Below are 57,671 nucleotides of genomic sequence, written 5' to 3' on the forward strand. Positions count from 1 at the left end.
GGGGTGGGTCAGTAGTTGTGGTGGATCTGCCAGTAGGCCCAGGCCTGGTTGGGGCTGCCGTAGCGGCTGTTCATGTAGTCGTAGGTCCACTTGATCTGGGTGGTGGCGTTGGTCTGCCAGTCGGCGCCGGCGGAGGCCATCTTGTTGCCGGGCAGGGCCTGGCCCAGGCCGTAGGCGCCGGAGCTGGGGTTGGTGGCGGTGACGTTCCAGCCGCTTTCGTGGCTGATGATCTGGTCGAAGGAGGCGAGCTGGTCGGCGGGCACGATGCTCGCGGCGATGGCCTGGGGGGTGGCCGGGGCGGCGGAGGCGGCGGTGGGGACGACGGCGGCGCCGATCGCGACGATGCCGATGCCGGAGGCGAGCAGGGCGGCGGACTTGCGCATGCGGGTGGAGATCACGGGCATGTGGGAGTTCGACCTCAATCAGGTGGGGCACCTGGCCCCCCGAAGGTGGTCCGTAGGCGCTGCGGCCTCACGGTCCAGGGGGGTTCGGTACCGGGGCAGCCTCACCAGGGAGTGTGGCTGCCGATTCGGGAGTCACGACACCGGACCGGAGGGTCCTGCGCCGCAACTGGCGACTGAGCCATTGTTAGCGGGCCCGGCGGCCCGCTCCAAGGACCCCTGATACGACGCCCGGTCGTAGCCGACCCACCCCCCGGCAGCCGCGCTACCCCCGCCCCGGACCGTCAAACCTCCCCCCACCCCACCCGGCCACACCACGCTGACCTGCGAAAACACCGAACACCCCGCCATCAGCCCCCGGCCGCCGGGCCAAACCCCAAAAGTCCGCTCGGCCGACTACTAGGGAGGGCAGGAGACGGTCGGGGCGCGTGAGCACCATCACGAGCCGGCTCGATCCGGGGCCCGTTTTCCACGCATTTGTCAGGGGATGTCGGTCACAATCCCTTGACTCCGCCGCCCCCGGGCGCTCGCGCCGCTCAGTCCCGGTCCCACCGCACGAGCTCGCTCCACCGGGCAGGAACTCGGCTCACTGCCGGTCGTCCGGTGCCAGGCCAGCGAACTGGGTGCTCCCCTCGGTGAGTGCCACCAGTACGCCGTCGTCCTTCATGTCTCCCCCTCCCGGCCCCCGTTCGTCCAGAAAGCTGTCAGTGGCCCCGGGGCCGGCCCCGGTTCGGCCGAACGTGCCCGAACGTATGCCCCGCGGGCCGGATCTGCGGACCGGATCCGCCGACCCGGAGTCCCGGCCGCAGGACGGATCGGGGACGTCCGGTGCGCCGCTGCGGCAGCTACGTCAACTGTCCTTTCGACAACGTTATCTGATCTCCCATCAGGGAATTCGTCCACGGTTCGACAACCAACCTTGCGTGAGCGTACGGCCGACTTCGCACAATCGGCCCAGCAGCACGGTGCATCGTTCCCATCCCCTGGTGCCGGTGCCACGATGACATGACCCGACGGCACCTCGGTCCGCGGGAATCTCCTTCCATAGAGAGGCGGTGTTTCTCATGCGTAACCACAGCGCTGGTCTTCGTCCGCGACTGGAGAAGGTCGTGAAGAAGGGCCGGTAACTCCGCGCCCTGAGACCCGTGAGCGCCGACCTTCCGCGGCGCTCACGGGTCCGCTCGGCCCAACCAGGACGGACGGAGAGAGCAGATGCAGGCGGTGCGGTCTTCCGGGGTCTCCGAAATGCCTTCCGAATCGGACTCCACAGCGCATTCCGGGATTGCGCATTCCGGGATTTCCGAGGCGCAGAACGGCCTGCTCGTGCTGCCGGTGGTGGACCCGCGGCTGCGCACCACGGCCCTGTGCCTCGCGGTCGGCTACGGCTCGCGCAATGATCCGGCGGAGCGCGGCGGCCTGGCCCATCTGCTCGAACACCTCGTGATGTCGGCGCCGCTCGCCGGCGGGCCCTCGCTCTGCGAGCGGGTGGAGCGCATGGGCGGCGAGGCCAATGCCGAGACCGGCCTCGAGCAGATGCTCTTCTACGCGCAGGTCCACGCCGACGATGCCGACGAGGTCGCCGAGCTGCTCTGCCGCGCCGTGCTGCGCGCCGAGTTCACCCAGCAGGCGCTGGACTCCGAGCGCGAGGTCGTGCTCCAGGAGCTGGCCGGCGCTGAGGCCGACCCGCAGGACGCGGTCCAGGACGCCATTCTGGCGGCGCTCTTCACCGGCCATCCGCTGGGCCGCCCGGTCGGCGGCACCGCCGAGCAGGTGCGCCGAACCACGCTCGCCGAGCTGACCGCGCACTACGACGCACGCTTCGTCACCAGCCCGATGGCCCTGGTCACCGCCGGTCCGCGGCCACTGAGCCCGGATCAGCCCGGCTACCAGAGTGCCCAGCCCGGCAGCCCCGCTCAGCCGGCCGCCCGACCCACCGCGTCGGCGTCCGGCCCGGCCGTGCTGCCACCCGTCACCGCCGCCGTGCCCGCCTGGCCGGCCGAGTACGCCTGGCTCTGCCTGGGCGCCCGCTCGCCCGCGCAGGGTGCACAGGCGCGGTACGCCTACAAACTGCTGGCGGCGCTGCTCGATTCGAGCGCCTCCTCGCTGCTCTACCGGAAACTGCGCAACGAGCACGGACTCGCCTACACCTTCCAGACCTGGGACCGCGGGTACACCGAGGCCGGCGCCTGGCGGGCGCTGATCGGCGTCGAGCCGGGAAACGCCGACCGGATCATCGAGGTGGCCCGCGAGGTGCTCGCGGACGTCGCGCAGCACGGGCCGTTGGAGGACGACCTTCGGGTGGCCCGGCGGCGCGCCGAAGTCGCGTTCCTGCAAGACGCGGACAACCCGCCGGAACTCGCCCGCCGGGCCGCCTCCCGCGCGCTCACCGACGGCTCGTCATGGTCGACCGAATGGGAGCTGGAACGCCTTCGGTCGGTCTCCGCCCAAGCCGTTTCCAGCGCGGCGAAAGACGTCCTGGAGAATCTCGTGGCCGTCGTCAGGCCGGAAGCATGAACACGAACGCAGCGCCGCACAAAGCGGCGAGTTTCGCCGCCTATATCGCCGAGGCGCGGGCGGCCGAATTGCTCTATTCGACGCTCGGCCGGCCCTATGTCGCCGGCGAGTTCGAGGATCCGATCGCCGGCGACCGGCACTGCCTGGTCGAGTACTGCGACCCGGGGCTGATCGCCGACCCCGAGCTGTTCGAGGTGCTGCGGTACGACCTGGTGGCCGCCTTCCCGGACTCCGGCCGCTTCACGCTGCGCACCCGCGGTGACTCCGGCCTGCCGGCGCCGTGGACCCGGGCGACGAGCTACCTGCGGTTCACCGGGCCGGCCCCGGTCACCGTCCCCGATCCGGCCGTCACGGTGCGCCCGTCTGCCGCGGCCCACGAGGCGCCCATCGAGGAGTGGCTCGTGCAGGCGTACCTGACGGGTTACCGGGAGGCCGGGCAATCCGCGCGGCTCGGGCAGGCACGGGCGATCGCGCGGGACATCGTCGCCTCGCCGCAGCGGCACTCCTTCGTGGCGTTCGCCGACGGGGCCCCGATCGGGCACCTCACCATGGTCGCCGGCGCGCAGGACGACCTCACCGGCGAGGAGTACATCGACCTGGTCGACATGCTCGTCGAACCGGGACCGCACGCCCGCGCGGCGCGCGCCGCGCTCACCGCGGCAGCCACCGTGCACGCCCGCGCCGCCGGGCAGGCGCTGCTCGGCAACGTCGTCCACCCGGTGGCCTCGGCTGCGGCCGAGCAGAGCATGGCGCGGCTGGCCTCGCTACGGGCCGCGGGCTGGGACCTCGACCACGCTGACTGGCGGTACCGGCCATGACCAGCACTGCGAATACGGGCACGAGCACGAGCACGAGCACGGCGACGATCGACCTCGAACTCTGCTACCGGCTCCTGGAGATCCCCGCGGACGACCCGCTCGGCGAGTCGCTGTGGGACCTGCTGCGCGCCGCCCGGGTCCGCGGCTGGTCGCTGCCGGTGCTGATCCTCTCGCTGCTGGAACGGGACGGCCACCCGATCGGCAGCGGCGCCGCCGACGAACTGCGCCGGATCCGCGCCCGCCGCGACAACTACGCCCAGGTCGCCGCGATCGTCGCGGCAACCGGGGCCGCAAGGGTCGTCAAGGGCCCCTCGCTGGCCCGGCACTACCCGCCCGGCGTGCTGCGCCCGGTCGGCGATCTCGACCTGATCGCGCCGGACGAGGAGCGGCTGTGGCAGGGCGTCGCGGTGGCTGCGGCGCACTGGCCGGACGCGGAGATCGAGCTGACGACGTTCGGCCACCCGCAGCGGCAACTGCTCGTCACGCTGCGCCGCCCCGCGGAGGACCCGCTGCTGGAACCCGACTACACGGTCGAGTTCTGCACCGCGGCCTTCGCCGGTGACCAGGCCGGGGTGGGCGTGCGCCCGGTGCTACCGGCCGATCCGGTGCTCGCCGATCTGCTCGCCGTCGCCGAGGAGCGGTTCCAACGGCCGTTCAAGGTAAAGGACTTGGTGGACGTCGCGGTGCTCGGCGGGATCGGGCTGCCGCCGGCCGCCGAACTGCTGGCCGGCGCGCGGGAGTACCGGCTCGCACCCGAGTTGCTCGAACTGCTCACGCTGGCGGGGGAGCAGCTGGACCTCGGAGCACTGGCCGACCTGCTCGACCCACTGCGCGAGGCGGCGGCCGCCGAAACGACTGCACGCGAGACGGCCGCACACGAGACAGCCGCACGCGAGACACCAGACGCCGCCGCCACCGAAGACGCCGCCCCCGCCGGCGGGCTGCTGCTGCGCCGCACCGACTGGCGCCCCGGCCTGGTGCCGGCCGTGCGCCTGGAGTTCGACGGCGGCGCCCTGCTCCGCACCCCCGTCGGCGACTACCTGATGGTCGGCCAGGAGATCGTCAGCCTCGACCTGTACGAGCGCGCTGTGACCGAACTGGACCGACTGGACGCCGACCAGGAGCAGGCCCGCCGATGACGATGACCCGGACAACCCCAACCGCCCCTGCCCGCGCGACTGCGCCCACTCCCACCGCGCCGGCCGCGCCGGCCGTCGCCATCACCGACCTGCGCCGCGTCTACGAACGCAAGGGCCAGTCGCCACGCACCGCGCTGGACGGCCTGAGCCTGGCCATCGAGCCGGGCGAGGTGCACGGCCTGCTCGGCCCCAACGGCGCCGGCAAGACCACGCTCTGCAAGATCCTCTCCACCGTCCTGCTCCCCACCTCCGGCACCGCCCACGTGCTCGGGCACGAGGTGGTCGCCGAGACCGACGCGGTGCGCCGCCTGATCGGCATCGTCTTCGGTGGCGAGCGCGGGCTGTACGGCCGGCTGACGGCCAGGCAGAACCTCGCCTACTGGTCCGCGCTCTACCGGCAGCCGCGCGCGCTCGGCAAGAGCCGCTCCGCCGAACTGCTGGCCCGGGTCGGCCTGGCGGACCGGGCCGACGAGCGGGTGGAGACCTTCTCGCGTGGCATGAAACAGCGCCTGCACCTGGCCCGCGGGCTGATCGGCGACCCCCGGGTGGTGATCCTGGACGAGCCGACCACCGGCATGGACCCGGTCGCCGCCCGCGACTTCCGCGAGCTGATCCACGAGCTGCGCGCCGAGCGCCGCACCGTGCTGATCACCACGCACGACATGGCCGAGGCCGAGGCGGTCTGCGACCGGGTCTCGCTGATCGACGGCGGCCGGCTGCTCGCCACCGAGGATCCGCGCACCATCGGCGGCTGGCTCTCCGCCTACGAGCGGGTGACGGCCGAGCAGGTGCCCGCCGCGACGGTCGCCGCGATCCGCGCGCTGCCCGGGGTCCGCGCGGTGACCCAGACCGGCGCCCCGACCACCGCATCCTCGGCCACCACATCCTCGACCAGTGCATCGTCCATCACCGTCGAGACCGAGGCCGAGGGCGCGGCGGGCCTGGTGCTCCAGACACTCGTCCAGGCCGGCATCACGTCGGTGTCGACCGGGCGCCCCACGCTCGAAGAGGTCTACCTGCACCTGATCGGCGACCGCGGTCTGGTGGTCCGATGATCGGGATCCTGCTCGGCGCCGGACGCTTCCAGGCCCTGATGCTGCGCGCCTCGCCGGCCAACCTGACGCCACTGGTCACCGTGCCGCTCTTCACCGTCGCACTGCTGTCGATCATGACGCACGCCGGCCGCTCCGACCTCGCACCGTACGCGGTGGTGGGCTCGACCGTGATGGCGATCTGGAACATGGCGCTGACCGTCTCCGGCGACATCATCGACTACGACCGCTCGCACGGCACGCTGGAGGCGACCATCGCCACCCCGGCGCCGCTCTCCGTGGTCGTGCTGGGGCGCACCACGACCGTGACGCTGATCAGCCTGCTCTCGCTGGTGGAGAGCGTGCTGGTCGCCCGGTTCGGCTTCGGGGTGGCCCTGCACGTGCCGCACGTGGCGCTCTTCCTCGCCGCGCTGCTGGTCACCGCGCTTGCCGTGACCGGCACCGCGACCGCGATGGCCGGCACCTTCGTGCTGGCCCGCTCGGCGCGCACCTTCCAGAACTCCCTCTCCTACCCGCTCTACCTGCTCAGCGGCGCGGTGGTGCCCACCGCGCTGCTGCCGGGCTGGCTGCAACCGGTGACCAAGGTGGTCTTCCTCTCCTGGTCCACCGCGCTGGTCCGGGACTGCCTGCGGGCCGGACCGGTCGGCAACGCCGTCCCGCGACTGCTCGTCGTGCTCGCGCTCGGCGCGGCCGCCTACGGCGCCGGGATGTGGATGCTCGCGACCATCCTGCGCCGGGTCCGGGCCACCGGGACGGTGAGCTACGCATGAGCCTCACGCCTCCAACCAGCCTGCCCGGCCCATCAACCAGCCTGCCCGGCCTGCCCGGCCTGCCCGGCCGCCTGACCGCTCGCCTGACGATCCGCGACGACGCCCGCGTGCTACGGCTCGCCGCGGTCAGCGCGCTGGCCGACCTGCGCGCGATCTACACCTGGAAGACCTGGCTGTTCGCCTGGCTCTCCCGGATCCTCTGCCAGGTCGCCTTCTTCGCGCTGATCGGGCGCCTGCTCGGCTCCACCACCCAGATCCACTACCTGCTGATCGGCAACGCGGTCTACGTGGCGACCCTGGTGGCGATGCTGGTCTGCGCCTCCACCGCTTGGGAGCGCCAGGCCGGCACCCTGCCGCTGCTGGTCGCGGCGCCCGCCCGTACGTTCACCGTCTTCGCCGGCCGCAGCGTCCAGTGGCTGCTGGACGGCACCGCCTGCGCCTGCGTCTCGCTCTTCGCGATCGGAGCGCTCTTCGGGCTGCGCTTCCCGCTGCCGGGCGCCCTGCTGGTGGTGCCGCTGATCGCCCTGGTCGCGCTCTCCAGCTACTGCTTCGGGCTGGTGCTCGCCGGACTGGCGCTGCGCCGCACCGGCCTGCGCAACCTGGTCGGCAACGTCGGCAGCCTCTGCCTGATGGTGCTCTGCGGCGTGCAGGTGCCGCCCTCGTACTGGCCCGGCCCGCTCCAGGCGGTCGCGGACGCGCTGCCGCTGCGGCACGGGCTGGCCGCGATCCGCGGCCTGCTGGACGGACGGCCGCTGGGCGCGGTGGCCGGCCAGATCGGCCTGGAGGCGGGCGTCGGGTTCGGCTGGCTGGTGGTCGCCGGCCTGACGTTCCGTCAGTTCGCCGAGAGCGGGCGCGCGGACGGATCGATCGAGTTCGGCGACTGAGCACGGGACAGACCGCAAGCACCCACGTACGGAGGAGAGAACCACAGATGCAAACGGCTACCACGCACGCCGCCGGCGACCTGCTGCGCGACGGCTACGCCCGGATCACGCTGCGCGACGGCGGGGTGCGCCTGCTGCACCGGGTCCTGGGCGAGAGCCGGCTGTTCTTCGGCCGGCCCGCCGAGTACAAGGAGCGCCACTCCAGCGCCGACTACAACTTCGGCTACCGCCCGCTGGGCCGCGAGTTCTCGGTCAGCGCCGACCGGCCCGACCTCAACGACTGCTTCACGCTCTGGGACGACCGGCTCGACCTGATCCCGCACTCCGCCGAGATCCCCGAACTGACCGAGGCGCTACTGGAGTGGCGCACGTACCTCGCCGCGATCGTCACCGAGACGGTGGGCGAGGTCGCGGCGCTGCTCGGCGGCCACCGCGCGCCGTCGTTCGAGTCGGCCTCCTACCTCCAGCTCAACAACTACGGCGTCGCCGACTCCGACCGCGACCTGCTGCAGGACCGCCACGAGGACGGGCACCTGCTCACCGCGATCCACACCACCGCGCCCGGCCTGGAACTCTGGCTGAACGGCGAGTGCCACCCGGTGCACACGGCCCCGAACGAGGTGCTGCTGATGCCCGGTTCGGTCTTCAGCGACCTGACCGGCGGCCAGGTCCCGGCGCTCTACCACCAGGTGCGCAACCTCCACCTGGCCGATCGCACCGCGCTGATGTACTTCGTCAACCCCGAGTTGAGCGAACCGGTGTACGCGTGGACCGCGCAGCCCGGCTCGGCGCCGGTGGACCTGCGCGACCGGATCCGCAGCAACCCTTCGATGTTCGGGCTCCCCGATGTTCCCGCGCTCTGAGCCCGCGCGGTCCGCGGCCCGGCGCCCCGGACCGTCCCCGCGCACCGGAACCCCGCGGCCCGCAACCCCACGCTCCGGATCCCCGCGCGCCGAGCGGACCGTCGTCATCGTCTGCTCCGGCGACGGCACCGGGCTGAACTTCACCCGCTCGCTCGCCCTGGCCGGCGGCTACCGGGTGATCGGCATCGACACCAACATCGAGGACTTCCACGCCAGCGAGGCCGACCGCAGGTACCTGGTCACCTGGCAGCGCGACGAGGAGCTGGTCGCGCAGGTCAACGAGATCGCCGACCGCGAGGCGGCCGACCTGGTCTACGTCGCGGACACCAGCCCCGAGCTGCTCGCGATCAGCGCCCACCGCGCCGCCGTCACGGCGCCGCTGCTGCTGCCCGACCCGGCCGACCACGTCCGGATGGAGGACAAGTGGGCCACCTTCGAGGCACTGCGCCGCGCCGGCCTCGCCGTGCCGGACTCGGTGCTGGTGAACGCGCCCCGGGACCTCGCGGCCATGATGAACCGGCACGGCCGGGTATGGATCCGCCGGGTCAGCGGCAGCGGCGGCGCCGGCTCGCTGGCCACCTCCTCCCTCCCGCTGGCCACCGCCTGGATCGACGAGCACGAGGGCTGGGGCAGGTTCACCGCCGCGCAGTGCCTCTCCGACCGCACGGCCACGCTCAGCGCGCTCTGGTACGACGGTGAGCTCGTCGCGTCCCAACTGCGCGAACGGGTCTCCTGGAAGTACTCCAGCCTGTCCGCCTCCGGCGTCACCGGCATCACCGGCGTGCAGCGCACCTTCTGGGATCCGGAGCTGCACGAGTTCGCGGAGGCCTGCGTGCGCGCGGTCAGCCGGCGCCCGCACGGGGTGATCGGCGTGGACTTCACCCGGGACGCGGCGGGCCGGCCGCTGCCGACCGAGGTGCAGCCGGCGCGCTTCTACTCCTCGATCCACTTCCTGGCCAGCCTCGGCCTCAACCTGCCCGACCAGTACTGCCGCCTCGCCATGGACGGCCTGGACGGCATCGACGGCACGGCCCGCGCCGAGGCCGCGCTGGTCAACCCGATCCGCGAGTGCCACTACTGGGTGAAGTCCGTCGACAAGCTGCCACAGCTGATGTCACCTGCGGAGTTCGCCGGTGAGTGACTGGACCCACGCCGACCTGAGCCGGTTCTGTGCGGCCGCCCGGCCCATCACCAAGGGAGCGCTGAACGACACCTACGCCGGGCAGCTCGGCGGGCGGCCGGTCTTCGTCCGGCACCGGATCCTGGACGACCCCGAGTTCGGCCAGACCTTCGCCGGCGAGCGCTACGCCCGCCCGTTGGTGGACACCCGGGTCCCGATCCCGGAGCTGCTCGCCGTGGTGCCGGACGAGGGCGGCCGGGAGCGGTACGCCGTCTTCGAGTTCGTCGACGGCGCCGAACCCGACTGGGACGCGCCCGCGGTGCTCCGCTCGCTCGCCGAACAGCTCGCGCTGGTCCACTCGGTGGCCGGCGACGGCTTCGGCAACCTCGGCAGTGCGACCGACCCGGGCAGCGCGCCGGGCTTCATCGAGGGGCTGCTGCGTCGCGAAATCGACCGCGCACCGGCGGAGTTCGGCTACGCCGCCGAGCTGGCCCCGGCCGCGGCCCGGTGGTTCACCGGCGAGCGGTCCTGCCTGTGCCACGGCGACGTCTGGCAGGGCAACTGGCTCAGCGACCGCGGCGGCACGCTCTGGGCGCTGGACTGGGAGGCCGCCCGGTTCCGGGTCGCCGCCGCCGACTTCAACCAGATGCAGGCGGGCTGGCTCTCGCCGGGCCAGCGCGCCATCGTGCTGACCCAGTACCTCGCGCTGACCGGCCGCGACCCCGGGGTGTTCGCCACACAGATCGCCGTGCTGCGCTTCCTGTGGCATCTGCGGACCTACAACTTCCAAGTCCTCGCGGCCCGGCAGCCACCCGCCCGGGCCCGCGCGCACCTGACCGCCGCCGCGGTCCTGCTCGACCGGATCGCCAACCAGCCGGCCACGTACGACGGAAGGCACTGACCATGCCCCAGCTCACACCAGCCCAGCCCATGTCCACGCCCGCCCAGCCCGTGTCACCGCAGCCGACCTTCGACCGCCTGGCGGCCGAACTGGACACCCTGCCACGGCAGATCGCCGAGACATGGCAGGTCGCCGGCGTCGCCCTCGACGTCCGGGCGGGCGAACCGGCCCTGCTGGACGAGCTGCTGCGCTACTTCGGCTCCCACGTGCGCCAAGGGTCCACCACAGAGCCGCAGTTGACCGTCACCCTGGGCGCCGACGACACCCTGGCCGGCACCCTGGACGAGCTCTGGGCCGAGCCCACGCCGCCGCAGCGAGCCGTGATCTCCTACTGCACCACGGAGAAGGGCACCTACCCGATCGAGATCCGCCGCACCGGTGAGCGCGTCGTCGTGCGGGCGGTCAAGACACCGGTGTGGCTGGTCGCCGACCCCGCCTGGACCCGGCTGCACTTCGTCGTCCCCACCGCTTACCTGCGCAAGCCCACCGTGCACAAGGACATCGCGCTGCTGATCCTGCACATCGTCCAGCGCGGCCTGGAGGCCCAGGGGCAGCTCCAGCTCCACGCCTCCGCCGTCGTCGTCGACGGCCGGGCCGTGCTCTTCAGCGGACCCAAGCGCGCCGGCAAGACCACCTGCTTCCTGGACGCCGTCCTGCGCACCGGCGCGGCCCCGCTTTCGGTCGACAAGGTGCACCTGCGCCACGACGCCGCCACCGGCCAGTGGACGGTCCTCGGCATCCCGACCCGGCTGCGAGTGCTCGCCGGGACGCTGAGCAAGTACCCCGGCAGCTGGGACCGGTTCATCCCCGAGGAGTACCGCGACGCTGACGCCGAGCGGCTGTGGCGCGGCGAGAGCGACTCCAAGGTGGCCGTCCCCACCGCCTACCTGGCCGAGTCCACCGGCCACCCGTTCATCACCGAGGCGCCACTGGCCGCGATCGTGCTGCCGAAGGTGGCCCGCGGCCTGAGCCCCGCGCTGCGCGCGCTCGACGCCGCCGAGGCCGCCGAGCTCCTCACGCCCAACCTGTTCACCCCCGACAACCCGGAGGAGGACTGGTGGTCCGGCATCGGGGCCGAGCTGGCGGACGAGATGCGCGCCAGGTCGGCCCGGTTCGCGGCGGGCATCGCCGACCAGGTCCCCGTGCTGCGCCTGGAGGGCGCCGAGCGGATCGACCAGCTGATCGCCGAGGTCGCCGACCGGGTGCGGGCCGAGCGTCTCGTCCGGGTGGCCGTGGGGAGCCTGTCGTGAGCCGGGTCCTGGTCCTGGGCGGCACCCGGTTCGTGGGCCGCGCGATCGTCGAGGCACTGCTCGCCGAGCACGAGGTGACCGTCGCCAACCGCGGCAGCAACCCGCTCTGGGACGAGCGGATCCACCAGATCGTCGCCGACCGCACCGATCCGGCGCAGGCCCGCGCCGCGCTCGCCGGCGAGTACGACGCGGTGGTCGACGTCTCCGGCACCGAGCCGCAGCGGATCGAGGCGGTGCTGGGCAGCCGGGCGGTGGACTCCGCCGCCCGGTACGTCTTCGTCAGCTCCGCCTCGGTCTACCAACCGGCCGCCGCCACACCGCCGTTCACCGAGACCGATCCGGCCGGCGGCGACCCGGCCTGGGCCGGCTACGGCCGGGCCAAGGCCGGCTGCGAGGAGCTGCTGCACAGCCGGGTCCCCGGCGAACTCACCGTGCTGCGCCCGCCGTACATCTACGGGCCGCACAACACCGAGGAGCGGGAGAACTTCGTCTGGGCCCGGCTGCGGGCCGGGCAGCCGATCTTCGTGCCCGGCGACGGCAGCCGGCGGATCCAGTTCTGCCACGCGGAGGCGCTCGGCGAGATCGTCGCCGCCGCGGTCGGCGGCGCGCTGCCGGCCGGCACGTACAACACCGGCGAAGCGCGCTCCTACAGCTTCACCGAGTGGATCGAGACGGCCGCCGCGGTGGCCGGGCTCGCACCGCGGCTGGAGTTCGTCGCCGACCGGGAGATTCCGGCACGCGAGTACTTCCCGTTCCGCGACCTCGAACTGACGCTGGACACCAGCCGGTTGACCGCCGCCTGGCCCGGCCGGCCGATCGATCTGGCGACTGGCCTGGCCGGGACGCTGGCCTGGGCCGACCGGCACGCCGCGATCGCCGACCGGCCCACCGCCCGCGAGCTGTCCTGGCGAAAGCCGGCACCGTGACCGGCGCACCAGTGACCGCCGAGCGGGCGACCGACGACCTGGCCAGGGCCGCCACCGCCGCCCTGCAGCCGTTCGACCTGCGCCCCGCGGTGGTCGAGCAGGTCACCGCGCAGGTGCGCGCGCGGCTCGCCGGACCCGGGCCGCAGCCCGACGAACCGACCGTCCACCAGACCGCCTATGACGTGCTCTTCTCCGCACCCGACCTGCGCAGGGAGGCCGGTTATGCCCACCCGATGGACGAGATCGGCTGACGTCGTGGTGATCGGGCTGGGCATCACCGGCGGCCCGGTCTGCGAGGAACTGCTGGCCAGTGGCGCCCGGGTACTGGTCCTGGACCGCGGCGAGATCTGGGACCCGCACACCCGCGAACTGCCCCCCGAGCGCGAGGCCGTGGTCGACCGCGCGCTCACCCTGGACCGCGCCCAGGACCACGTGCTGCTGCGCACCGGCACCGGCGAGCAGGCCGTCCGCAAGTGGTGGGCGCCGAAGCTGGCCGGCGGTGGCTCGCTGCTCTGGTACGGGCAGCTCTCCCGGTTCCGCCCCAGCGACCTGCGGATGGGCAGCCTGCTCGGCGACCTGGCCGGCGGCTTCGACGAGGTCCGCGACTGGCCGATGGACTTCGCCGAACTCTCGCGCCACTACGACACGGTCCAGCACCGACTGCGCCCCTACGGCTGCGAGTACGGCTACACCGCCGAGGAGTACCGGCGACTCGACGGCGCCGGCTACCGCACCCGGCCCACCCCCAGCCACCTTGAGGCACTGCTGGTGGACCGGCTCCGGGCGGCGGGCCGCTCGGCCTTCGTCGGCCAGACCTGCCTCGGCGGCCGCGCCTTCGACCTCTGCCCGCTGCCGCCTGTCGCTCCGGAGCCCGGCGCTCAGGAGCCTGGTACCCAGGAGCCCGGTACCCAGGCGCCGGGCGAGCGGCGCAAACCCCTGCTCGCCCGGCCCAACTGGTACACCACGATGTACCGCCGGCTCGCCGACGCACCCCGGGCCGACCTGGTCGGCAACAGCTACGCGACCCGGCTGCTGGTCGAGCACGGCGCCGTGCGCGGCGTCGAGTACCTGACGGACGGCCAGTTGTGCCGGGTGCGGGCCGACACTGTCGTCCTGGCCTGCGGCGCGCTGGAGACCGTCCGGATCCTGCTCAGCTCCGACCTCCCCAACCGCAACGGGCTGCTGGGCCGCCGGTTCACCTTCACCCTGGAGCGCACCGGCTACCTGATCACCGACGTCCCGCGCGGCCCCGAGCTGGCCGACCGCCTGGCCGGCCTGTACGGGAGCGTGGTCCTCAAGGACGACTACGAGCTCGACGGCGTCCCCGGCCTGCGCAAGGGCGGCAAGTTCGCCCTCTACGACGGCTACGTCGCCGAGGCGCCGTCCCGCCACGTCCGGAACCTGAAGCTCACCGGCGCTCCGCTCGCCGACTTCCTGCGAATGGAGCGCGAGCGTTACGTCGTCAAGGCCAGCTTCAAGGGCGAGTCGCTCCCCTCACCGGCGAAGTACGTCTCGCTCAGCAGCCGGCGCAACGCCTACGGCTGCCCCGTCCCGGTGGTCAACTACGCCCCGCACCCGGTCGATTCGCTGCTCCAGGAGCACGTGACCGGACTCTACCGGGAGCTGGCCCGCATGATCGGCGCGACCGGGGCGGTCATCCACCCCGCCCCCACCGGCGCCGACCTGGTCTCCGCCCACCACCACGGCGGCGCCGTCTTCGGCGACGACCCCACCGACGCGGTCCTCGACCCGGACTGCGAGTGCTACGAGGCCCGGGGCCTGTTCGTCGCGGACAGCGCCTTCATGCCCACCTCCGGCGCCACCAACTCCTCCCTCACCGCGATGGCGAACGCCTCCCGCGTCGGCGCCCTGGTCGCCGCCCGCTTCCCGGCCGCCGCCACCACGTGAGCCGAACGCCCGCCCGCTACACCTGTGCCTCTGCCTCCGCCCGCCCGCGCAGCAGCTTCTTGTCCGGCTTGCCGGCGTCGGTGAGCGGCAGCGCGTCGGTGAAGGTGATCCGGGCCGGCACGTACATCGTGCCGCGCTCCTCGCGCACCATCTCCCGCAGCTCCCGCTCGTCCACGCTGGCGCCCGGCGCGGCCACCACCACCGCGTGCACCTGCTCCATCCGGTCGGCGTCGCGGACCCCGAAGACGGCGGACTGCAGCACCTGGGGGTGGGTGTTGAGCACGTCCTCCAGCTCGGTGGTGTACACGTGGCCACCCACCACGATGATCATGTCCTTCAGCCGGTCGACGACGGTCAGGTAGCCGTCCTCGTCGAAGCGGCCCAGGTCACCGGTGTGCAGCCAGCCGTCCCGCAGCACCTCGGCGGTGAGCTCCGGCTGCTTCCAGTAGCCCTGCATCACGCCGTCCGAGCGCACGCAGATCTCGCCGAGCCCGCCGACCGGCACCGCCTGCCCGTTCTCGTCGCGGATCTCCACCTCCACCCCGTCCAGCACCTTGCCGGCCGAGCGCAGCCGGTCCAGCCGCTCGGGGTCGTGGTCGGCGGCGGCCAGCGTGCTGATGCCGCCGGCCTCGTTCTGGCCGTAGAACTGGAAGAGCACCGGGCCCAGCCGCCGCAGTGCGTCCACCAGCCGGGTGGGGGAGGCCTGGCAGCCGCCGTAGATCAGGGTGCGCAGGCTGGTGGTGTCGGTGTGCGCCGAGTCCGGGTGGTCCAGCAGCTGGTACAGCATCGGCGGCAGCAGGAACGTCCGGGTGATCCGCTCGCGCTCGATGGCGGCGAGCACCTCGGCGGCGTCGAAGTCCTCTAGCAGGACGACCGCTCCGCCGTCGACCAGCGTGTGGTCGGTCAGGTGACCGGCGGCGTGCGCCAGGGTGGTGCAGACGAGCTGACGCTCCACTGGAGAGGTTTCCAGCTCGGTGGTCTCCTCCAGCCCGCGGCGGAACGCGATCCCCTGGCCGAAGGTGCTGCAGATCCCCTTGGGATGGCCGGTGGTGCCGCCCGTGTGGCGGATGGTCACGATGTCCTCGGGCCGGGCCAGGCTCGCCACCGGTTCGGCCGGCTCCCGCGCGGCCAGCTCCAGCAGGTCGTCGCCCACCTTCGCCGCGCCCAGCGCCAGGACGACGGGCACCGGGACGAGCGCCACGAGCTCCGCGGCCCGCTCGCCCAGGGCCGGGTCGAGGATCAGCGCCGCGGTCTCGACATCCGCCACGATCGTGGCCTGCACCTCCACCGAGAGCTTGTTGTACAGGTGGTTGACCGTGCAGCCGATCAGGTTGGCCGCGTACCGCGCGGCTATCGTCTCGGGCAGGTTCCCACTCAGCAGCGTCACGGTCGACCCGCGCCCCAGCCCCTGCGCGAGCAGCACCCGGGCCATCCGGTGGACGAGGTCGCGCAGCTCCCCGGCGCTCAGGCGCCGGTCCTGGTGGACCACGGCCTCGCGCTGCGGCCACCGGGTGAGCGCGTCGAGGATCTCCTCCACGTAACTGCGGAACTGCTGGTCATCGCCTGACATGGCAGCTGGTCCCTTCTACGGCCGGCGCGCGGATCACGCGCCCTACCGACCGCTCGGTAGGTCCTTGTCGGCGGCCGTCTCCGACGATCCGCCGAACCGGGCCGGGGTGCCGTACCGCACCCCGCCCCCACGGGCTGGTTGCCCAAGGCAACCATACATACGGTAATCGCTCACTCACTCGCGATCAAGCCATTTGTGACCAGCCGATTACGCCAGGTTGCGCCCGTGTGAACCGCTGCGGCAGAACCCCGCGAAGGGGCCGCCCTGTCGAAGGATCATCCGAAGATCACTGGTCAGGCCCATGTCACCGCGCAGGCGCGGGGTGGCGTGCCTGGTGCCTGCGCGGGTAGGCGGCACCGTCCTCGCCGATGGCTTGATCTGGTGCCCCGGACGGTCGGGTGCGGAGAAACCTAGAAGACGTACTCCCACCAGCCGAAGACCAGCAGCACCGCCTTCTTCGCGGCGCACCCGGTGCGGTGCCCGGCCAGTCGGAAGCCGCCGCCGGCGAGCAGGAGCAGGGCGATCGAGGCGGCGGGCAGCGCGGCGCCGACCGTGGGGGAGACGAGCCAGGCGGCCAGGCCGGTCGCGGCGAGCACCAGGCAGCCGGCGAAGAGGATGTCGCGCAGCACGCGGCGCCAGGGCACGGGGCGGGTGTCGGGGGCCTCGATGTCGGCCTGGACGGTGAGGTGCCGTGAGGTGCCGCAGAATTTCTGGTCGATCATTCGGTGTCCTTTTTCGGCGGGTGGGGCCGGGGAATTCCCCCGGCCCCACCCGGTATTCCAGACCGGCTGTCAGCGGAAGAAGTTCTTCAGCCAGCCCCCGATTCGTCCGCCCCAGCTACTCCTCGGGGCATTGTAAAGGAGTGGTGTGGAGCCGCCGCCCATACGGGCTTTCGCGCCCCACTTGGCCGCGGCGCCGCGGCCGAAACCGGTGGCGCAGCCGCGGCCCCAGAGCGCGCCGCAGGCGGCTCCCTTGACGATCGAGCTCGCGGTGGACGGCGCCCATTTGCCGACGCCCTGGCGCCGCTCGGCCTTGGTCGAGACCGCGTAGTGCCCGGCCATGCCGCCGGCGAACAGCGAGGCCCCGCCGACCAGCACCATCGCACCGCCGCAGGCCACCGAGGCGACGCACAGGCCGGCCCCGGTCGCGGCCAGTGCGCCGACTCCCATGTTGACCGCCTTGTGCTTCCAGTTGCGGCCCCAGTCCTGCTTGACCGAATTCGCCTTGGCCTTCGCGGAATTCCAGGTCTTCTTGCACCAGCCGCAACTGACCCGGCCGTCCAGGTCGTAGTTGTCGAGCGGATCGGCGAAGGTGTATTCGTACGGTCCGGCGTTTCCGCCGGCCACCGGATCGACCGTCAGGAATCGCCCGGTCCCGGTGTCGTACAGCCGCACTCCCATCAGTACCGCGCCGCCCAGTGCCTCGGCCGAGCGCTGCTTTCCGCCGAGCCAGCCGTAGCGCGTTCCCTGGCTCGCCTGATCCGGTATCCCGAATTCGTCGAATTCGGTCAGCAGCGGCTTCGTCAGGCCCGGGTCGGTGCTGAGGACGACGCTGCCGAACAGGTCGGTGAGCTGCAGCCGGACCTCGCCGCCCTGCCCGGCGGTGGCTGCGAGGTCGCCGTCGGGACCGGAGACGTTGCGGGTCCACCGGCCCGAGGCGGTGTCCTCCACTACCCAGCGCACCTCGTCGGACTCGTCGCCGTAGTGGTTCAGGCGGCCGGCGGTGTCGGTCCACTGGCCGTCCGGGCGGCGGGTGGCGAGCGTGAAGCCGGTGAAGCGGCCGGCCGGGTCGAGGGCCCAGCTCTGCCGGGCGTCGGCGCTCTCCTGGCCGGCGGCCAGGTCGTTGACCCAGTAGGTGTTCGTCAGTCCCGAGGGCGTCCTGGTGGTGCGGCCGAACGAGTCGTACTGGTAGCCGGGATCGGTGATCCGGTCGGCGGCGTCGTAACCGTGGTTCTCGACGGCGGCGTTGGCGCTCGCGGTGCAGCTGCCGTCGGCGGCCGTCGCGGTCGCCTTGGTCAGCCGGTTGTAGTGCTGGTCGTAGGAGTAGCTCCTGGTGGTGCAGCCGCTCGCGGTGCTGCTCTGCTCGGCCTGGATGAGCCGCCCGAGGCGGTCGTAGCGGTAGGCCTTGGTCCCGCCGCCGGTGGTGCTCGCGGCCAGCTGGCGCTGGGTCGAGTACACGTTGGCCTGGGACCACAGGGTCACGCCGTCCGAGGCCCGGCTGTAGCTGCGGCCGGTCGCTTTGCCGGTCGCGTCCAGGGTGTCCTTGCGGACGATCCCGCCGGGGTAGGTCTGCTCGACCAGCTGGCCGTCCGGCCCGTACCGCGCGGTGTACTCGCCGGTCGTGCTGTCCCGCACCGAGGTGAGCAGGCCGCGCGGCTCCTTGGCCCGGTCGTAGCCGTAGCTGGTGGAACCGGTCGGGTCGCTCACCTTGGTCGGCTTGCCGTAGCGGTCGTACTCGGTCGTGGTGCTCGCTCCGTTGCCGTCGGTGTAGGAGATCACGCGGCCGAGCGCGTCGCGGACCAGGGTGAGCGAGGTGCCGCCGGCCGTGGTTCGGACCGCCGCGCCGGTGCGCGGGTCGTACTCGGTGACGGTCTTGGGCAGGGCCCGGCCCTCGTCGCCGGTGGTCTCGCTGCCCGTCACCCGGCCGATCGCGTCGCGCTCGGTGACGGTGCGCCGGCTCTTGCCCGCATTGCGCTCCAGCACCTCGGCGACGCCGCCGTCGCGGGCGTACCGGACGACCTGGCGGGTCGCCAGCGTGTTCGGCATCCGCGTGGTGTCGGCGCCGGCGACCGGGCCGCCGGGCGAGGTCAGGCAGGGCTGCCCGGCCCACTCCGGATGGCCGCCGCACTGCGGGTCGGCCGTGCTCGCCCCCGCCGTGTAGTAACTGCTGCGCACCGTGCGGGGATCGGACTCGGTGGCGCCGGGCGGCCGGTTCTCCTCGGTGCGGCCCGCGGCGTCGAAACGGGTGGTGGTGGTGAGCTTGGCGCCGAGCGCGTCGGTGGTCACCGAGGTGGGCGTGCGCAGGACCCAGCCGGGGGTGCCGCCGATCGGCGTGTCGTAGCCGTTCCTGGTGACCCGCAGCTCCACGTCGTCCGCGTAGCCGTCGAGCCGGGCGCCGTCGGTGCTGGTGGTGAGCAGGTGGTAGGCCCGGCCGTCCGGCTTGCCCTCGTCGTAGGTGTTGGTGTTGTGGTCCCGGGCCAGGACCGAAGCCCCCTGGGGGAGTGAGGGGTTGACGGTCGTCTTGGTCAACGTCAGCGTGTCGAGGCCGGCTTGGAAGTACGGTGCGGCGGCGGCCGGGTTGCTGCCGGTGACTGTCATGGTCAGCCGGTGCTCCCCGCGGGAGAGCGCGACGGGTCGCCCCGCCGCCCAGGGGGCCGTGGTGACACTGGAGTTGTAGCCGTCGAAGGTGCCGGCCAGGTCGGTGCCGTCGAGCGTGAACCGCACGATGCCGTAGTCCGCGGCCTTGGTCAGCCGCGCCGAGAGCAGGTAGTCGCCCTCCTCGGGCACGGTCACCTGGAAGGTGGCGCTGTCACCGGCCTTCTTGCCGGCCAGCATGATCTGCGCGCCGCCGGACCAGCCGCCGTTGCCGACCCAACTGGTGTCGCCGCGCTGGACGTTCAGCACCGCGGTCGAGCCCAGCTGGGGCAGTGCCTCACCCTCGGCGATCACCTGCGCCGGTGTGCTGGCGCCGGTCACCGCCTCGGCGAGGACGGCGCGGTAGAGCGGCCCGATCGTCTCGGTGACGTCCACCCCGTCCGGCGAGTAGGCGGTGCGGGAGTCCAGCAGCCGGGCCCGCGCCGCGGAGTCGGCCGGCAGGCCGAGTTCGGCGGCGAAGCGGTCGGTGTCGGGGTGGGTGCCGAGCGCGATGGACCGGTTGGCGGATTCCAGCACCCGGACCACGTGCCCGAAGCGGTCGTACTCCTTGGTGTCGATGTCACCGCCCGCGGTGATCGAGGGGGTGGCGGTGTTGACCTCGTTGCCGGAGGCGTTGAGGTAGTGCACGGTGGCCGGCCGGTAGCCGTCGGGGCCGGGGGCGGTGGCGGAGGCGGTGTGCGTGCCGGGGTCGTCCTCCGGTCCGAAGACGGCGGTCGCGTCGGTCGGCGCGTCGCTCTGCGCCCACTTGGCGGCCTCGGGGCCGGAGAGCTCGTACGGGCCGCCGGCGCCGCGGGTCAGCGGCACCTCGTAGACGACCCGGGTCGCGGTCTCGCCGTCCACCTGGTCCTTGCTGCCCGGCGCCAGGCCGGCGCGGCGGACCTTCAGCAGCCGGCCCGGGTCCTGGTCGGCGGCGGCCTTGCCGTAGTCGAGGTCCCACGGGAGCTCGCCCGCCGGCCCGATCCGGGTGACCCGCCCGGCCTCGTCGTAGCCGTACGTGGTCGTCAGAGGGGTGGCCAGGCGCGGGTCCCAGACCTGCGCCAGGCGCCCGCGCTCGTCGTACGCGTAGCGGGCGACCTCGACGGCCTCCTGCTTGCCGGTGTCGGGGTTCCACGACCAGACCTTCACCGCGCGCACCCGGTCGGTGAAGTCACCGGGGGTGCCGGGGACGGCGGTGGTGGCGCTCGCGTAGTCGTAGTCGAGCACGTCGCAGCCGCGCGGCAGCGGGTCGACCGAGCAGTGGTTGGCGTCGTCGATGCCGGGCTCGACCGGCGCGATGACCCGCTTGACCAGCGCCCGCCCGTCCACCGCCTGGTAGGAGTAGCGGGTGGTGGAGCCGGCCTCGGGGCCGGTCTCGCTGATCGCCTGGTAGACGTCGGAGCCGGGCTGGGTGGCGAAGACGGTCGCGCTGCCGTCCAGGTCGGAGAGCGTGAAGGTGGCGCCGTTGGTGAGCACCTGCCACTTCTGGGTGGCCCCGCCCCAGCAGCCCCAGACCGAGGCGCCGCGGTACATGTCCAGGCAGGTGTTCGACTGGCCGTTGACGACCGCGCCGTCCGCCCGCACGTCCCACTTCTGGTTGTTGCCGCCCCAGCAGTCGTAGAGGATCAGCGCGGTGCCGTCCGCGGTGCCGGGGGCGTCCAGGCACTTGCCGAGCGCGCGCAGCGTCTGGTTGTCCCCGCGGGTCCACTGCTGCGCGGTGCTGCCGTTGCAGAGCGCGGGCTGAAGGGTGACGCCGTTGCGGGCGTCACCGGCCGGCACCTCCAGGCACTGGCCGGCGGAGTTGACGATCGGTCCGCCGGTCGCGCCGGTGGCCTTCAGCGCCAGGTGCTCGGCGCCGGGCTCGGGGAAGAACGCGCCGTCGGTGCCCTTGGCGAAGGTGACGACGGAGTCGTCGTTCAGCTTGATCTCGGCGAGGTCGCTCTGCGGGAAGGAGAGCGAGCGGTAGTCCGAGCCGCTGCCGGCGTCCGGGCCGCCGGCCCACTGCGGGCCGAACGGCGCGAGGAGCTCCTTCAGCGACAGGTCGTCGAAGTAGACCTCCTTGCCGGAGCCGGCCGGGAAGCCGTTGTAGAGCCGGAACCAGGCCTCGGTGGCGTCCTTGGGCACGGTCAGCTCGACCGAGAGCTGCTGCCAGGCGTCGGTGAAGCCGGCCTTCGGGGAGGCCACCTCGCCGTAGCTGCCGCCGCTCTTGTAGACGCCGACCAGCCGCAGGCCGCGGTTCGGCAGCGCGCTGGTGTCCAGTCCGCTGGCGCCCGGCACGTAGATCCAGCCGGTGAGCCGGTAGGTGTGCCCGGGCTTCATGCCCTGGCCCAGCGTGTACTCGGGGCCCAGCGCCGCGAACGAGTCCCAGCCGCTCGCGGCCGGGGTGACCAGCAGCGAGTCGGTGGAGTTGTCGTGGCCGCGCGCGGTGGAGCGGGCCAGCGTCGCCTGGCCGGCGGTGAAGCCGGCCAGGTCGGTGGAGACCTGGCGCTGGTTCGCGGTCAGCCGCTCGCCCTGCGGCTGCCAGCCGCGGTCGGCGCCGCGCGAGGAGGCGCTGCGGGTGACCGACATGCCGGCCGCGCTCGCGTCGGTCGCGGTGGTGGAGAAGTCGCCGGTGAGCAGGTTGACCGAGCCGGGGCCGGCGGCGGCGCCGGCCGCGCCGTCCGCGTTGCGGTCCACCGTCATGGTGTTCCAGCCGGTCGGGTAGCCGCCGCCGGAGCCGTCCTCCGGGTAGAGCACGGCGCGGACCTGGACCACGCCGCCGCTCTGGCCGAGCGTGTCGACGACCGTCCAGTTGGCGAACGGGCCGAGCTCGGCGAGGCGCGGCCGGGCGTCGGTGACGGGCGTGTTGTCGGCCTTGGTGAGGTTGGCGGCCGGCACGTTGTACTCGGTCGCGCCGGGGCCGCGGCGGTACTGGTAGACCACCCGCTTGAAGTCGCTCTGGGCGTCCACCGAGAGCTTGACCCGCTTGGCGACCTGCGCGCCCTCGGCCGGGGAGCTGAGGCCTGCCCGGCCGACCTGGAACGCGTAGCCGGTCGGCTCGGAGAGGTTCCCGGCCCGGTCCTTCGCCTGCACCTTGAGCACCCGGTGGCCGTCGGCCGAGGGGGTGATGGTGACCGAGGTGGCCGCGGTCGCGGTCACCGTGACCGGCGCGCCGCCGTCCGTCGTGTAGACGTAGCCGACCAGGTCGCCGCTGTCGCCGCCCGGGGTGAAGGTGAACGCGCCGCCCTGGCCGGCCGCGCCGTGCCACAGTCCGTCGGCGGGGTAGGCGGCCGAGGTCACGAACGGGGCACCGGGCTTGACGGTGTCCGCGACCAGCGTGGTGGCCTGGCTCCAGCCCGAGTAGTCGGTGCCGTCCCAGAGCCGGGCGAAGACCGAGTAGGAGACGCCCTCGTCGAGCCGGGCGAGCCCGAAGTCGGCCGGGGTCGCCTTCAGGTACGTGCCGCTCGGGCCCTCACGGTAGACGCTCTTGACGAACGAACCGGCGCGCCACAGATCGATGTTGGCGCCGACCTGGCCGCCGTCCGGGTCACTGGCGAGCACCGAGAAGGTGGGGGTGGCCGAGGTGGTGTAGCGGGGGTTGCCCTGCTGCGCGGGCAGCACGTCCACCGGGGTGGGGGTGGCCGGCACGGTGTTGTAGGTGACCGAGAGGAACGGGGGCGCGTTGCCCTCGGCCGAGCTGAACTTCTTCCACGTGTACGAGTCGTTCTCGTCCACCGCCTTGATGCCGAGCGCGTACTGGGCCGCGCTCATGCCGGCCCAGTCCCGGACCAGGTTGGTGACATCGGCCTTGACCCAGGCGCTGCCGTCCGGGTTCGCGCACTGGTGGGTGTCGGCGGTGTCGATGTCACGGGTCTCGTCGGAGACGGCGTAACGGCTGATCAGCCCGGGCTGGTTGCTCCACCGGCTGCCGGTGGAGGCGTACTGCGCGGCCCAGACCTCCCACTGCTTGGGCAGGCAGTACGAGGAGTGGAAGTTCCACAGGTTGAGGCTGGCGCTGAGCACGTGCTTGCCGTTGAACGCGGCGCCGGGAAAGTGCAGGAACGACCTGGCCTTGACCGAACCGCCGTTGTACGTACCGAGCTTGAGCTCGGTGGCGGCGGACTGGTCGGAGTTGGTGTCGCTCTGCACGAAGGTGTCGAAGCTCGCGCCGAGGTCCACCACCGGGTCCACGGTGACCGGGTACTGCGTCTTCGGGTCGGCCAGGAAGCCGGCGTCCGGGGTGAACACCAGCTCCGCGTCCGCGCCTTGGCCGCGCAGCTCCATGGTGACCGGGCCGCGGTGCAGGTGCTCGCCCGAGGGCGGATCGACCGCGGCGTCCCACATCACCGGCGCCGGGATCCGCCCGACGCTGCGCCCGGCTGCCGGGTCGATCAGCTCGATCGCGCCGTCGTCCTTGCGGGAGACCTCGAGGCCCTTGGTGTCCAGCGGGATCGCGATGGTGCCCGCCTGGCTGACGGCGCTGCGGTCCTTGACCACCAGGAACTGCTCGAAGCCGGTGCGGGTGGCCTGCAGGACCAGGTCCACGCCCGGGCGGGCGTCCACGTAGGTGGCGGTGCTGCCGTCGAGCTTCGGCTTGGGCAGCCGGCCCAGCCAGCCGAGCTCGATCCGGTGGCCGTCGTCGCCGAGCTGCACCAGGGGGCGTTCGGCCGGGGGAGCGGCCGCCGGGGCGTCAGCCGCCAGCAGCGGGCGGGCCAGTGCCCGGGCGGCGCGGGTGGGGGCCGGGTCGGTCGCGGGAGCCGGGGCCGGGGCCGGGGCCGGATCCCCGACCTTCACCGCGGCGTCGCCGGCCTCGAACACCAGGCCCTCGGGGTGCGCCTTGGGCGCGATCTTCCCGTCCGGCCGCTCGACCAGCGTGGTGTCCACCGGCACCCAGCCCTCGCCGGCCCGCATCCGGATCGGCCCGGTGGCACGCTCGGCGGTCATCGTCCCGTTCGGGTTCGCCCAGACCGTGACGTTCTCGGTGCGCTCCCCGGCGACCTCCACCCGGTGGCCCTGGAGCCGTGCCGCGAGCAGGGCCGACGAGGCGTCAGGCGCCTCCACGGTCGGCGATGCCGGGGCTGCCGGGGCTGCCGGGGCCGTCGCGGGTGCGGCCGTGGCCTGCTGGGCCGGCAGCGCACCGAGTGTGACGCCGGCCTCCAGCGCCAGGGTCAGGGTCAGCGCCCCGGCTATCCGGCGCGCGTGACGCAGTGTGCGGGCCCCGCCGGCTGTCGCCGGCGAGGCCCGGAACGGTCGAAGCATCGAGCTTCTCCTATGGTCAATCAAAGTCAAGGTAGTGATCAGGTAAAGATCCTCATCAATCTCTCATTAAAGAAAAGGCAAAGTGATCGTCAAGAGATGCGATGAGCTTTCGATCTGATCTCGAATCGGCAACGGAGGGCGGCTGTTCGTCAGATATTGCCGGATACGTCCGATATGACTGAGTGGCAGTCCCGCGCCGGGACCGGCTCTGCCGCTGCCGGCTACCTACGGATGACAGATGCCTCCGGCCTGCCGCCCGCCTAACGTCCTCGGTACACCAGTGATCCGGCGCCGCAACGGCACCCGCAGACGGAGGGGACACCATGTTCTTCGAGACCCACGACGGCACCCGGCTCGCCTACGAGGACCACGGGACCGGCGAGCCGATCGTCCCCTCGCGCGGCATGGCAGCGACCGGGCGGCACGCGTGGTGTTCCTCGCCGCGATCCTGCCGTTCACGAAGCTGACCGACGACAGCCGTGAGGCGCTGCGCCGGGTCACCGTGCCGGCGCTCGTCGTGCACGGCGCCGCCGACTTCTCCGCCCCGATCGACGTCACCGGCCGCCGCACCGCCGAACTGCTCCCCGGCTGCACCTACCGGGAGTACCCCACCGGCGGCCACGGCCTGTACGTCAGCCACGCCACCGAGCTCAACAACGACATCCTCGCGTTCCTGAAGGCCTGATGAACGAAGGAGGCCTCACCAGGCGTCCGTGACGTAGTCGATGGTCTGCATCATGCCGAGGTCTTCGTGGTGGAGCTGATGGCAGTGGGCGAGGGCGCGGCCGGTGAAGTGCCGGTACTCGACGAGGAAGGTGGCGGACTGGCCGGGTGTGCCGCCGGCCAGTCCGACGGTGTCGTGCCAGACGGGCGGGTCCAGCCGTCGGCCGTTCCGGTGGGTGAGGAGGAACTGGTTGGTGTGGAGGTGGAAGGGGTGGTCGAACGCCGGCATGGTCTCGTCGGTGCGCACGGTCCAGCGTTCGACGGTGCCGAGGCGCAGGGTGTGGTTGGTGTAGTCGGGGTCGAACAGGCCGTAAGCCGGGTCGCGGGTGGGATCGCCGCCGGGGTCGGCCGCGGGGGTCGCGTTGCTGCCCAGCATGCGGAAGGCGTTGGGGAAGGCACCGGCGAAGACGCCGGGGTCGGCGTGGAAGACGACCTGCCGGTCGGCGGCGGGGTTGACGATGTCCTTCTCGTCGAGGAACGGCCGGCCCGGCGGCAGGAGGGCGGGCAGCCCCATGGGCGGTTCGACGGGCGGGCCCGTCACCTCGATCGTCATCAGCGGTCCGGGGACCGCTTCGGCCCGGAGTTCGTACCTGCCGGGCCGAGCACCCCGGACCAGGAGGTCGGCGCGGTTGCCCATGGCCAGCTCCACCAGCTCCCGCTCCACCGGTGCGCCGAAGGTGACACCGTCCTGCGCGATCTGGTGCACCGTCATGGTGCCGCCGTTCCCGGTGACCGTGAGCCGCAGGGCGGTGAATGCGGTGGCGGCCACCAGCCTCCAGCGCTGGACCTCGCCCGGGCGCAGCGTGAGGGTGGGATTGACCGTGCCGTTGACGGTGAAGGTGGACGGGACGCCCGTCATCCAGTTGCCCGAGGTGAACGCGGGGACCCGGCCGTCCTTGAGCTTGAGTTCGTTCACGCAGAGGACGACGTCGGCGGCCGCCTTGATCTCCGGGACCTCGTCGACATCGCCTTCGATGATGATCACACCGGTCATGCCGCCGACGATCTGCTCGGCGGTGGCTCCGTGCAGGTGCGGGTGGTACCAGTAGGTGCCGGCGGGGTGGTCGGCCGGGACGTGGATGGTCGTCGTGTACCGCGGTTCCGCGGCGCCGGCCGCGGCCTCGTCGGCGGTGCGCGGCGCGAACTCGCGCAGGACGTTGTCGGCGTTGCCGGAGGGGGAGACGTGCATCCCGTGGGTGTGCAGGTTGAAGCTGTTGGGGTGGTGCGGCGTGTTGTGGCCGCCCTGATGGGGTGGGTTGGGCGGCAGGCCGTTGACCTGGATCAGCCGTAGCGTGTCCCCGCCACGCAGGCGCAGGGTCGGCCCCGGGATCGCCCCGTTGTAGGTGCGCGTGGTGGCAGGGCCGTAGCCCGGGATGGAGACGCCCGTGAAGCGGACGTCGAGTCTCTGGTCGAGAACCGGCGAGGCCGAGCCCGGCACCGGCCGCGCGACCGCCACGGCCGGTTGCGGAAACGGTGCGGACATCGGCACCGCGTGCCACCCGGCCGGGCTCCCGCCGCGCGTCGCCGCGAGACCGGCGACGGGGATGGCCTTGAGCACCGATCGACGGCGGATTCCGCCGTTTTCTCCCATGAGCCTGCAATCCGGATCGACTCGGCCTGGGCTGCGCGGAAGGCACACCGCCCGGCAGTGGAACGGTCAGTTCGCGCGCGGGGCGAAGACGCCGAAGGTGGCGCCCTGCGGGTCGCGGATGACGGCGAGACGGGGACCGTTCTCCATCTCGACGTCCACGGGGCCGTGCATCACGTCGGCGCCGAGACCGGCCGCCTCGGTGGCGGTCGCATCCACATCTGTGACCAGGAAGAACGGGTTCCAGTGCGAGGGGATCTCGGGCGGGAACATCTCGCCCATCTGCATCACTCCGCCGAACATGGTGTCCGACATGCCGACCATCGGGTACACGTCGTTCGGCCGGACCTGCCAGCCGAGCGCCTGCTGGTAGAAGCCCACCGCGGCGGCGACGTCCCGGGTCGACAGGTCGATCCAGCCGAGGGCGCCGGGCTCCTCCGCGACGCCGAAGCCGCTGAACGTCTCTGCCTCCCACAGGGCGAACGGCGCGCCGGTCGGGTCGCTCAGCAGTGCCCAGCGGCCCTTGTCGCCGATGTTCATCGGCCCCATCCACACCTGGGCGCCCGCACCCTTGGCGGTATCGGCCGCGGCGTCGACGCCCGAGGTGGCGAAGGAGAGCAGCCACATGACGGGCTGCTGCGGATTCATCAGCGGGGCCACGGCCGCGGCGGGCTTGCCACCGAGCGAGAAGGTCGTGTAGCCGCCGTACTGGGGATCCGGGTCGGTCTCGGCGGTCCAGCCGAAGAGCCGACCGTAGAACTGCTGGGCCGCCCGAGGATCACTCGCGCTCAGCTGCGCCCAACACGGAGCACCCGGGAGGTTTCCGATCACCTTCAACGCAGTTCCTCGTCTCGTCCGTGCGAAGGGGTAGGGCTCCCATCCAATCCCCGCCCGGGGGCGGTTGCCACTCGACACACCAGAGTGTGCTCGGGCGGTCCCGCCGAGGGACCTCACCGAGCCGCCGCGCCCGCGTGCGGGGGCCGTAACCGTGCGGTGGAGGTGAGCGTCACCGGCGCGCAACAGCGGGTTCCTAGCGTGCTCCTGTGGCGGGGAGGTCCCGTCGGTGACGACGAGGGGGGCCGCTGCGTGCCAGAGCTGCGGACGGCGGCCGAGCAGGTCCGTACGGTGTGCTCGTACTGCGGTGTGGGCTGCGGCATCGTGCTGGAGGTGGCGCCCGCGGGCACCGGGCGCCCCGGCGTGGTGCGGGTGAGCGGGGACCAGGCGCATCCGGCGAACGCGGGCCGGCTCTGCACCAAGGGCGCGACCAGCGCCGAGCTGTTCGCGGCCCCGGGCCGGCTGGACCGCGCCCTGGTGCGCGCCGGGCGCGGCGCCGCCCCGCAGCCGGCGGCGCTCGGCGAGGCCGTCGCAGCCGCGGGGCGCGGGCTGCGCGCGATCCTGGACGAGCACGGCCCGGACGCCGTGGCCTTCTACGTCTCGGGGCAGATGTCACTGGAGGCGCAGTACCTGGCGAACAAGCTGGCCAAGGGCTTCGTCGGCACCAGCAGGATCGAGTCCAACTCGCGGTTGTGCATGGCCAGCGCGGGCAGCGGCTACAAGCTCTCCCTGGGCGCGGACGGGCCGCCCGGCTCCTACCGGGACTTCGACGAGGCCGATCTCTTCCTCGTCATCGGCTCCAACATGGCCGACTGCCACCCGATCCTCTTCCTGCGCCTGCTGGAGCGCCGCAAGGCCGGGGCGAAGCTGATCGTGGTGGACCCCCGGCGCAGCGCCACCGCCGACAAGGCGGACCTCTTCCTGCAGATCAGACCGGGCACCGATCTCGCGCTGCTCAACGGCCTGCTGCACCTGCTGGTCGAGAACGGCGACATCGACGAGGAGTTCATCGCCGAACACACCGACGGCTGGGAGCAGTTGCCGCCCTTCCTGGCGGACTACCCGCCCGCGAAGGTCGCCGAGGTGACCGGCATCCCCGAGGCGGACATCCGCCGGGCCGCCGAGTGGATCGGCGCCGCCGGTGAGTGGATGAGCTGCTGGACGATGGGGCTGAACCAGTCCACGCACGGCACCTGGAACACCAACGCCCTGATCAACCTGCACCTGGCGACCGGCGCTATCTGCCGCCCGGGCAGCGGCCCCTTCTCACTGACCGGCCAGCCCAACGCCATGGGTGGCCGGGAGATGGGCTACATGGGCCCCGGTCTGCCCGGCCAGCGGTCCGCGCTGGAGGCCGAAGACCGCGCGTTCACCGAGGAGTTGTGGGGCCTGCGGCCGGGCACCCTGCGCGCGGAGTCCGGCCGGGGCACGGTGGAGCTGTTCGAGCGGATGGCCGCCGGGGAGATCAAGGCCTGCTGGATCATCTGCACCAACCCGGTGGCCTCGGTCGCCAACCGCAAGACCGTGATCGAGGGCCTGGAAGCGGCCGAACTCGTGATCACCCAGGACGTGTTCGCCGAGACCGAGACCAACCGGTACGCGGACATCGTGCTGCCGGCCGCGCTGTGGGCCGAGGCCGAGGGGGTGATGGTCAACTCCGAGCGCAACCTGACGCTGAGCCGCCGCGCCGTCGAGCCGCCGGGCGAGGCCCTGGCGGACTGGCAGCTCATCGCGCGGGTCGCCCGGGCGATGGGTTTCGCGGAGGGCTTCGGGCACGGCAGCGCCGAGGAGGTCTTCGAGGAGCTCAAGCGCGCCTGGAACCCCAAGACCGGCTGGGACCTGCGCGGGGTGGACTACCGGCGGCTGCGCGAGGAGCCCGTGCAGTGGCCGTGCGCCGATCCGGCCGGCCCCGCGCGCAATCCCGTCCGCTACCTCAACGACGGTGTCAGCCAGGCCCTGCTGGTGCGCCCCGACGGCACCCGGCCCCGGCTGGCCTTCCCGACCGCCGACGGGCGCGCGGCCTTCTTCGCCCGCCCGCACCTGCCGGCCGCCGAACTGCCCGACGACGACTACCCGTTCGTCCTCAACACCGGCCGGCTGCCGCACCAGTGGCACACCCTGACCAAGACCGGCAAGGTCGCCAAGCTCGGCAGGCTCAACCCGGGCCCGTTCGTCGAGCTGCACCCGCAGGACGCGCACGCGCTCGGGGTGGCGGAGGCGGACCAGGTGGCGGTGGCCTCGCGGCGCGGGCGCGCCGTCCTGCCCGCCCGGATCAGCGACCGGGTGCGGCCGGGGGAGTGCTTCGCGCCGTTCCACTGGAACGACCTGTTCGGCGAGTACCTCAGCGTCAACGCGGTGACCAGCGACGCCGTGGACCCGATCTCCTTCCAGCCCGAGTTCAAGGCCTGCGCGGTGGCGCTGGCGAAGGTCGCACCCGTGACCGTGACCACGGCCGTCGGGACGACGACACCGGTGCCCGACGCCGAGGCTGAGGCTGACGTCCGCACTCCGCTGGCCGCGCTGGCGCGGCTGTGGGGTGTCGAGAGCGCGCCGCCGGCCCTGGCGGACCACGAGCGCGGCTATCTGGCCGGCTTCCTGTCCGGATTGGCCTCCGCGCCACCGCCGTTCGGCACGGTCCCGGTGCTGCCACGCACGGCACCGCTGGACGGCGACCACGCCCGGTGGGCCGACGGCGTGCTGGCGGGACTGTTCTCGCGCGCCACCGTACGCGCGGCCGCCGAGCCCCCGGCCTCGGCGCCGGCCCCGGCCACTCGCGAGGTCGTGGTCCTGTGGGCCTCGCAGACCGGCAACGCGGAGGAGGTCGCCGCCGGCATCCACGACCGGCTGACCCGGGCCGGCCGGCCGGTCTCCCTGCGCAGCATGGCCGACGCCGCTTCGGCGGACCTGCCCCACCGCGCCGATCTGCTCATCGTCACCAGCACCTACGGCGACGGCGAGGCCCCCGACAACGGCGCCGAGTTCTGGCGGCGGCTCACCGCCGACCCGCCCCTCGACCTGCGGGACGTGCGCTTCGGCGTGCTGGCGCTGGGCGACTCCAGCTATGACGACTTCTGCGGCCACGGCCGACGCCTGGACGAGCGGCTGGCCGAACTCGGCGCGCAGCGCCTGCTGCCGCGCGTGGACTGCGAACCCGGCAGCCACGAGCAGGAGGCCGAGCGCTGGCTCGAACAGATCCTCGCCCTCCCCGCCGACCCCGTCCCCGCCGACCCCGACGCCGCCGACCCGCAGGCGCCAGCGTCCGCGCCCGCGCCATCGGCGCCGCTCGCCTCGTCGGCGTCGGCCCGCCCCACCCGTGCGCCCGTCACCGCCCGGCTGACCGGCAACCGGCTGCTCAGCCTGCCCGGCGCCACCAAGGAGGTGCGGATGTTCACCTTCGACACCGGCGGCGCCCTCGCCTACCAGGCCGGCGACGCGCTCGGCGTCCAGCCGCTCAACTGCCCGGAGCTGGTCGCCGAGTGGCTGGACGCCACGGCGCTGGACCCCGCCACCGAGGTGGCCCTGGCGGGCGGGCGAACGGTCGCGCTGCGCGAGGCGCTGCTCCGACACCTGGACATCACCCGGATCACCCCCGCCCTGCTGCGCCTCGCTGCCGAGCGCACCGCCGACCGCGAGCTACGCCGCTTGCTGCGCCCCGACAACAAGGGCGAGCTGGCGAAGTGGACCTGGGGCCGGCAGGCCGTCGACCTGGTCGGCGAGTACTCCCTCGCGCTCGGCGCCCAGGAGTGGGCCGACCTGCTCAAGGGCCTGCAGCCGCGGCTGTACTCGATCTCCTCCAGCCCGCTGGTGCACCCGGGCGATCCCCGGATCACCGTCTCGGTCCTGCGCTACGACGGCCCCCGCGGCCAGCGGCGCAAGGGGGTGGCCTCGACCTACCTGGCCGACCGCGCGCCCGGCGGTGAGGTGTCGGTGTTCGTCCAGCGCTCGGCGCACTTCCGGGTGCCCGCCGACCCGGCCGCCCCCGTGATCATGATCGGGCCCGGGACCGGGGTTGCGCCCTTCCTCGGCTTCCTCCAGGAGCGCCGCGCGCTGGGCCACCCCGGCCGCAACTGGCTCTTCTTCGGCGAGCAGCGCCGCAGCACCGACTTCTACTACCGGGAGGAGCTGGAGGAGTTCCACCGTCAGGGTGTGCTGACCCGGCTGGACCTGGCGTTCTCCCGCGACCAGCGGGCCAAGGTCTACGTGCAGGACCGGATGCGCGAGCACGGCGCCCGGCTGTGGTCCTGGCTCCAGGACGGCGCGCACATCTACGTCTGCGGCGACGCCAACCGGATGGCCAAGGACGTCCAGCAGACCCTGTGCGACCTCGCCGCCGCCCACGGCGGCCTGAGCCCGCAGGACGCCCGTGGCTACGTCGAGCAGCTCGCCACCGACCGGCGCTACCTCAGGGACGTGTACTGAAAGAGCGTCTCAAGTTGAACGTCTCGCGGTACGTGCGTGGCGGTACCCCGACGTGTGCCTTGAACAGGGTCCGGAAGTTGGCCGGCGTGCCCAGGCCGCAGCGCCGTGCGACGGCTTCGACCGTCAGGTCGCTCGACTCCAGGAGTTCCCGTGCGAGGCCGAGTCGTGCGTCGAGCAGCCAACTCATGGGCGGCCGGCCGGTGTCGGAGTGGAAGCGACGGATGAGGGTGCGGCGGGACAGGCCGGCCTGGTGCGCCAACTGGTCGACGGTGAGCGGCTCGTGCAGGTGACGCAGGGCCCACGCGTACACGGGCGCCGTTGCGCCGGAGGCGTTCGCGGCCACCGGCAGGTCGGCGAACTGGGCCTGGCCGCCGGTGCGGTGTGGGGCGGTGACCAGGAGGCGGGCCCGCTGGTTCGCCAGGCGGGCGCCGTGGTCGCGGCGGATCAGGTGCAGGCACAGGTCGAGGCCCGCGGCGACGCCGCCTGAGGTCAGCACCTGGCCTTCATCGATGTACAGCTCCTGCGGCTGCACCGTCACCTGCGGGTACTGGCCGGCCAGCGCGGCGGCGTAGCGCCAGTGCGTGGTGGCCCGGCGGCCGTCGAGCAGGCCGGCGGCGGCGAGGGCGAACGCCCCCGAGCAGATGGACACCATCCGGCTGCCGCGGGCCGCCGCCCGTGCGAGCGCGGCGATGACCGCGGCGGAGGGTGGGTCGGGCTCCAGGTACCCGGGGACGATCACGGTGTCCGCGGTCTGAAGGGCGTCCAGCCCGTCGGCGACGGACAACGCCGGGCCGCCGTGCATCGGCACCAGGCCGGGCCGTTCCGCGCACACCGTCATCGAGTACGGCCCGTCCGGCCAGCTTCCGAAGACCTGCAACGGAATCCCGATGTCGAGCGCGAGGACGTTCTCGAGCGCCACCACGACCACGTGGTGGCTGCCGCCGGAGGTGTGGGCTCCCATGGCACGATCCTATCGCTGCATGGCACACGTGCCACTGACTCTCTCGCTCCGTGCGCGCCTACGGTCGTTTCATGACCGTGCGCACCACCACCACCGCACACGAAGAGAGAGCTGCCGTGACCACTGACGCACCCCTGCCCGTCTTCGAGCGGCTCGGCCTCCCAAACACGGGCCTGTCGCGGGACGCCTACGCCTATGTGGAGAGGGCCACAGCCGACTTCGTCTTCTTCCACAGCCTCCGCAGCTACGTCTTCGCCCGCGCCCATGCCCGGCAGCAGGGTCTGCGCGCAGGTGCCGACTACGACGACGAACTGCTGCTCCTCAGCTGCGTCCTGCACGACATCGGGCTCAGCGAGGAGGGCAACGGCGACCAGCGTTTCGAGGTCGACGGTGCCGACACCGCGGCGGCGTTCCTGCGCGAACGCGGTGTCGAGGAGCGGCGTATCGCCATTGCCTGGGACGCCATCGCGCTGCACACCTCGGACGGCATCGCCGGGCGCAAGGGCGCGGAGGTGCGGCTGGCGCAGGCGGGCATCGGCACCGACATCCTCGGGGTCCGGCGCGAGAGCCTCCCGGCCGGCCTCGCCGACGAAGTGCACGCCCTGCTCCCCCGCATGGACCTCGGCTACGCGCTGAGCGACGCGATCGTCACCCAGGCCGAATCCAAGCCGCAGAAGGCATCTCCACTGACCTTCCCGGGAGCACTGCTGCGCCACCATCTACCGTACGGCGCTCAGCCCACCTGGTACGACCTGCTCGCCGTGGCGGGCTGGGGCGACAAGCCCGTCGGCGCCGTCGCCCGGCGCCGTGCGCAGACGCCCGAGCAAGTGGGGGCCATGTTCATGGAGTACCTGGAGGCGGGTGACGTCGAGGGCCTGGTGTCGCTGTACGAGCCGCGCGCGCATGTCGTCCCCACCCCCGGAGTTCCCACCCCCGGAACCCACCTGGTGGGCACCGAGGCCATCCGGAAGGCCCTGCAACAGCTGATCGACAGCGGCGCCCGCCTCAAGCTCGAGCCGCGCGAGATCCGACAGGTGGACGACATCGCCCTGGTGTCGAACACCGCCACCCTGACGGGCGCCGGCCCCGCACCGGTGATCTCCACGACGACGGAGGTCCTCCGACGCCAGCCGGACGGCGGCTGGGTCCTCGTCGTGGACGACCCGTTCTTCAGCTGACCGCCCGCACCCCCGCCATCAGGTGACGGCAGAACCGGTCAGACACTCACGAACCGACCTCGCAGAGCGTCCGCGGCGACGGCCGGAGCCGGCGCCAGGGCCTGGTCGTAGCGACGCAGGGCCAAGCGGGTGACGGCGGCGTGCGTCCCCACCGGTTCGCTCAGCAGATCGCCCGCGGCCTGGGCGGCGCGGCGGGCGAAGAAGCCCGGCGCCAGCAGATAGCTCGCCACGGCGACCTGACGGCAGCCCGCCGCCCGCAGGCGCGCGACGGCCTCGGCGGGGGTCGGCGAACTCGCCGAGAGGTAGGCGGGGACCACCGTGACCCGGAGCCTGCGCTGCAGCAGTGCGGCCATCCGCGTGGTGTCGGCGTTGGCGGCGGGGTCGCTGGATCCCGCCGCGGCGAGCACGACGGCCTGCTCGGCGCGGCCCCGGCCGGTGGCGGCGCGCTGCCAGCCGGCCTGGGTGAGCCGGTCCGCCAGCGCGGCGGCCAGCAGCGGGTCGGGCCCCAGCGCGGGCGTCACGCTCACCCGCAGGTGGGGAGCGGCCGCGAGGGCGAGCGGGATGTCCACCCGGACGTGGTGGCCCGCGCTCAGCAGCAGCGGGACCACGACCACATCGCCGCGCAGCCCGGCCAGCGCGTCGTCCAGGGAGGGGCGGGCGATGTCGAGATGGGCGAGGTGCACGCGCAGCCGCGGCCGCCGGGCGCGCAGCCGGTCCGCCAGGGCGGCGTACGTGCGGACGCCGTCCGGGTCCCGGGTGCCGTGGGCGACCAGCAGCAGCGTCGCCCGCGGCCCGGCGCCGGCAAGGCCCGGCGTCCCGCCCTGGGCCACGCCCGGCGTCACGTCCGGGGCCACGTCCGGAGCCACGCCCGGCGTCACGTCCGGCGTCCCGTCCGGAGTCACGCCCGGCGTCACGTGGTGACCGCGAGTCGGTAGCCGCGTCTGGGCACGGTGTGCACCAGCCCAGCGTAAGCGCCCAGCGCGCCACGCAGCCGGGCGACGGCCGCCTCGACCGCGTGCTCGTCGGCGCCGCCCGCCCACACCCGGCGCAGCAGCTCGGAACGGCTGAGCACCCGGCCCGGCCGCTCCGCCAGCGCCCGCAGCAGCGCGGCCTGGACCGGGGAGAGCCACATGCACGCGTCGGCGACCAGCACCGCGCTGCCCTGGAGCACCAACCGGTGCTCGCCGAAGAGCAGTTCGCGGTTGCCTTCGGGGAGCTTCTGGACGATGGTGCGCACCAGCGAGCCGAGCCGACCCCGGTCCGGGCAGGCCGGCCGGATGCCGTGCTCCTCCAGCGGGCGCGCGCACACCGGCCCGACGCAGACCGCGAGCACGCCGTGCTCGGTGCCCTGGCGCAGGGCGTCCAGTACCTCGCGGTGCAGGCCGAGCGTCTCGGCGGCGTCGAGGAAGCCGGTGATGGCGGGGGCGCTGGTGAAGGCGATCGCCTGCACCTCGCGGCGCACGCTCTGTTCGACCAGACGGCGTACGGCGTCCGGGTCCTGGGGTGGGCCCCAGCGGTAGACGGGCACGGCGATCACCTCCGCGCCGCGTTCGCGCAGCGCCGCGATGAAGCCGTCCAGTGGCGCGCCGTGTTCCTGCACCGCAATCCGCCGGCCGCGCAGCTCGCGGGCGAGCAGCCAGGTGAGCAGCTCGTCGTTGGCCTCGGTGAGCGGCGAGAACGCCTCGCTCAGCCCGCTGGCCCGCACCGCGCCGGTCGCCTTGGGGCCGCGGCTGACGACCACCGCGTCGCGGCACACGTCAGCGAGCCGGCGTCCGAGCCCCCAGCCGTCGGCCGCGCTCATCCAGCCGCGCCAGCCGACCCCGGTGGTCGCGACGACGTAGTCCAGCGGCGCGACCAGGCAGCGGGCGGTGGCCTGGCGCAGCGCGGTGTCGTCGTCGAGCGGGACGATCCGCACGGTCGGCGCCTCGACGACGCGGGCGCCGCGACGCGTGAGCAGCGCGACGAGTTCGTCGCGGCGCCGGGCCGCGGTCACCCCGACCGTGAACCCGGTGAGCGGGGCGCGGTCGGTGTCGGGCTCGGGGTGGGGTCCCGCTGACGGTGGAGTTGCCATGCTGCGAGGTTGCGGCAGCCGCGTTTCGTGGCTGTTGCACGCCGGTCACGTGGTCGTAAGCGGGAGTACCCCATTGATGACGCCAGATGTCGCCACGGTCACCCCGCCCCTGGCGAGGTGTGAGCGGGCCGTACCTCCCGGGCAACACGGCCGACCCCGTCCGGAAACCGCGCCCGGCCAATCTCGACATCGTCACCGACACACCGTCATCGACGCACCGTCACCGACACGCCGTCATCGTCATACCGTCACCGCGCCCGAGGAGCCCCGCCTGTGACATCCCCGCACCTGGTCCTGGTCGGCCACGGCATGGTCGGCCAGCGCTTCCTGGAGGCCCTGTCCGAACGGCCGCACGACTGGCGGGTGACCGTGCTCGCCGAGGAGCCGCGCCGCGCCTACGACCGGGTCCACCTCACCTCCTGGTTCTCCGGCGTCTCCGCCGAGGAGCTGTCGCTCTGCCCGCCCGGCTTCGCCGCCGAGCACGGCATCGACCTGCGCCTGGGCGACCCCGCCACGGCGATCGACCGCACCGCCCGCACGGTGACCACCCGCAGCGGGGAGGTCCTGCGCTACGACGCGCTGGTGCTGGCCACCGGCTCGTACCCGTTCGTCCCCCCGGTCCCCGGCAGCGACGCCGAGGGCTGCCACGTGTACCGCACCATCGAGGACCTGGAGGCGATCAGGGCCGGCGCCGCCCGGGCGCGGGCCGGTGCCGTGGTCGGCGGCGGCCTGCTCGGCCTGGAGGCGGCCGGGGCGCTGCGCGCGATGGGCCTGCGCACCCATGTCGTCGAGTTCGCGCCGCGGCTGATGGCCCTCCAGGTGGACGAGGGCGGCGGCCGGGTGCTGCGCCGCGCCGTCGAGGAGCTGGACGTGCTGGTGCACACCGGCGCCGGCACCGAGCGCATCGAGACCGCCGAGGACGGCCGGGTGCGGGCCATGGCCCTGTCCGACGGAACCGTGCTGGACGTGGAGCTGGTGGTGTTCTCCGCCGGGATCCGCCCGCGCGACCAGCTCGCCCGTGACTGCGGCCTGCCGGTGGGCGAGCGCGGCGGGATCGTGGTGGACGAGCGGTGCCGCACCGCCGACCCGCGGGTGTGGGCGATCGGCGAGTGCGCGCTGGCCAGCGACGGGCGGGTCTACGGCCTGGTGGCTCCCGGCTACGCGATGGCCGAGGCGGCTGCGCGCGAACTGACCGGCGGGAGCGGGTCGTTCACGGGTGCGGACACCTCCACCAAGCTCAAGCTGCTGGGGGTGGACGTGGCCAGCTTCGGCGACGCCCACGGCGCCACGCCCGGCTCGCTGGACGTGCTGTACAGCGACAGCCGGGCCGGCGTCTACAAGAAGCTGGTGGTCCACCCGGACGGCCGGCTGCTGGGCGGCGTCCTGGTCGGCGACGCCGAGGCGTTCGCCACGCTGCGCCCGCTGGCCGCCACCGGCGCACCGCTGCCGGTGGCGGCCGAGCAGCTCATCCTGCCCGCCGCGCAGGGCGGCGTTGCGGGCCCGCTGGTGCTGCCCGACGAGGCCGTGGTCTGCTCCTGTCACAACGTCAGCAAGGGGCAGATCCGCGCGGCGGTCACCGAACTCGGCTGTGACAGCGTGTCGGCGGTCAAGAAGTGCACCAAGGCCGGTACCGGGTGCGGCAGTTGCCTGAAGCTCATGGGCACCATCGTCACCGAGGAGCTCGCGGCCGCTGGAGTCGAGATCGGCCGGGGCCTGTGCGAGCACTTCGCCCACACCCGCGCCGAGCTCTACGAGATCATCCGGGTCAAGGGCATCACCGGTTTCGCCCGGCTGCTGGCGGAGCACGGCACCGGCATCGGGCACGGCTGCGAGATCTGCAAGCCCGTCGTCGCCTCGATCCTGGCGAGCCTGGGCAACGGCCACATCCTGGACGGCGAGCAGGGCGCGCTGCAGGACACCAACGACCACCACCTGGCCAACCTGCAGCGCAACGGCTCCTATTCGGTGGTCCCTCGGATCCCCGGCGGCGAGATCACCCCGCAGGGCCTGATCACCATCGGGCGGATCGCCCGCGACTTCGGCCTCTACACCAAGATCACCGGAGGCCAGCGGATCGACCTGCTCGGCGCCCGCGTGGACCAGCTGCCCGCCATCTGGGCCCAGCTGGTCGAGGCCGGGTTCGAGTCGGGACACGCGTACGGCAAGGCCCTGCGCACGGTCAAGTCCTGTGTGGGCGAGACCTGGTGCCGCTTCGGGGTGCAGGACTCGGTGAGCCTGGCGATCGAACTCGAACTGCGCTACCGGGGGCTGCGCGCCCCGCACAAGCTCAAGTCGGCGGTCTCGGGCTGCGCGCGCGAGTGCGCCGAGGCGCAGAGCAAGGACTTCGGCGTGATCGCCACCGCCGAGGGCTGGAACCTCTACGTCGGTGGCAACGGCGGCATGACGCCGCGCCACGCCGATCTGCTCGCCAAGGACCTGGACCGTGAGACGCTGATCCGCACGATCGACCGTTTCCTGATGTTCTACATCCGCACCGCGGACCGGCTGGAGCGCACCGCGCCCTGGCTGGAGCGCCTGGAAGGCGGACTGGACCATCTGCGCGAGGTGCTCATGGACGACTCGCTGGGCCTGGCCGCGGAGCTCGACCAGCTGATGGCCCGCCATGTCGCGACCTACCAGGACGAATGGGCGGCGGTGCTGGCCGACCCGCAGCGCCTGCGGCGCTTCGTCTCCTTCGTCAACGCCCCCGGCACCCCCGACCCGACCGTCCGCTTCGTTCCCGAACGCGACCAGATCCGCCCCGCAGGGCCCGGCGAGGACGGCCGCGTCCTGATCGGCGGCCCCCGACTGGAGGTGCACACCCGATGACGACCGACGTTCTGGTGGAGATCCACGACGGCGACCGCTGGGTCCCCGTCTGCGGCCTCGACGACCTGCTGCCCGGCCGGGGGGTGGCGGTCCTGCTCGGCGACACCCAGGTGGCGCTCTTCCGTGACGGGGCGGACGGGCTGTACGCGCTCGACAACCGCGATCCGTTCAGCGGCGCCCAGGTGCTCTCCCGGGGGCTGCTGGGCGGGCGGGGCGAGCGCCGGGTGCTGGTCTCCCCGATGCTCAAGCAGGCGTTCGACCTGGAGAGCGGTCGCTGCCTGGAGGAGGAGAGCACCCCGGACGGCGCCGACACCACGCTGCGCCGCTGGCCGGTCCGCCGCCAACCCGCCGACCCGCCGGCCGCCGCTCCGCCGGCTCCCGCCCCTCCGGCCGCCACCTCACCTGCTCCTGCCCCGCCACCGCCCCGCGCCCGGGCCATCGCGCAGTGGCACCCCGAGGAGCCGGGGTTCTGGGAGCGCACCGGCGCGCGGACGGCCCGGCGCAACCTGGCCTTCTCGATCCTCTCCGAGCACATCGGCTTCTCCGTGTGGAGCCTCTGGTCGGTCCTGGTGCTCTTCCTCGGCCCGGCCTACCACGTGGACACCGCCGGCAAGTTCCTGCTCACCGCCGTGCCCACCGCCTGCGGTGCGGCCCTGCGGCTGCCGTACGCGTTCGCGGTCGCCCGCTTCGGCGGCCGCAACTGGACGGTGTTCAGCGTCCTGCTCCTGCTGCTGCCGGTGCTGTTCACCTCAGCGGTGCTGCACCCCGGCGTCCACTACTCGACGCTGCTGATCGCGGCGGTGCTCGCCGGGCTGGGGGGCGGCAGCTTCGCCTCCTCGATGGCGAACATCAACGCCTTCTACCCGCAGCGCCTCAAGGGCCGGGCGCTGGGCCTCAACGCGGGCGGCGGCAACCTGGGCGTGCCCGCCGTACAGCTGCTCGGGCTGCTGGTGATGGCCCGGCTCGGGAGCACCCACCCCCGGCTGCTGGTGCTGTTCTACCTCCCGCTGATCGTGCTGGCCGCCCTGGGCGCGGCCCTGCGGATGGACAATCTCCCGCTGCCCCGCACCGACCGCCGGGACCTCCGCGCGGCCGTGACGGACCGCCACACCTGGGTGGTGTCCGCGCTCTACATCGGGACCTTCGGCTCCTTCATCGGCTTCGGCTTCGCCTTCGGCCAGGTCCTGCAGGTCCAGTTCCACCAGCAGTTCGACACCCCGCTCAAGGTCGCCGGCCTCAGCTTCCTCGGCCCGCTGCTCGGCTCGCTCGCCCGGCCGGTGGGCGGCCTGCTGGCCGACCGCCTCTCCGGCGCCCGGGTGACGCTCTGGGCCTTCGCCGCGATGGCGGCGGCCGCAGCCGTCGTGCTGGCCGCCTCCCGGCAGCACTGCCTGCCGCTGTTCCTGGCCGGCTTCATCACGCTCTTCGTCCTCAGCGGCATCGGCAACGGCTCCACCTACAAGATGATCCCCGCGATCACCCGTGCCCGCGCCGAAGCCGCCATCGCCGCCGGCGCCGACCCGCACCGGAGCGAGCGGGACGCCCAGCGCGGCGCCTCCACCCTGATCGGCATCGCGGGCGCGGTCGGCGCCCTGGGCGGAGTCCTCGTCAACATCGCCTTCCGGCAGTCCTTCCTGACCGCCCACAACGGCGATGCCGCCTACCTCGCCTTCCTCGCCTACTACGCCCTCTGCCTCCTGCTGACCCGCGCCTGCTACCTCAGGCGCGGACGACCGGTTCGCCTTCGCCGAGGCCGGGCCGCAGCAGGTGCCGCTCGCGGTGGTGTTCCTCGGTGAGGTCCTGCCGGCGGGCGTGCAGCAGGTGGGACAGTCGGATCACTCCGATGGGCTGATCGTCGCTCTGGTGGACGAGCACGGCGGCTTCGGTGATGTCGTGTTCGGCGAACAGGTACGCCACCTGGCGCAGGGTGTCGTCGGGCCGGACGAACACCGCCGGCAGCCCTCCAGTGGGCGAGAGCGAGAGGTCGGTCTGCCGGTCCATCACCTCTTCGACGAAGAAGGTCTCCAACGGGTCGGTGGAGTACTCGCGGGTCAGGTGCAGGCCGCGGCGGGCGATCTTCTCGGTGAGCACCGACCTCTTGAGCAGCAGGGCGGAGAGCGCGTAGGCGGCGGTGGAGGAGATCAGCAGCGGCAGCGCGGCCGGCCAGGCGTGGGTGAGTTCGAGGGTGAAGATCACGCCGGTCAGCGGCGAGCGCATCACGCCGCCCACCACGGCCGCCAGCCCCATCATGGCCCAGAAGCCGGGGATGACGTGGGGGAAGACCAGTCCCTCCGCCGCTCCCAGGGCGCCGCCGATCATGAAGACGGGAGCGAGCACGCCGCCGGAGGTGCCCGAGCCGAGGGACAACGACCAGATCAGCGTCTTGACCACCAGGATGCCGATGATCAGCGAGGTGGTGGCGCGTCCGGTCAGCAGCTGGTCGATGACGTCGTAGCCGACGCCCAGCGCGCGGGGCTCGATCAGTCCGCCGACCCCGATGATCGCGCCACCGATCGCGGGCCACCACATCCAGTGGAACGGCAGCCTGGCGAACGCGTCCTCGGCCCGGTAGACCAGCCAGGTCGCCACCACCGCGAGCGCGCCGCCGATCAGCCCCGCCGCCACGCAGAGCGCCTCGGCCGCGGTGCTGACGTGCATCCCGGCCACCGGGACGGGGAAGACGGGCGCGGTGCCCAGCAGCGGGCCCCGGCAGATCGTGGCGACCGCGACCGCGCCCACCACCGGCACGAAGCTGCGCGGGCGCCACTCGAAGAGCAGCAGCTCCACGGCCAGCAGCACCGCGGCCATCGGCGAGTTGAACGTCGCGGCCATGCCGGCCGCCGCGCCGCTGACCAGCAGCGTCTTGCGCTCGTCCGCGCTCAGCCGCAGCGACTGCGCGAGGATCGAGCCGATCGCCCCACCGGTCATGATGATCGGGCCCTCGGCGCCGAACGGGCCGCCGGTGCCGATGCTGATCGCGGCGGAGACCGGCTTGAGCAGCGCGACCTTCGGGGCGATGCGGCTGCCACCGGTCAGGATCGCCTCGATCGCCTCCGGCATGCCGTGACCGCGGATCTTCTCCGATCCGAAGCGGGCCATCAGACCGATCACCAGACCGCCGGCCACCGGCGCGAGCAGGACCAGCCACCACGGGTGGTGTCCGCCGGGCGCGGTCATCGCGGTGCTGATCCGCTGGAAGAAGACGAGGTTGGTGACCAGGCCGATCAGCCGCAGCAGCGCGAAGGCGGCCACCGCTCCGGCGCCGCCGACCAGCAGCGCCCAGCCCGTGATCAGCAGCACCCGGGGGCCGAGCGTGAAGTCGCCGAGGTGCGCGCCGCGGTGCGGCTTCGCCTCGCGGTGGGCCTTCGCCTTGGTGTGCGGCTGCGCTTCGCGGTGTGGGTGCGCCTCACCGTGTGGCTGCGCCTCACCGATTGGCTGCGCTGTGCCGTGCGCCGTGCGGGCGCCGCCGAACCCGCTCACAACGGCACCGGGCCGTGCTGGACCAGCTCGTCGGCACTGTCGATCGCCTGGTGCAGGGCCGCCAGGCCCTCGGCCGTCGCGGCCCGCTGCGCGGGGGAGAGGGTGGCCAGCAGCCGCGACAGCTCCTGCCGCCGCCAGGAGAGGACGTCCTCCACGAGCCGGCGCCCGCTCTCGCTCAACTCCAGGGTGACCACACTGCGGTGGTGCGCCTCACTGCCGCGGACGAGGTGGCCGGAGGCGTGCAGCCGGTCGGCCAGCCGGGTCACCGAGGACGCGCCGAGCCCGAGCGTCTGCGCGACCCGGGAGGACGGCGCCCGCCCCAGGTCGCCGAGCGCGAGCAGCAGCCGGAACTGCGGCAGCGACACCTCGCCCGCCAGCACCTCCAGGCTGCGCAGCGCCACACCGATCAAGTCCCGGGTGGCGGTCTGGAACGCCTGGATCTCCTCCTCGGTGGGGTCAGATGACGCACCGTGATCAGGTTGTATGTTTTCCACGTCATAAGTCTTGCATTCGACAACACTTGTCGGGAGGTAGTGTCCGTATCGCGAGACGCGCACGTCCACCAGACGCGCGCCGGACAGCCCGCCGCACCCCGGCACCGCACTCCGCTGCACTGCACCGCCCGCCGCCGCACCCCGGCGCACACCGGGCTGCTGATAGCCTCACCTCACGTGGATTCCCCGCCGAGAGGAGAGATGCCGTGACAGTCGTCGAACACGAGCTGACGACCCCCTGGGAAGCCGTCCTGATGGAGCCGGCCGAGGGCAACGGCACGGGTGTCGTCGTGCTGGCCGGGTCGAGCGGCCGGGTGGACCGCCAACGGGCGAGGCTGCTGGCCGAGCAAGGGTTCCTCACTCTGGCCATCCGCTGGTTCGGCGTCCCGGGGCAGCCACCGGGTATCTGCGAGGTGCCGCTGGAGACCTTCGTCGCGGCCGTCGACCTGCTGTACTCCCGTGGAGCGGAGCGCGTCGGCATCCTCGGCTGGTCCAAGGGCGCCGAGGCCGCGCTGCTCACCGCGGTCCACGAGCCGCGCGTCAACGCGGTGGTGGCCATCTCTCCGACGTCGCTGGTCTGGTGCAACGTGGGGCCGGGGCTCGACGGGCGGGACCGGCCCTGGCGGTCCTCCTGGAGCTGGCAGGGGCAGCCGCTGCCCTTCGTCCCGATGGAGGGCGACTCCTGGGAGCCCGAGGAGCAGGGCGACGGCCCGGTGGCGATCCGCGGCTGGTACGAACTCAGCGAGCGGACCCACGCCCGGCGTCTGGACGCCGCCGCGATCCCGCTGGAGAAGGCGTCAGCCGACATCCTGCTCGTCGCCGGCGGCGACGATGCGATGTGGCCCTCCCTGCGGTACGCCGAGCAACTGGCCGCCCGCCGCCGGGCAGCCGGCGCCCCGGTCCGCCTGGTGACCCGCGACGACGCCGGCCACCGGCCGCGCTTCCCGGGCGAGGGCCCCGCCGCGCCCTCCGAGATCTTTGCCTACGGCGGGACGGCCCGCAGCGACGCCCTGCTCGGCGAGGCGGCCTGGGCACCCATCCTCAGCCTGCTCCATCCGGGAGGTGACGATGTGACGAGGCGTCAGTCGATCACGATCCCGCAGGCGCCTGCTCGTTGATCTGACCGAACGGGACGTGGACGCTCGGCGTCGTCCGGGAGGTGCTCGCGAGGTGGACGGCCTGGTCGTCGAAGAAGATGTGCGGCCTGAGGATCTTCATGATCTCGCCCTTGTCGATGCCGCCGAGGAAGAACGCGTCGTTGACGCGAACGCCCCACCGTTTCAGGCTCATGACGGCCCGCTCGTGGGCGGGGGCGTTGCGTGCGGTGACGATCGAGACGTGCACCCGGAGGCGGTACTCGGGATCCGCCTTGCGGGCTTCCTCCTCCCGGCGCTGGATCCGGTTCACCGCCGCCAGGAAGTCCTTGAGCGGCCCTGCGTCGTGGGCGATGTCGGCGTGGGCGACCTCGTACTCCCGGAAGCCTTCGAGTCCGCCGCTCTGGTAGATCCGCTCGGAGGCGTCGGTGGCCAGTATCCCGTCGAAGTCGAAGGACACGCGCAGGTCCTGGTCACTGGCGTCGTCCTCGACGATCGGGCCGAGGACGCAGCCGGCGGGCAGGCCCGCATCGACGGCTTCGCGGACGTCGTCCTGGTTCGCCGAGAGGAACAGCGACATGTTGAACGCCGGCATGAACCGGTGCGGTGACCGGCCCTGCATGAACACGGCCCGGGTTATCGGCAGTTTGTGGCTCTGGATGGACCGCATGACCCGAAGGCCGGTGTCGGGATCGTTGCGGGACAGCACGATGACCTCGACCAGCGGATCATCAGGCGCGAGGTCATTGAGCGAGAGCAGACGCCGGATGAACGCGAACGCCACCCCGGGCCGGAGCGTGTCGTCCAAGTGTTCTTCCTGGTACGCCCGGTATCCCTCCTCGCCCTGCTCCCGGAACACCGCGTCCGACTCAGCCAGGTCGAACAGGGCGCTGGAGGCGATGCCGACGACGAGCCGGTCCGCGAGTTCGTAAACCACCTCGTCAACCCCTCAGGACCGGCCGGTCAGTCCCAGCTCGGCAGCCTGGAGCCAGGCCGCCCCCGCGGAGTGGACGTGCAGGTCGACCACGACCTGCTCGCCCTCCCAGCGGCCGCGCTCCGAGATCTCAAGGCCGATCAGTGCCAGATCGCCGGCCTGGCCCCGCAGCGCGTACTGCTCATGAGTCTCCTCGCCCAGGTCATCGTCCGGATCGTCGCGCTCCCAAGCGGCCACCGCGGCCTCGGCCACCGCCCTGGGCAGCCGCACCGTGACACGGCCGACCTGGGCGTCGACCTGCTCGCCGATCGCCGCCAGTACCTTCGACTCCGCCCGGTACAGGACGTACCGCCCTTGATCCGCCATGGGACGAGGCTACTCGGACTGCTCGAAGGACGAGCTAGTAGGCGTGGTGGACCTGCCAGAACGACCAGGCGTCACACGGGCTGCCGTAGGTCTCGTTCATGTAGCCCAGGCCCCACTTGATCTGCGTCGCGGGGTTGGTCTGCCAGTCCGATCCGACCGAGGCCATCTTCGAACCGGGCAGCGCCTGTACCAGGCCGTAGGCGCCGGAGGAGGGGTTGCGGGCGGTGACGTCCCAACCGCTCTCGCGCGTGACGATGTTGCTGAAGCACTGGAACTGGGTGCTGTCCATCAGCCCGGCCGCGATCGACTGCGGCGAGCCCCCGGCGGACGAGGCGCCGGCCGGCGCCGAGTCCGTGGTGGCGCTGGCGAGCTGCGACTTGGCCGCGGCGCGGGCGGCAGCCTGCTGCGCGGCGGCGGCGTCAGCCTTGGCCTTCGCATCGGCGGCGGCCTTCTGGGCCGCGGCGGCGTCGGCGGCGGCCTTGTCCGCGTCGGCCTTGGCCTGCGCGTCGGCGGCGGCCTTCTGCCGGGCGGCCTCCTGCGCGGTCCGCTGCGCGGCGAGGTCGGCCGACTGCTGCTGAGCCGAGGACTGGACGGCGAGGTTGTCGCTGAGGGTCTGCGCCTGGGCGGCTGACGGCACGTCCGCGAGGAGCGTGGCTCCCGCGACGTCGACCGGCTGGGCGGTGGCGCCCTCGCTGCTCGAAGCCACACCCACGACGGCACCGACGGCGGTGACGGCGGTGGCAGAGGCCACGGCAACTCCCCGGACCGAGATCCGAGTCACATGGTTTCCTTCCAGCGTCGTCCCCGGGTGACCGTGAGGACGCAACATGCCCTGGTCACTGTCCTCCCTCTGAGCTGGTCACAGGAGGAACTGGCCCGCTGCCCGGGCGCCGGACGAGCCGGTGCGGGCAAGGAGTTCGGGCGGCGTACGGACCATCGGTATTCAGTTGACGCCCAACAGCTGGGCCGTACACGGGGCCTGACAGAGGTCTCACCATGCCGCAACCGGACACGGGACCGCAATTCCCGGCTGCGTGGCGAAGCTCACATCAACCCCGTGACGGAGATGGGCCGTTGGTCGGACTGCGCCCGGTTCGACCTGCCGGCGATCCGCCCGGCTCCCGCCGGAGGCCGGGCCCCGGAGCGATCGTTCGCATGCGCCATGCCGTGGCCCGTGGCCGCACCCCCGCTATCCGCCCGCTCCTGGGGTGCTCCGTTCGGGTGGCGCGGCCGACCGCCGCCCGGGGCCGTTCCGGCCCGTTCGGGCCCGTTCAGGTCTGGATCAGCCGTCCCGTGACGCTCGTGGGCAGGATCCGGATCCACAGGTCACGACGCTCGCCCGCCCAGGGCGCTGCACCGGGCCGCTCGGCGAGCTCCGCGATCGTCCCGGGGGCCGTGATGTGCTCCGTCCTGCCCAGCAGCAGCACGCTCCACCCGTTGCGCCGGCGCTCGTCCGTACGGTCGATCTCGAAGGACACCTCGCCGCCCTGCGGCACGGCCGTCACCGCGTCGGCAGCCGTCCGGTAGACGATGCTCGTACCGTCCACCAGGTAGTTGACCGGCAGCACGACCGGCCCCGGGCTGACGGCGATCGCCAGCCGTCCGATGCCGTGCGTCCCGAGCCGGTCCCAGCACTCCCGCTCGGAGAGCTTCATCAGCATGGGGTGCGCCGCAGGCGGCGGCTGCCCGGGCGGCGCGTCGGCCCGGCCGTCCACCAGCTCCGAGTAGCTCATGCGCAGCACGGCCGCCAGGCGCAGCAGCGCCGCGGGGTCGAAGTCCGTCCCCAGCGCCAGCAGGTGCGAGGCGTACGGCAGTGACATCCCGGCGCGGGCCGCCACCTCCTCCCGGCTGAGCCCGAGCTGCCGGTACCGCGTCTGGATGCGCCGGGCGATCTCCTCCGCCCGGGCGGCCGTCAGCCCCGGGTCCGGGCCGTCGGACGGCGCCGTGTCGTCGTTCACGACCGTCCACCTCCTGTGGTCGGGCAGCTCGCCGGTAACGCCCATGCTGCCGCCTCCGGCCGCACACCGCACCAGCGGGCCCGCCCCCCGGGCCCGCCTTGCCCGGCCCTGCCTCGTCCGGCCCTGCCTCGTCCGGCCCCGCCGGCGGATCGACGGTCCGCATCGTTCTACGTTCTACACGGCCAGCTCCTTCAGTGGCTTCACCGAGCCACCGCCGACGGCGGGCCGAAAGTGTCGGCCAGGCTGGTCAGGATGGAGCCTGGCCAGTGGCTCGCCCCGAAGACGGCGGCCGGCATGGCGAGCACGCCGTACTCGCGCTGGAGGGTCTCGGCCGGGATGCCAACCGGGAAGAAGTAGTTGCCGGGGCAGGTCCGGCTCGCCGTGGGAATCGCCTCGAGCACCTCCTCCGGCAGCCGTTCGAAGAACCGCTCGGCCCGGGTGGCCAGCTCGTCGACGACCTGCCGGGGTACGTCCCGGTGCTCGGTCAGCAGGCGGTCGGCGAGCCTCAGCTGAGCCGAGGTCGGCGGATCCGCCCGGAACGCCTCGGCCAGTCCGGCCAGTCCGGCCGGTTCGGCCTGCGCCGGAGTCAGCAGGACCACGCCGAACGTGCGCGGCCACAGCCATCCCTTGGTGACCGAGTGCAGCAGGACCGCACGACCGGTGTCCAGCAATCGCCGGGTGCCGGCAGCGAACGGGGCTCCCAGGTCGTAGACGCTGTCGATCAGCAGGCGGCGGTGTGGTGATTCCCGCAGCCAGGAAATCACCGCGTCGCATTCGGCGTCGGACAGGTACCGGCCGAGCGGCTTGCTGGGGTTGGCGAGCAGCAGGTATTCGGGCCGGTCGTCCGGCGGCGACATCGGCAGGGCCGGCGCCGGCAGCGTCGGGTAGGACGCGGGCGCCAGGCCCGCGGCGCGGGCCAGCTCGAAGTAGACCGGGTACACGTCGCTGGGCAGCCACAGCCGCGCCTGTACGGAGCGCAGCCACGGGAACAGCACGCCGAGCCCGTGACGGACCCCTCGGCAGACCATGGCGCGGCCGGACCACTCCTGCGGCAGCTCGAACCGCCGCAGCCAGGCACGGGCGAGATCGCACCGATGCACCGTCCGCAGGTCGCCCGGCGGGTCCGGTCGCAGCGGAGCAAGCGCCCGGTAGACGTTGGTCTCGGCGGCGTCCAGAAGCGATGGCGAAGCACCGAGTTGCCGTCGGCGGAACTCCTGGAACTCATCGAACCTCATACCGCTGCACCGTCCGGCACGATCTCGCTGGCCCGGTCCTCCAGGGAGGCGTAGCAACGCCCGTCGGCCAGGACGTTCCAGCTGCGTGCGATCCCGCTGGTGCGTTCCCAGAGCAGGCTGGGCTCGGTGTACGCGGCGATCCGCATCGGCCGGCCGTCCCAGCTGCCGTGGTAGACCGGTGCGCCCCAGGGCAGGCGGCTCGCGGGTTCGAAGCCGTGCTGCTCGGCGAACCGGGTGACGACGGACAGCGAGACCTGGTGCTCCCGGCTCCAGGTGTTGGCGGTGCGGTCGAAGTAGAGCGACTCGGTGCTGGTGGAGACGTAGAGCTCCTTGAAGCAGACCTCCTCGACACCGAGAGCCGCGGCCCACGAAAGGTAGTCGGCGACGCCGGTCGCATCGGCCACACCGCCGCGCTGGAGCACGCAGATCAGCCTCATCCGCAGCCCCGGCCAGCGGTCGCGTTCCACGCGCCAGGTGTCGACCACAGCGCTCACCGGCGTGCGCAGCATCATCAGCCGCTCGCTGACGGCGTCGTCCTGATGGTGCCGGGAGACCGCCAGCACGCTCAGGCCCGCGGCGCTCAGGGCTGCCAGCCGGTCGGCCCGGTCGGCGTGCGGGCCCTTCGCCAGGGTGTGTGCGTTGGTGATCAGGACGACCTTCGGGAAGGCCGCCGAGCAGGCGGACACCAGCCGCAGCTGCTGTTCGAACGGTATGAGCGTGGGCTCCCCGCCGCCGGTGATCACCGCGCGCTCGGCCCCCGCCGCACGGGCGCGCTCCAGCCAGGAGGCGACCGCGTCCCACGGGACCCGGGCCGGCGCCTGGTCGCTGGAGATCGAAGCCGCGGAGAAGCAGAACGAACAGCGGGCCTGGCAGGCGGAGGCGACCGGCAGAACCGAAACCGAGCGCGGTCGCAGGTCGGCGTAGCGGCGCTGTGCCGAGCCGTGCAGGTGCAGGGAGGCCGCCATCGCATCCTCGACGGTTGTCGGGCGCAGCGTGAACTCGTCGCCCACCTGGTCGAGCTCGTGGACGGCTGACAACCGGATGCGCGCCTCGTGCAGCTCCATGCCGAGGCCGGTCGACAGGTTGGGCATCAGCCTGTCGGGGTCCACCGTGGTTTCCAGCACCAGCAGCCGGTCGCCCGCAATGGCCAGACGGTCCAGCAGGCGTCGCGCCTTGCCGATGCCGATGCCCAACTCCGCACGGGTCAGCAGGTGGAACCGGTCGGGGTGGGTACTCTCCGGGATTCCCGCCTTGCCGTAAGCGAACGCGTACTTGTCGAAGCCCTTCGCGAAGTTCGACAGCACGATGACGTGGAAGCGCTGGTCGCCATGGTTCATCCCGTCATCATGCAGGAACGGGCCTCTGACCCCTAGCTCCTGGCCCGTGGCCGGCCGCTGCCGCGCTATCCCGCGTCGCGCGGCGCGAGCCGCCGCCCGATCCGGTCGAACAGGTCGGCCAGCGGCTCGCCGATGTCCCGGCCGAACTCGGTCAGCCCGTAGGTGACCTGAGGCGGCGTCGTCGGCTCGACCTCCCGCCGGACCAGGCCATCCTGGACGAGCGCGCGCAGGGTCTGGGCGAGCATCTTCTCGCTGACGCCCTGAATGCTCTCGCGCAGCTCGTAGAACCGGAGGTCGCATCTCCGCAAGGAGATCAGCACCCAGACGCCCCACCTGCTGGTCACGTGGTCGACCACCTCACGCGCGGGGCAGTCGGTGTGAAACACCTCATACCGCTCACCCGCCTCGGCCTGTCTGTGCTGCGCGCTTCCCGTCATGTGGGGAGCTTACCTAAAGGTATGTACTTACCAAGAGTTAGCCAGGCTCCTACCGTGAAGGCCACACGTGAAGGCCAAAGGCCATACGTGAAGGCCACAAAGGCCACAAAGGCCACAGAAGACACTGGACAAGGAGCCATACATGATCGTGGTGACCGGGGCTACCGGGAACGTGGGCCGGCCGTTGACGCGGGCATTGGCCGAGGCGGGCCGGCAGGTGACGGCGGTGTCACGCCACGCGGCGGCGGTGCCGGACGGCGTCCGCCACCTGGCGGCCGACCTGGCCGAGCCGGCCGGCCTTGAGCCCGCGCTGGCCGGAGCGGAGGCGCTCTTCCTGTTGCTCTCCGGCGACCTGCACGCCGCCGGAGCCGACCCGGCCGACATCATCGCCGCGGCCAAGGCCGGCGGGGTCCGCCGGGTCGTCCTGCTCTCCACGCAGGGCGTGGCGACCAGGCCCTTCGGCGCGACGCGGATCGCGATGCGCGCGCTGGAGGACGTACTGCGGGAGTCCGGCCTGGAGTGGGCCATCCTGCGGCCGGGCGGCTTCGCCTCCAACGCGCTGTGGTGGGCCGAGTCCATCCGCGCGCGGCGGGTCGCCGCCGCTCCCTTCGGCGACGTCGGGGTGCCGATCATCGACCCGGCGGACATCGCCGAGGTCGCGGCGGCCTGCCTGCTGGATGACCGGCACACCGGCAGCGTGTACGAGCTGACCGGCCCGGAGGTGATCACGCCGCGCCGCCAGGCGGAGGCCATCGCCGCCGCGCTGGGCTCGCCGGTGCGGTTCCACGACCTCACCCGCGACGAGGCCAAGGCCGCCATGGCCCAGAGCATGCCGGCCGAGCTCGCCGAGGACACCCTGGCCATCCTCGGTTCCCCGAACCCGGCCGAACTGCGCGTCAGCCCGGACGTCCAGCGGGTCCTCGGTCGCGCCCCGCGCCCGTTCGCCGACTGGGCCGCCCGCCATATCGCCGCGTTCCGCTGAAGCCGGCGTGCCGCCTCGCCGGCCGCCGCGCCATCGTCACCGGTGCTGACGGGTGCTAGGGGCGCCGGCACCCGACAGAGGTGGTGCGGAGAATGTCGGGTCACCAGGACCGGTGCCGCCCCACGATGGGCGCATGGACGACACGACCCTGGTATCCCGGTTCCTCCGCGACGGCTTCGTGAAGCTGGCGGGCGCCGTCGCACCGCGCGTGGCCGCGGACTGCGCGCAACTGCTGTGGCGCGAGACGGGCTGCGACCCGGACGACCCGTCGACGTGGACGCAACCCGTGCACCGGGTCGCCGGCATGGCGCAGGGACCTTTCGCCGCCGCGCCCAACTCGCCCTCCCTGCACCGCGCGTACGACCTGCTCGCCGGTGCGGGACGCTGGGAGCCGCGCTACTCGCTGGGCACGTTCCCGCTGCGCTTCCCGCACGAGGCGGAGCCGGACGACGCGGGCTGGCACATCGAAGGGAGCTACCTGCCGGCGGGCGAGAGCTGGTACTTCACGAATCTGCGCTCCCGGGACCGGGCGCTGCTGATGCTGTTCCTGTTCAGCGAGGTCGGCGAGGAGGACGCCCCGACCCGGATCCGGGTCGGCTCCCACCTCGACGTGCCGAAGCTGCTGGAGAAGTACGGGGAGGACGGCGCGAGTGGTCTGACCCTCGCACCCGAGCTGGTGGCAGCGTCCGCCCATCGGCCACTCGCCCTCGCCACCGGGTCCCCGGGCGACGTCTTCCTCTGCCACCCGTTCCTGGTCCACGCGGCGCAACCGCACCACGGGCTACGGCCGCGCTTCATGGCCCAGCCACCGCTGATGCCTGCCGCGCCGTACGAACTGGAGCGGCCCGACGGCGCGTACTCACCCGTGGAGATCGCGATCCGCCGGGGCCTGGGACGGGACACCCCCGGCCGGAGCGACGACGGAACCGGCTGCCGCAACCAGCTCGGTCTCGGGTGAGCGTCGGCGGGCGAGGGCGAGGCAGGCCATCGTCGTGATCGCCATCGCGGCGACGCCGACCAGCGCCGCGGTCGTGTAGGCGTCGTCGTTCGGGAAGAGGCGGCCCGTGGCGGTGCCGGCGGCCAGGACCAGGCCGCCGATGGCGCTGCCCAGGGAGTACCCGACGCTGCGGACGACGTAGTTGAAGCTCATGGCGCTCGACGTCTGGCTCTTGGGGGTGACGGCCAGGATGACGCCGGGCATGGCGGCCGAGAAGCTGCCGACGCCGAAGCCCAGCACGCCCATGGCCGCGAGCAGTTCGGCCAGGTTGGACCGGGCGGTGGCGAACAGGACGAACCCGCCGCCGACGATGGCGGCGCTGCCGGCCAGGAGCAGGGGGCCGTCGATCCGCATCCGGACCCGCGGCGTGAGCTTTCCGGCGACGAACCCCAGCACGGAGAACGGGATGAGGACCAGCCCCGCCACGAAGGTGGTCAGTCCGAAGCCGTAGCCGGCGCTGCGCGGCGTCTGCGCGTAGCGGGTGATGAGCGTGAGCAGGAGGTACATGCCGCTCCCGCCGACGAACATGGCGATGTTCGCCCCCGCGACCGCCGGGTGCCGCACCGCCCGGACGTCGACCAGGGGCGTCTTGCTTCGCAGTTCGGAAACGGTCCAGATGCAGAGCAGGAGTACGGCGGCGACGGCAAGGGTCACCGCCACGGCGAGGTGTCGGCTCCACAGGCTCCGCTCGCCGGCCAGGAACAGGACGAGGAGCAGTCCACCCGCCAGCACGAGCGCACCGGCCACGTTCACGTGAGCGGAGCGGCCTTCGGGAGCCGCGGGCATGGAGCGCCACGCGGTCACGAAGGCGATGACGGTGACGAGCAGGCCGAGGCCGTAGGCGGCCCGCAGTCCGCCGAACTCGGCGAGCAGTGCGGCCAGCGGGTAGCCGATGCCGGCTCCGATGATGGAGACCACTGAGATCAGGGCGATCGTGGCCGCGCTGCGCTCCTCGGGAAGATGGTCGCGGGCCACGCCCATCATCAGCGCCGTGAGACCGAGTCCGACGCCTTGGGCTGCTCTGCCCACGAGCAGCCAGGCGAACGGCAGCGGCAGCACGGTGAGCGCGCTGCCGACGACGACGATCGCCAGCGTGGCGAGAATCGTGGCCCGCCGGTGCGGACCGGCTCCGAGCCGGCCGAGGACGGGTGTCGCGACGGCGCCGCTGAGCAGGGCGATGGTCAGCGTCCACTGCGCGCTGTCGAGGGAGACGTGGAACGTGGTCGCCACGCTGGTGATGAGCGGCGTCCCGAGGCTGGCGACCGCCGCCACGACCAGGGCGATGAACATCAGGGCGGGGACCAGCAGGCGTGCCTCGGAACGTATCGGGGCAGTGCTCGCGGGCTGGTCATGAGCCTGGGCCGCGGTCACCGGTCCGACTCCTCTCGGGCGTGGCTTTCGAGCTCCGCCAGATGCAGCAGCGCCGGAAGGGCAGCTGCCAAGGCCTCGACCTCGTCAGCGGTGAGTTCGTCGATCAACCGCGCGTACGCGTCGACGCCCGCCTGGCGTCGCGTCCGGACGTACGACGCGCCGGCCTCGGTCAGGCACACCAGCGTGACCCGCTTGTCGGCCGGATCGCCCTTCCGCTCGACCAGCCCGGATTCCTCCATCACCCGGACCAGGACGGTCATCGCGGGCTGGGTGACGCCCTCGGCTGCCGCCAGATCGGTGATCCGTCGCGGGCCGGTCTTGTCCAGGGTGGCCAAGGTGGCGGCGGACGTCAGGCTCATGTCGCGGGGAAGGCGCCTCGTGGCCCTGGTGGCCAGACTGTAGAGGGCTGACCCGATGGCATCGGAAGCGCCGTGCGCGGCGTCTCGGCGACTCATGGCTGAAGCATAGCGGATTTATATTAATCCTTTATGTATCTCCCACCGGCCGGGCGGTGGTCGCGGTGCCCTGCGCCTCGGGTTGCGTGGCGGCGAGGCTGCCGAGGAGCTTGATCCGTTCTTCGGTCGGGGAGCCTGCCGCGCTCGTGTAGGCGTACAGCATCCATCCGGGGTGGTCGGGCAGTTCGACGCCCTCGTAGACGAATTCGAGGTCGCCGACGGCGGGGTGGTGGATTTGCTTGGTCCCGGTGCGGTGTAGGCGGACGTCGTGGGCGGTCCAGCGGGTGCTGAAGGCGTCGCTGCGGGCCGCGAGTTCCCCGATGAGGTCGGTCAGGGCCTTGTCGCGCGGGTTGCGCCCCGCGGCCGTGCGCAGGTTCGCGGCGGAGGCGTTGGCCGCGTGCTCCCACTGTGGGTAGAAGGTGCGCGCGGCGGGGCTGAGGAAGATGAACCGCGCGCTGTTGTTCCGGGCGTCCGGGTCGTCGAGCAGTGGGGCGAGCAGGGCCCGGGCGAGAGGGTTGGTGGCGAGGATGTCGGCCCGTTGGTTGACGATCCACGCGGGTGCTCCGGTGATCGCGTCCAGGAAGCGCTGGAGCGAGGGGCGGATCGTCGAGGGTGTGGGGCGGGGGCGGCGCCGGCTCGGTGAGGGGTTCGCGGACCGGGCGAGGTCGTGCAGGTGCTCGGTCTCGGCGTCGTCGAGGCGGAGCGCCCGGGCGAGGGCGTCGAGCACCTCGGGCGAGACGCCGGCGAGGTTTCCGCGTTCCATCTTCGCGTAGTAGTCGCTGCTCATCCCCGCGAGCGTGGCGACCTCCTCGCGGCGCAGGCCCGGCAGGCGTCGGCGGCCGCCGCCGATGATCCCCGCCTGCTCGGGGGTGATCCGGTCGCGTCGCGTGCGCAGGAAGTCCCGCACCTCGGCCTGGTTGTCCATGCCGTCCACGGTACGGCCGGGGGGACGTCCGTAGGAGTGACTGCCAGTACACGGATAGGCCAGTACACGGATAAGCCGTCCCTCGCGTCGCCGTCGGGCCGGTGCTGCAATGGCTGCATCGGGGCGATCCGGACCGTTCGGGTCATTCGGGTCATCCGGGTCGTTCGGATCACCGAGCGCCGGCCGCCACAGGGGTGTCCGGCCACGCAACGTCACCACGAAGGACAGGGAACAGATGAGTCAGGACCAGCAGCAGGCACGCGTCGCCGTCGTCACGGGGGCCTCCTCCGGGATCGGCGCCGCGACCGCCCGCTCCCTGCACGCCGCGGGCTACCGGGTCGCGCTCCTCGCCCGCCGGACGGACCGCATCAAGGCGCTCGCCGACGAGCTCGGCGACGGTGCGATCGCGATCTCCGCCGACGTCACCGACCGGGACGCCCTCGTCGCCGCGGCTGGCCGGGTGAAGCAGGAGTTCGGCGGGACGGACGTGCTGGTGAACAACGCCGGGGTGATGCTGCTCGGCCCGTTCGCCGCCGACCGGCGCGACGACTACCGCACGATGATCGAGGTCAACCTGCTCGGCGCGATCACGGCCACCGAGGTGTTCCTCGACCAGCTCAAGGACGGCGGCGGCGACGTCGTGAACGTCTCCTCCGTCGCCGGTCGCGTCGCGAACGCCGGCAGCGGCGTGTACGCGGCCACCAAGTTCGGCATCAACGGCTGGTCGGAGTCGCTGCGCAAGGAACTGCTGCCGGACGTGCGCGTCACCGTGATCGAGCCGGGCGTCGTCGCCACCGAGCTGCCCACCCACATCACCCACGAAGCGACCCGCCAGGGCGCCCAGCAGCTCTACGATGTCGCCGAGGTCACCGCGGAGGACGTCGCCGAGGTCATCACCTTCGCTCTCCAGCGGCCCCGGCACCTGGCCATCCACGAGATCCTGCTCCGTCCCGCCGGCCAGGCACTGTGACCGGATCAGCCTGACCCGATCAGCCGACATCGGCCGGCGCACGGCATCGGCCGGCGCACGGCATCGGCCGGCGCACGGCATCGACCAGCGAAGGAACAGGACCTCTCGTGAAGCACATCCACTTGCGCGACCTGGACGTCTCCCGCATCGGCCTGGGAGCCATGGGCATGTCCCACGGCTACACCGGCGCCGGCACCGACGACGACCAGTCCATCCGCACCATCCACCGCGCGCTGGAGCTGGGCGTCACCCTCATCGACACCGCCGAGGTCTACGGCCCCTACGCCAACGAGGAACTCGTCGGCCGCGCCCTCAAGGGCCGTCGCGACCAGGTGGTGCTCGCCACCAAGTTCGGCCTGATCTCCCACACCGGCCTCCCCGGTGCCACCGACAGCAGCCCGGCCAACGTCCGCGCCGCCGTCGAGGGCTCCCTCGCCCGCCTGGGCACCGACCGCATCGACCTCTACTACCAGCACCGCGTCGACCCGGGCACGCCCATCGAGGAGACGGTCGGGGCCCTGGCCGAGCTGGTCGCCGAGGGCAAGATCCGGCACATCGGCCTCTCGGAAGCCGGGCCCGAGACGATCCGCCGCGCCCACGCCGTCCACCCGATCACCGCGGTGCAGTCCGAGTACTCGCTGTTCACCCGCGACCCCGAGGCCCGCGTCCTGCCCGTGCTGCGGGAGCTGAACATCGGCTTCGTGCCCTTCTCGCCGCTCGGGCGCGGCTTCCTGACCGGCACGATCCGCTCCACCGGGCAGTTCGACGCGAACGACTTCCGCGCCGACAATCCGCGGTTCAGCGGCGAGAACTTCCAGCACAACCTGCACCTGGCCGATCAGGTCGCCGCCGTCGCCGCCGAGATCGGCGCCACCCCCGCGCAGGTCGCGCTCGCCTGGCTGCTCGCCCAGGGCGACGACATCGCGCCGATCCCCGGCACCCGCCGGGTGGCCCGCGTCGAGGAGAACGCCGCGGCCGACGCCGTCCGGCTCACCGACGGCCAGCTCACCACGCTGAGCACCCTGCCCCCGGCCGCCGGCGACACCCACAACGCGGCCGGCATGCGGATGATGGAGCGCTGATCACCGGGACCGACCCTGTTCCGGATGTCCGGATGTCCGGATGTCCCTGGCATTCACCACTGGAGGCGCCTCATGCCCGAACGCCCCGAAACGCTGCTCGAAGCCCTCGGCGGGAGCGAAGCCCTGCGCCGGCTGAGCAACACCTTCTACGAAGACGTCCTGGTCGATCCGCTGCTCGCCCCGGTCTTCGCCCACTTCACCCCCACCCACATCGAGCACGTGGCCATCTGGCTCGCCGAGATCTTCGGCG

General features: G+C 72.7%; 45 protein-coding genes and 1 pseudogene (1 of these 46 running past the window's edge). 25 read left to right on the plus strand and 21 right to left on the minus strand.

Going from position 1 to position 57,671, the window contains the following annotated elements; all coding sequences use genetic code 11:
• Positions 1-8 precede the first annotated feature (8 nt).
• Positions 9-404 (minus strand): aggregation-promoting factor C-terminal-like domain-containing protein, encoded by a 396-nt coding sequence (locus AC060L_RS13535; protein WP_483798944.1) that lies wholly within the window; start codon positions 402-404, stop codon positions 9-11.
• Between the two features lie 1,242 nt (positions 405-1,646).
• Here AC060L_RS13535 and AC060L_RS13540 point away from each other — a divergent pair.
• From AC060L_RS13540 to AC060L_RS13600, 13 genes are read left to right on the plus strand one after another with little or no spacing between them, the layout of a single operon-like run.
• On the plus strand, positions 1,647-2,915 hold the full coding sequence (locus AC060L_RS13540; RefSeq protein WP_483798945.1) for a M16 family metallopeptidase: 1,269 nt from the start codon (positions 1,647-1,649) through the stop codon (positions 2,913-2,915).
• On the plus strand, positions 2,912-3,733 hold the full coding sequence (locus AC060L_RS13545) for a hypothetical protein (protein ID WP_483798946.1): 822 nt from the start codon (positions 2,912-2,914) through the stop codon (positions 3,731-3,733). Before AC060L_RS13540 ends, AC060L_RS13545 begins: the two co-directional genes overlap by 4 nt.
• Entirely contained in the window at positions 3,730-4,872 is a 1,143-nt protein-coding gene (locus AC060L_RS13550) for a nucleotidyltransferase family protein (RefSeq protein WP_483798947.1), read from the plus strand. The genes AC060L_RS13545 and AC060L_RS13550 overlap by 4 nt, the downstream gene beginning before the upstream one ends.
• Positions 4,869-5,927 carry an ABC transporter ATP-binding protein gene (locus tag AC060L_RS13555; protein ID WP_483798948.1) on the plus strand — a complete coding sequence of 353 codons (1,059 nt, stop codon included), beginning with the start codon at positions 4,869-4,871 and terminating at the stop codon, positions 5,925-5,927. Before AC060L_RS13550 ends, AC060L_RS13555 begins: the two co-directional genes overlap by 4 nt.
• Positions 5,924-6,694, plus strand: a complete 771-nt coding sequence (locus AC060L_RS13560; protein WP_483798949.1) for an ABC transporter permease — start codon at positions 5,924-5,926, stop codon at positions 6,692-6,694. The genes AC060L_RS13555 and AC060L_RS13560 overlap by 4 nt, the downstream gene beginning before the upstream one ends.
• On the plus strand, positions 6,691-7,578 hold the full coding sequence (locus AC060L_RS13565; protein WP_483798950.1) for an ABC transporter permease: 888 nt from the start codon (positions 6,691-6,693) through the stop codon (positions 7,576-7,578). The genes AC060L_RS13560 and AC060L_RS13565 overlap by 4 nt, the downstream gene beginning before the upstream one ends.
• 47 nt (positions 7,579-7,625) lie before the next feature.
• Positions 7,626-8,441: a 2-oxoglutarate and iron-dependent oxygenase domain-containing protein gene (locus AC060L_RS13570; protein WP_483798951.1), complete on the plus strand. Its 816-nt coding sequence runs from the start codon at positions 7,626-7,628 to the stop codon at positions 8,439-8,441.
• Positions 8,425-9,582: an ATP-grasp domain-containing protein gene (locus tag AC060L_RS13575; RefSeq protein ID WP_483798952.1), complete on the plus strand. Its 1,158-nt coding sequence runs from the start codon at positions 8,425-8,427 to the stop codon at positions 9,580-9,582. The genes AC060L_RS13570 and AC060L_RS13575 overlap by 17 nt, the downstream gene beginning before the upstream one ends.
• The gene (locus tag AC060L_RS13580) at positions 9,575-10,462 is read left to right on the plus strand and encodes a phosphotransferase family protein (protein ID WP_483798953.1); all 888 of its coding nucleotides are present in this window, start codon (positions 9,575-9,577) and stop codon (positions 10,460-10,462) included. Before AC060L_RS13575 ends, AC060L_RS13580 begins: the two co-directional genes overlap by 8 nt.
• A gap of 29 nt (positions 10,463-10,491) precedes the next feature.
• Positions 10,492-11,712, plus strand: a complete 1,221-nt coding sequence (locus tag AC060L_RS13585) for a hypothetical protein (RefSeq protein ID WP_483798954.1) — start codon at positions 10,492-10,494, stop codon at positions 11,710-11,712.
• Positions 11,709-12,638: an NAD-dependent epimerase/dehydratase family protein gene (locus tag AC060L_RS13590; protein WP_483798955.1), complete on the plus strand. Its 930-nt coding sequence runs from the start codon at positions 11,709-11,711 to the stop codon at positions 12,636-12,638. The genes AC060L_RS13585 and AC060L_RS13590 overlap by 4 nt, the downstream gene beginning before the upstream one ends.
• Positions 12,635-12,889: a hypothetical protein gene (locus tag AC060L_RS13595; RefSeq protein ID WP_483798956.1), complete on the plus strand. Its 255-nt coding sequence runs from the start codon at positions 12,635-12,637 to the stop codon at positions 12,887-12,889. Before AC060L_RS13590 ends, AC060L_RS13595 begins: the two co-directional genes overlap by 4 nt.
• The gene (locus tag AC060L_RS13600; protein WP_483798957.1) at positions 12,861-14,546 is read left to right on the plus strand and encodes a GMC oxidoreductase; all 1,686 of its coding nucleotides are present in this window, start codon (positions 12,861-12,863) and stop codon (positions 14,544-14,546) included. The genes AC060L_RS13595 and AC060L_RS13600 overlap by 29 nt, the downstream gene beginning before the upstream one ends.
• Before the next feature lie 16 nt (positions 14,547-14,562).
• Here AC060L_RS13600 and AC060L_RS13605 read toward each other — a convergent pair whose 3' ends face one another.
• The 3 genes from AC060L_RS13605 to AC060L_RS13615 all read right to left on the minus strand — a co-directional run bounded on the left by AC060L_RS13605 (position 14,563) and on the right by AC060L_RS13615 (position 24,704).
• Positions 14,563-16,116, minus strand: coding sequence for an AMP-binding protein (locus tag AC060L_RS13605; protein ID WP_483798958.1), 1,554 nt, complete (start codon positions 16,114-16,116; stop codon positions 14,563-14,565).
• A gap of 410 nt (positions 16,117-16,526) precedes the next feature.
• Positions 16,527-16,838, minus strand: a complete 312-nt coding sequence (locus AC060L_RS13610) for a hypothetical protein (RefSeq protein WP_483798959.1) — start codon at positions 16,836-16,838, stop codon at positions 16,527-16,529.
• Between the two features lie 69 nt (positions 16,839-16,907).
• Complete coding sequence (locus AC060L_RS13615; RefSeq protein ID WP_483798960.1) at positions 16,908-24,704, minus strand: DNRLRE domain-containing protein; 7,797 nt, start codon at positions 24,702-24,704, stop codon at positions 16,908-16,910.
• A gap of 427 nt (positions 24,705-25,131) precedes the next feature.
• On the opposite strand from AC060L_RS13615, the gene AC060L_RS13620 reads away from it, so the two are divergent.
• Entirely contained in the window at positions 25,132-25,389 is a 258-nt protein-coding gene (locus AC060L_RS13620) for an alpha/beta fold hydrolase (RefSeq protein WP_483798961.1), read from the plus strand.
• 15 nt (positions 25,390-25,404) lie between these two features.
• Here AC060L_RS13620 and AC060L_RS13625 read toward each other — a convergent pair whose 3' ends face one another.
• Together AC060L_RS13625 and AC060L_RS13630 are read right to left on the minus strand one after the other, a co-directional pair.
• Entirely contained in the window at positions 25,405-26,910 is a 1,506-nt protein-coding gene (locus tag AC060L_RS13625; RefSeq protein WP_483798962.1) for a multicopper oxidase family protein, read from the minus strand.
• A gap of 174 nt (positions 26,911-27,084) precedes the next feature.
• Positions 27,085-27,846 carry a VOC family protein gene (locus tag AC060L_RS13630; protein ID WP_483798963.1) on the minus strand — a complete coding sequence of 254 codons (762 nt, stop codon included), beginning with the start codon at positions 27,844-27,846 and terminating at the stop codon, positions 27,085-27,087.
• A gap of 255 nt (positions 27,847-28,101) precedes the next feature.
• Here AC060L_RS13630 and AC060L_RS13635 point away from each other — a divergent pair, with 255 nt between their 5' ends.
• Positions 28,102-32,268: a bifunctional nitrate reductase/sulfite reductase flavoprotein subunit alpha gene (locus AC060L_RS13635; RefSeq protein ID WP_483798964.1), complete on the plus strand. Its 4,167-nt coding sequence runs from the start codon at positions 28,102-28,104 to the stop codon at positions 32,266-32,268.
• Here the strand turns inward: AC060L_RS13635 and AC060L_RS13640 are convergent.
• Entirely contained in the window at positions 32,252-33,229 is a 978-nt protein-coding gene (locus AC060L_RS13640; protein WP_483798965.1) for a GlxA family transcriptional regulator, read from the minus strand. The genes AC060L_RS13635 and AC060L_RS13640 overlap by 17 nt on opposite strands.
• A 71-nt stretch (positions 33,230-33,300) precedes the next feature.
• Here AC060L_RS13640 and AC060L_RS13645 point away from each other — a divergent pair, with 71 nt between their 5' ends.
• The gene (locus AC060L_RS13645) at positions 33,301-34,407 is read left to right on the plus strand and encodes a nuclear transport factor 2 family protein (RefSeq protein ID WP_483798966.1); all 1,107 of its coding nucleotides are present in this window, start codon (positions 33,301-33,303) and stop codon (positions 34,405-34,407) included.
• Between the two features lie 38 nt (positions 34,408-34,445).
• Here the strand turns inward: AC060L_RS13645 and AC060L_RS13650 are convergent, their stop codons facing one another.
• Both AC060L_RS13650 and AC060L_RS13655 read right to left on the minus strand, forming a co-directional pair.
• Positions 34,446-35,321, minus strand: coding sequence for a sirohydrochlorin chelatase (locus tag AC060L_RS13650; protein ID WP_483798967.1), 876 nt, complete (start codon positions 35,319-35,321; stop codon positions 34,446-34,448).
• Positions 35,318-36,478 (minus strand): uroporphyrinogen-III synthase, encoded by a 1,161-nt coding sequence (locus AC060L_RS13655; protein ID WP_483798968.1) that lies wholly within the window; start codon positions 36,476-36,478, stop codon positions 35,318-35,320. The genes AC060L_RS13650 and AC060L_RS13655 overlap by 4 nt, the downstream gene beginning before the upstream one ends.
• Before the next feature lie 309 nt (positions 36,479-36,787).
• Between AC060L_RS13655 and nirB the strand changes: the two genes are divergently transcribed.
• The 3 genes and pseudogenes from nirB to AC060L_RS13670 all read left to right on the plus strand — a co-directional run bounded on the left by nirB (position 36,788) and on the right by AC060L_RS13670 (position 41,100).
• A complete protein-coding gene (gene nirB, locus AC060L_RS13660) occupies positions 36,788-39,307 on the plus strand; it encodes a nitrite reductase large subunit NirB (RefSeq protein WP_483799147.1) in 2,520 nt (839 codons plus the stop codon).
• Positions 39,304-39,636, plus strand: a pseudogene (gene nirD, locus AC060L_RS13665) (nitrite reductase small subunit NirD); the annotation flags it as partial. The gene nirB and the pseudogene nirD, both read left to right, overlap by 4 nt.
• Before the next feature lie 108 nt (positions 39,637-39,744).
• Positions 39,745-41,100 (plus strand): MFS transporter, encoded by a 1,356-nt coding sequence (locus tag AC060L_RS13670; protein WP_483799148.1) that lies wholly within the window; start codon positions 39,745-39,747, stop codon positions 41,098-41,100.
• Here the strand turns inward: AC060L_RS13670 and AC060L_RS13675 are convergent.
• Together AC060L_RS13675 and AC060L_RS13680 are read right to left on the minus strand one after the other, a co-directional pair.
• The gene (locus tag AC060L_RS13675) at positions 41,024-42,784 is read right to left on the minus strand and encodes a chloride channel protein (RefSeq protein WP_483798969.1); all 1,761 of its coding nucleotides are present in this window, start codon (positions 42,782-42,784) and stop codon (positions 41,024-41,026) included. The two genes, AC060L_RS13670 and AC060L_RS13675, sit on opposite strands and share 77 nt — an antisense overlap.
• Positions 42,781-43,278: a MarR family winged helix-turn-helix transcriptional regulator gene (locus tag AC060L_RS13680; RefSeq protein ID WP_483798970.1), complete on the minus strand. Its 498-nt coding sequence runs from the start codon at positions 43,276-43,278 to the stop codon at positions 42,781-42,783. Before AC060L_RS13680 ends, AC060L_RS13675 begins: the two co-directional genes overlap by 4 nt.
• 206 nt (positions 43,279-43,484) lie before the next feature.
• Here AC060L_RS13680 and AC060L_RS13685 point away from each other — a divergent pair, with 206 nt between their 5' ends.
• Positions 43,485-44,396 carry an acyl-CoA thioester hydrolase/BAAT C-terminal domain-containing protein gene (locus AC060L_RS13685; protein WP_483798971.1) on the plus strand — a complete coding sequence of 304 codons (912 nt, stop codon included), beginning with the start codon at positions 43,485-43,487 and terminating at the stop codon, positions 44,394-44,396.
• Here AC060L_RS13685 and AC060L_RS13690 read toward each other — a convergent pair.
• The 7 genes from AC060L_RS13690 to AC060L_RS13720 all read right to left on the minus strand — a co-directional run bounded on the left by AC060L_RS13690 (position 44,368) and on the right by AC060L_RS13720 (position 50,639).
• Entirely contained in the window at positions 44,368-45,309 is a 942-nt protein-coding gene (locus AC060L_RS13690) for a 5'-nucleotidase (RefSeq protein ID WP_483798972.1), read from the minus strand. The two genes, AC060L_RS13685 and AC060L_RS13690, sit on opposite strands and share 29 nt — an antisense overlap.
• Before the next feature lie 12 nt (positions 45,310-45,321).
• Positions 45,322-45,672 carry a hypothetical protein gene (locus AC060L_RS13695; protein ID WP_483798973.1) on the minus strand — a complete coding sequence of 117 codons (351 nt, stop codon included), beginning with the start codon at positions 45,670-45,672 and terminating at the stop codon, positions 45,322-45,324.
• A 34-nt stretch (positions 45,673-45,706) separates the two neighbouring features.
• A complete protein-coding gene (locus tag AC060L_RS13700; protein WP_483798974.1) occupies positions 45,707-46,453 on the minus strand; it encodes an aggregation-promoting factor C-terminal-like domain-containing protein in 747 nt (248 codons plus the stop codon).
• A gap of 490 nt (positions 46,454-46,943) precedes the next feature.
• Positions 46,944-47,630, minus strand: a complete 687-nt coding sequence (locus AC060L_RS13705; protein WP_483798975.1) for a pyridoxamine 5'-phosphate oxidase family protein — start codon at positions 47,628-47,630, stop codon at positions 46,944-46,946.
• 200 nt (positions 47,631-47,830) lie between these two features.
• Positions 47,831-48,865, minus strand: a complete 1,035-nt coding sequence (locus AC060L_RS13710; protein ID WP_483798976.1) for an aminotransferase class I/II-fold pyridoxal phosphate-dependent enzyme — start codon at positions 48,863-48,865, stop codon at positions 47,831-47,833.
• Positions 48,862-50,202 (minus strand): radical SAM protein, encoded by a 1,341-nt coding sequence (locus tag AC060L_RS13715; RefSeq protein ID WP_483798977.1) that lies wholly within the window; start codon positions 50,200-50,202, stop codon positions 48,862-48,864. The genes AC060L_RS13710 and AC060L_RS13715 overlap by 4 nt, the downstream gene beginning before the upstream one ends.
• 65 nt (positions 50,203-50,267) lie before the next feature.
• Positions 50,268-50,639, minus strand: coding sequence for a winged helix-turn-helix transcriptional regulator (locus AC060L_RS13720; RefSeq protein WP_483798978.1), 372 nt, complete (start codon positions 50,637-50,639; stop codon positions 50,268-50,270).
• Positions 50,640-50,781: 142 nt separating this feature from the next.
• Here AC060L_RS13720 and AC060L_RS13725 point away from each other — a divergent pair, with 142 nt between their 5' ends.
• Complete coding sequence (locus AC060L_RS13725; protein WP_483798979.1) at positions 50,782-51,621, plus strand: SDR family oxidoreductase; 840 nt, start codon at positions 50,782-50,784, stop codon at positions 51,619-51,621.
• A 133-nt stretch (positions 51,622-51,754) separates the two neighbouring features.
• Positions 51,755-52,579: a phytanoyl-CoA dioxygenase family protein gene (locus AC060L_RS13730; protein ID WP_483798980.1), complete on the plus strand. Its 825-nt coding sequence runs from the start codon at positions 51,755-51,757 to the stop codon at positions 52,577-52,579.
• Here AC060L_RS13730 and AC060L_RS13735 read toward each other — a convergent pair.
• The 3 genes from AC060L_RS13735 to AC060L_RS13745 all read right to left on the minus strand — a co-directional run bounded on the left by AC060L_RS13735 (position 52,481) and on the right by AC060L_RS13745 (position 55,369).
• Positions 52,481-53,908, minus strand: coding sequence for an MFS transporter (locus AC060L_RS13735; protein WP_483799149.1), 1,428 nt, complete (start codon positions 53,906-53,908; stop codon positions 52,481-52,483). The genes AC060L_RS13730 and AC060L_RS13735 overlap by 99 nt on opposite strands.
• 77 nt (positions 53,909-53,985) lie before the next feature.
• Positions 53,986-54,348: a MarR family winged helix-turn-helix transcriptional regulator gene (locus AC060L_RS13740; protein WP_483798981.1), complete on the minus strand. Its 363-nt coding sequence runs from the start codon at positions 54,346-54,348 to the stop codon at positions 53,986-53,988.
• Between the two features lie 127 nt (positions 54,349-54,475).
• Positions 54,476-55,369, minus strand: coding sequence for a helix-turn-helix transcriptional regulator (locus AC060L_RS13745; protein WP_483798982.1), 894 nt, complete (start codon positions 55,367-55,369; stop codon positions 54,476-54,478).
• Between the two features lie 235 nt (positions 55,370-55,604).
• On the opposite strand from AC060L_RS13745, the gene AC060L_RS13750 reads away from it, so the two are divergent.
• From AC060L_RS13750 to AC060L_RS13760, 3 genes are all read left to right on the plus strand, one after another.
• Positions 55,605-56,339 carry an SDR family oxidoreductase gene (locus tag AC060L_RS13750; RefSeq protein ID WP_483798983.1) on the plus strand — a complete coding sequence of 245 codons (735 nt, stop codon included), beginning with the start codon at positions 55,605-55,607 and terminating at the stop codon, positions 56,337-56,339.
• A gap of 107 nt (positions 56,340-56,446) precedes the next feature.
• Positions 56,447-57,421, plus strand: coding sequence for an aldo/keto reductase (locus AC060L_RS13755; RefSeq protein WP_483798984.1), 975 nt, complete (start codon positions 56,447-56,449; stop codon positions 57,419-57,421).
• Between the two features lie 72 nt (positions 57,422-57,493).
• A protein-coding gene (locus tag AC060L_RS13760) for a group II truncated hemoglobin (protein WP_483798985.1) crosses the window boundary here: on the plus strand, positions 57,494-57,671 show its 5' portion. 296 nt of this gene lie beyond the right edge of the window; the window shows 178 of its 474 coding nt (coding positions 1-178); the start codon lies at positions 57,494-57,496; its stop codon lies off the right edge, out of view.

It is taken from the genome of Kitasatospora sp. NEAU-69 (assembly GCF_057158765.1).

Bases quoted from the DNA above. Each gene is read 5' to 3' on its own strand.
- AC060L_RS13535 (WP_483798944.1), bottom strand. From the start codon at position 404: ATGCCCGTGATCTCCACCCGCATGCGCAAGTCCGCCGCCCTGCTCGCC.
- AC060L_RS13540 (WP_483798945.1), top strand. From the start codon at position 1,647: ATGCCTTCCGAATCGGACTCCACAGCGCATTCCGGGATTGCGCATTCC.
- AC060L_RS13545 (WP_483798946.1), top strand. From the start codon at position 2,912: ATGAACACGAACGCAGCGCCGCACAAAGCGGCGAGTTTCGCCGCCTAT.
- AC060L_RS13550 (WP_483798947.1), top strand. From the start codon at position 3,730: ATGACCAGCACTGCGAATACGGGCACGAGCACGAGCACGAGCACGGCG.
- AC060L_RS13555 (WP_483798948.1), top strand. From the start codon at position 4,869: ATGACGATGACCCGGACAACCCCAACCGCCCCTGCCCGCGCGACTGCG.
- AC060L_RS13560 (WP_483798949.1), top strand. From the start codon at position 5,924: ATGATCGGGATCCTGCTCGGCGCCGGACGCTTCCAGGCCCTGATGCTG.
- AC060L_RS13565 (WP_483798950.1), top strand. From the start codon at position 6,691: ATGAGCCTCACGCCTCCAACCAGCCTGCCCGGCCCATCAACCAGCCTG.
- AC060L_RS13570 (WP_483798951.1), top strand. From the start codon at position 7,626: ATGCAAACGGCTACCACGCACGCCGCCGGCGACCTGCTGCGCGACGGC.
- AC060L_RS13575 (WP_483798952.1), top strand. From the start codon at position 8,425: ATGTTCCCGCGCTCTGAGCCCGCGCGGTCCGCGGCCCGGCGCCCCGGA.
- AC060L_RS13585 (WP_483798954.1), top strand. From the start codon at position 10,492: ATGTCCACGCCCGCCCAGCCCGTGTCACCGCAGCCGACCTTCGACCGC.
- AC060L_RS13600 (WP_483798957.1), top strand. From the start codon at position 12,861: ATGCCCACCCGATGGACGAGATCGGCTGACGTCGTGGTGATCGGGCTG.
- AC060L_RS13605 (WP_483798958.1), bottom strand. From the start codon at position 16,116: ATGTCAGGCGATGACCAGCAGTTCCGCAGTTACGTGGAGGAGATCCTC.
- AC060L_RS13610 (WP_483798959.1), bottom strand. From the start codon at position 16,838: ATGATCGACCAGAAATTCTGCGGCACCTCACGGCACCTCACCGTCCAG.
- AC060L_RS13615 (WP_483798960.1), bottom strand. From the start codon at position 24,704: ATGCTTCGACCGTTCCGGGCCTCGCCGGCGACAGCCGGCGGGGCCCGC.
- AC060L_RS13625 (WP_483798962.1), bottom strand. From the start codon at position 26,910: ATGTCCGCACCGTTTCCGCAACCGGCCGTGGCGGTCGCGCGGCCGGTG.
- AC060L_RS13640 (WP_483798965.1), bottom strand. From the start codon at position 33,229: ATGGGAGCCCACACCTCCGGCGGCAGCCACCACGTGGTCGTGGTGGCG.
- AC060L_RS13645 (WP_483798966.1), top strand. From the start codon at position 33,301: ATGACCGTGCGCACCACCACCACCGCACACGAAGAGAGAGCTGCCGTG.
- AC060L_RS13655 (WP_483798968.1), bottom strand. From the start codon at position 36,478: ATGGCAACTCCACCGTCAGCGGGACCCCACCCCGAGCCCGACACCGAC.
- nirB (WP_483799147.1), top strand. From the start codon at position 36,788: ATGGTCGGCCAGCGCTTCCTGGAGGCCCTGTCCGAACGGCCGCACGAC.
- AC060L_RS13695 (WP_483798973.1), bottom strand. From the start codon at position 45,672: ATGGCGGATCAAGGGCGGTACGTCCTGTACCGGGCGGAGTCGAAGGTA.
- AC060L_RS13710 (WP_483798976.1), bottom strand. From the start codon at position 48,865: ATGAGGTTCGATGAGTTCCAGGAGTTCCGCCGACGGCAACTCGGTGCT.
- AC060L_RS13715 (WP_483798977.1), bottom strand. From the start codon at position 50,202: ATGAACCATGGCGACCAGCGCTTCCACGTCATCGTGCTGTCGAACTTC.
- AC060L_RS13720 (WP_483798978.1), bottom strand. From the start codon at position 50,639: ATGACGGGAAGCGCGCAGCACAGACAGGCCGAGGCGGGTGAGCGGTAT.
- AC060L_RS13725 (WP_483798979.1), top strand. From the start codon at position 50,782: ATGATCGTGGTGACCGGGGCTACCGGGAACGTGGGCCGGCCGTTGACG.
- AC060L_RS13730 (WP_483798980.1), top strand. From the start codon at position 51,755: ATGGACGACACGACCCTGGTATCCCGGTTCCTCCGCGACGGCTTCGTG.
- AC060L_RS13735 (WP_483799149.1), bottom strand. From the start codon at position 53,908: ATGTTCATCGCCCTGGTCGTGGCGGCGGTCGCCAGCCTCGGGACGCCG.
- AC060L_RS13740 (WP_483798981.1), bottom strand. From the start codon at position 54,348: ATGAGCCTGACGTCCGCCGCCACCTTGGCCACCCTGGACAAGACCGGC.
- AC060L_RS13745 (WP_483798982.1), bottom strand. From the start codon at position 55,369: ATGGACAACCAGGCCGAGGTGCGGGACTTCCTGCGCACGCGACGCGAC.
- AC060L_RS13750 (WP_483798983.1), top strand. From the start codon at position 55,605: ATGAGTCAGGACCAGCAGCAGGCACGCGTCGCCGTCGTCACGGGGGCC.